At 49.6% G+C, this 56,606-nt stretch carries 59 protein-coding genes and 2 pseudogenes (2 of these 61 cut by a window edge); 31 read left to right on the plus strand and 30 right to left on the minus strand.

Annotated elements, in window-relative coordinates; genetic code table 11:
• Nucleotides 1–782 carry the 3' portion of a pirin family protein gene (locus SU32_RS04580; protein WP_053998172.1) on the plus strand. The gene continues 136 nt to the left of window position 1, outside the view, so the window shows 782 of its 918 coding nt (coding positions 137–918); its start codon lies beyond the left edge, outside the window; it ends in the stop codon at nucleotides 780–782.
• 52 nt (nucleotides 783–834) lie between these two features.
• Here SU32_RS04580 and SU32_RS04585 read toward each other — a convergent pair whose 3' ends face one another.
• The 3 genes from SU32_RS04585 to SU32_RS04595 form a co-directional block, all read right to left on the minus strand.
• Nucleotides 835–1,035: a hypothetical protein gene (locus SU32_RS04585; protein WP_053998173.1), complete on the minus strand. Its 201-nt coding sequence runs from the start codon at nucleotides 1,033–1,035 to the stop codon at nucleotides 835–837.
• Nucleotides 1,036–1,106: 71 nt separating this feature from the next.
• Nucleotides 1,107–1,763 carry a peroxiredoxin gene (locus SU32_RS04590; RefSeq protein WP_053998174.1) on the minus strand — a complete coding sequence of 219 codons (657 nt, stop codon included), beginning with the start codon at nucleotides 1,761–1,763 and terminating at the stop codon, nucleotides 1,107–1,109.
• A 102-nt stretch (nucleotides 1,764–1,865) separates the two neighbouring features.
• Complete coding sequence (locus SU32_RS04595; protein WP_053998175.1) at nucleotides 1,866–3,455, minus strand: peptide chain release factor 3; 1,590 nt, start codon at nucleotides 3,453–3,455, stop codon at nucleotides 1,866–1,868.
• 139 nt (nucleotides 3,456–3,594) lie between these two features.
• Here SU32_RS04595 and SU32_RS04600 point away from each other — a divergent pair, with 139 nt between their 5' ends.
• Genes SU32_RS04600 through SU32_RS04610 form a run of 3 tightly spaced genes read left to right on the plus strand, consistent with a single transcriptional unit; the run spans nucleotide 3,595 to nucleotide 5,051 of the window.
• Nucleotides 3,595–3,948 carry a DUF1428 domain-containing protein gene (locus SU32_RS04600; RefSeq protein WP_053998176.1) on the plus strand — a complete coding sequence of 118 codons (354 nt, stop codon included), beginning with the start codon at nucleotides 3,595–3,597 and terminating at the stop codon, nucleotides 3,946–3,948.
• Nucleotides 3,949–3,979: 31 nt separating this feature from the next.
• Nucleotides 3,980–4,432, plus strand: coding sequence for a dUTP diphosphatase (gene dut / locus SU32_RS04605; RefSeq protein WP_053998177.1), 453 nt, complete (start codon nucleotides 3,980–3,982; stop codon nucleotides 4,430–4,432).
• Between the two features lies 1 nt (nucleotide 4,433).
• Complete coding sequence (locus SU32_RS04610) at nucleotides 4,434–5,051, plus strand: LysE family translocator (protein ID WP_053998178.1); 618 nt, start codon at nucleotides 4,434–4,436, stop codon at nucleotides 5,049–5,051.
• 13 nt (nucleotides 5,052–5,064) lie between these two features.
• On the opposite strand, the pseudogene SU32_RS04615 reads toward SU32_RS04610, so the two are convergent.
• Nucleotides 5,065–5,967, minus strand: a pseudogene (locus tag SU32_RS04615) (YifB family Mg chelatase-like AAA ATPase); the annotation flags it as partial.
• A gap of 34 nt (nucleotides 5,968–6,001) precedes the next feature.
• Between SU32_RS04615 and SU32_RS04620 the strand changes: the two are divergent.
• The 8 genes from SU32_RS04620 to SU32_RS04655 all read left to right on the plus strand — a co-directional run bounded on the left by SU32_RS04620 (nucleotide 6,002) and on the right by SU32_RS04655 (nucleotide 15,270).
• A complete protein-coding gene (locus SU32_RS04620) occupies nucleotides 6,002–7,531 on the plus strand; it encodes a recombinase family protein (protein ID WP_053998179.1) in 1,530 nt (509 codons plus the stop codon).
• 159 nt (nucleotides 7,532–7,690) lie between these two features.
• A complete protein-coding gene (locus tag SU32_RS04625; protein ID WP_053998180.1) occupies nucleotides 7,691–8,833 on the plus strand; it encodes an MrcB family domain-containing protein in 1,143 nt (380 codons plus the stop codon).
• A gap of 387 nt (nucleotides 8,834–9,220) precedes the next feature.
• Nucleotides 9,221–9,781 (plus strand): recombinase family protein, encoded by a 561-nt coding sequence (locus tag SU32_RS04630; RefSeq protein ID WP_053998181.1) that lies wholly within the window; start codon nucleotides 9,221–9,223, stop codon nucleotides 9,779–9,781.
• A 78-nt stretch (nucleotides 9,782–9,859) separates the two neighbouring features.
• Nucleotides 9,860–10,495, plus strand: a complete 636-nt coding sequence (locus SU32_RS04635; protein ID WP_053998182.1) for a GNAT family N-acetyltransferase — start codon at nucleotides 9,860–9,862, stop codon at nucleotides 10,493–10,495.
• Between the two features lie 94 nt (nucleotides 10,496–10,589).
• Complete coding sequence (locus SU32_RS04640) at nucleotides 10,590–11,864, plus strand: hypothetical protein (RefSeq protein ID WP_053998183.1); 1,275 nt, start codon at nucleotides 10,590–10,592, stop codon at nucleotides 11,862–11,864.
• Between the two features lie 252 nt (nucleotides 11,865–12,116).
• On the plus strand, nucleotides 12,117–12,668 hold the full coding sequence (locus SU32_RS04645) for a hypothetical protein (protein WP_201454877.1): 552 nt from the start codon (nucleotides 12,117–12,119) through the stop codon (nucleotides 12,666–12,668).
• A gap of 118 nt (nucleotides 12,669–12,786) precedes the next feature.
• Nucleotides 12,787–14,028: a hypothetical protein gene (locus tag SU32_RS04650; RefSeq protein WP_053998185.1), complete on the plus strand. Its 1,242-nt coding sequence runs from the start codon at nucleotides 12,787–12,789 to the stop codon at nucleotides 14,026–14,028.
• A 12-nt stretch (nucleotides 14,029–14,040) separates the two neighbouring features.
• Complete coding sequence (locus SU32_RS04655; protein WP_053998186.1) at nucleotides 14,041–15,270, plus strand: hypothetical protein; 1,230 nt, start codon at nucleotides 14,041–14,043, stop codon at nucleotides 15,268–15,270.
• 122 nt (nucleotides 15,271–15,392) lie between these two features.
• Here the strand turns inward: SU32_RS04655 and SU32_RS04660 are convergent.
• The 7 genes and pseudogenes from SU32_RS04660 to rph form a co-directional block, all read right to left on the minus strand.
• Nucleotides 15,393–16,040 (minus strand): annotated as a pseudogene (locus SU32_RS04660) (magnesium chelatase domain-containing protein); the annotation flags it as partial.
• A 210-nt stretch (nucleotides 16,041–16,250) separates the two neighbouring features.
• Nucleotides 16,251–17,189: a glutathione synthase gene (gshB, locus tag SU32_RS04665; RefSeq protein ID WP_053998187.1), complete on the minus strand. Its 939-nt coding sequence runs from the start codon at nucleotides 17,187–17,189 to the stop codon at nucleotides 16,251–16,253.
• A gap of 204 nt (nucleotides 17,190–17,393) precedes the next feature.
• A complete protein-coding gene (locus SU32_RS04670; RefSeq protein ID WP_053998188.1) occupies nucleotides 17,394–17,762 on the minus strand; it encodes a YraN family protein in 369 nt (122 codons plus the stop codon).
• Complete coding sequence (gene rsmI, locus SU32_RS04675; RefSeq protein ID WP_053998189.1) at nucleotides 17,755–18,645, minus strand: 16S rRNA (cytidine(1402)-2'-O)-methyltransferase; 891 nt, start codon at nucleotides 18,643–18,645, stop codon at nucleotides 17,755–17,757. The genes SU32_RS04670 and rsmI overlap by 8 nt, the downstream gene beginning before the upstream one ends.
• Nucleotides 18,645–19,823, minus strand: coding sequence for a radical SAM family heme chaperone HemW (hemW, locus tag SU32_RS04680; protein WP_053998190.1), 1,179 nt, complete (start codon nucleotides 19,821–19,823; stop codon nucleotides 18,645–18,647). The genes rsmI and hemW overlap by 1 nt, the downstream gene beginning before the upstream one ends.
• Nucleotides 19,810–20,460 carry an RdgB/HAM1 family non-canonical purine NTP pyrophosphatase gene (gene rdgB / locus SU32_RS04685; protein WP_053998191.1) on the minus strand — a complete coding sequence of 217 codons (651 nt, stop codon included), beginning with the start codon at nucleotides 20,458–20,460 and terminating at the stop codon, nucleotides 19,810–19,812. Before rdgB ends, hemW begins: the two co-directional genes overlap by 14 nt.
• Nucleotides 20,460–21,185 carry a ribonuclease PH gene (gene rph, locus SU32_RS04690; RefSeq protein WP_053998192.1) on the minus strand — a complete coding sequence of 242 codons (726 nt, stop codon included), beginning with the start codon at nucleotides 21,183–21,185 and terminating at the stop codon, nucleotides 20,460–20,462. The genes rdgB and rph overlap by 1 nt, the downstream gene beginning before the upstream one ends.
• Nucleotides 21,186–21,313: 128 nt before the next feature.
• Between rph and hrcA the strand changes: the two genes are divergently transcribed.
• The 3 genes from hrcA to SU32_RS04705 all read left to right on the plus strand — a co-directional run bounded on the left by hrcA (nucleotide 21,314) and on the right by SU32_RS04705 (nucleotide 23,869).
• Complete coding sequence (gene hrcA / locus SU32_RS04695) at nucleotides 21,314–22,396, plus strand: heat-inducible transcriptional repressor HrcA (RefSeq protein WP_053998193.1); 1,083 nt, start codon at nucleotides 21,314–21,316, stop codon at nucleotides 22,394–22,396.
• Between the two features lie 87 nt (nucleotides 22,397–22,483).
• Nucleotides 22,484–23,230 carry a nucleotide exchange factor GrpE gene (grpE, locus tag SU32_RS04700; protein WP_053998194.1) on the plus strand — a complete coding sequence of 249 codons (747 nt, stop codon included), beginning with the start codon at nucleotides 22,484–22,486 and terminating at the stop codon, nucleotides 23,228–23,230.
• Between the two features lie 3 nt (nucleotides 23,231–23,233).
• Entirely contained in the window at nucleotides 23,234–23,869 is a 636-nt protein-coding gene (locus SU32_RS04705; protein ID WP_053998195.1) for a trimeric intracellular cation channel family protein, read from the plus strand.
• On the opposite strand, the gene SU32_RS04710 is transcribed toward SU32_RS04705, so the two are convergent.
• Nucleotides 23,870–24,868: an adenosine kinase gene (locus SU32_RS04710; protein ID WP_053998196.1), complete on the minus strand. Its 999-nt coding sequence runs from the start codon at nucleotides 24,866–24,868 to the stop codon at nucleotides 23,870–23,872.
• 133 nt (nucleotides 24,869–25,001) lie between these two features.
• On the opposite strand from SU32_RS04710, the gene SU32_RS04715 reads away from it, so the two are divergent.
• Nucleotides 25,002–25,718: a sulfate transporter family protein gene (locus SU32_RS04715; protein ID WP_053998197.1), complete on the plus strand. Its 717-nt coding sequence runs from the start codon at nucleotides 25,002–25,004 to the stop codon at nucleotides 25,716–25,718.
• Here SU32_RS04715 and nth read toward each other — a convergent pair.
• Nucleotides 25,708–26,478 (minus strand): endonuclease III, encoded by a 771-nt coding sequence (nth, locus tag SU32_RS04720; protein ID WP_053998198.1) that lies wholly within the window; start codon nucleotides 26,476–26,478, stop codon nucleotides 25,708–25,710. The genes SU32_RS04715 and nth overlap by 11 nt on opposite strands.
• Before the next feature lie 21 nt (nucleotides 26,479–26,499).
• Between nth and SU32_RS04725 the strand changes: the two genes are divergently transcribed.
• From SU32_RS04725 to SU32_RS04735, 3 genes are all read left to right on the plus strand, one after another.
• The gene (locus SU32_RS04725) at nucleotides 26,500–27,003 is read left to right on the plus strand and encodes a DUF2244 domain-containing protein (protein ID WP_053998199.1); all 504 of its coding nucleotides are present in this window, start codon (nucleotides 26,500–26,502) and stop codon (nucleotides 27,001–27,003) included.
• A gap of 29 nt (nucleotides 27,004–27,032) precedes the next feature.
• The gene (locus tag SU32_RS04730) at nucleotides 27,033–28,406 is read left to right on the plus strand and encodes a mechanosensitive ion channel family protein (protein WP_245625491.1); all 1,374 of its coding nucleotides are present in this window, start codon (nucleotides 27,033–27,035) and stop codon (nucleotides 28,404–28,406) included.
• Between the two features lie 74 nt (nucleotides 28,407–28,480).
• Nucleotides 28,481–29,362: a methylated-DNA--[protein]-cysteine S-methyltransferase gene (locus SU32_RS04735; protein ID WP_053998201.1), complete on the plus strand. Its 882-nt coding sequence runs from the start codon at nucleotides 28,481–28,483 to the stop codon at nucleotides 29,360–29,362.
• Nucleotides 29,363–29,368: 6 nt separating this feature from the next.
• Here SU32_RS04735 and SU32_RS04740 read toward each other — a convergent pair whose 3' ends face one another.
• From SU32_RS04740 to SU32_RS04770, 7 genes are all read right to left on the minus strand, one after another.
• Nucleotides 29,369–30,010, minus strand: a complete 642-nt coding sequence (locus SU32_RS04740; RefSeq protein ID WP_053998202.1) for a 2,3-bisphosphoglycerate-dependent phosphoglycerate mutase — start codon at nucleotides 30,008–30,010, stop codon at nucleotides 29,369–29,371.
• 35 nt (nucleotides 30,011–30,045) lie between these two features.
• Nucleotides 30,046–30,864, minus strand: coding sequence for a 4-hydroxy-tetrahydrodipicolinate reductase (gene dapB, locus SU32_RS04745; protein WP_053998203.1), 819 nt, complete (start codon nucleotides 30,862–30,864; stop codon nucleotides 30,046–30,048).
• A gap of 7 nt (nucleotides 30,865–30,871) precedes the next feature.
• Nucleotides 30,872–32,671 carry an ABC transporter ATP-binding protein gene (locus SU32_RS04750; protein ID WP_053998204.1) on the minus strand — a complete coding sequence of 600 codons (1,800 nt, stop codon included), beginning with the start codon at nucleotides 32,669–32,671 and terminating at the stop codon, nucleotides 30,872–30,874.
• 71 nt (nucleotides 32,672–32,742) lie between these two features.
• Nucleotides 32,743–33,774: a glucokinase gene (locus SU32_RS04755; protein ID WP_053998205.1), complete on the minus strand. Its 1,032-nt coding sequence runs from the start codon at nucleotides 33,772–33,774 to the stop codon at nucleotides 32,743–32,745.
• Nucleotides 33,767–34,186, minus strand: a complete 420-nt coding sequence (locus SU32_RS04760; protein WP_053998206.1) for a methylglyoxal synthase — start codon at nucleotides 34,184–34,186, stop codon at nucleotides 33,767–33,769. Before SU32_RS04760 ends, SU32_RS04755 begins: the two co-directional genes overlap by 8 nt.
• A gap of 85 nt (nucleotides 34,187–34,271) precedes the next feature.
• The gene (mepA, locus tag SU32_RS04765) at nucleotides 34,272–35,336 is read right to left on the minus strand and encodes a penicillin-insensitive murein endopeptidase (RefSeq protein ID WP_053998207.1); all 1,065 of its coding nucleotides are present in this window, start codon (nucleotides 35,334–35,336) and stop codon (nucleotides 34,272–34,274) included.
• A gap of 75 nt (nucleotides 35,337–35,411) precedes the next feature.
• Nucleotides 35,412–37,244: a hypothetical protein gene (locus tag SU32_RS04770; protein WP_053998208.1), complete on the minus strand. Its 1,833-nt coding sequence runs from the start codon at nucleotides 37,242–37,244 to the stop codon at nucleotides 35,412–35,414.
• A 118-nt stretch (nucleotides 37,245–37,362) separates the two neighbouring features.
• Here SU32_RS04770 and SU32_RS04775 point away from each other — a divergent pair, with 118 nt between their 5' ends.
• From SU32_RS04775 to SU32_RS04785, 3 genes are read left to right on the plus strand one after another with little or no spacing between them, the layout of a single operon-like run.
• A complete protein-coding gene (locus tag SU32_RS04775) occupies nucleotides 37,363–38,430 on the plus strand; it encodes a glycosyltransferase (RefSeq protein WP_053998311.1) in 1,068 nt (355 codons plus the stop codon).
• A complete protein-coding gene (locus SU32_RS04780; RefSeq protein WP_053998209.1) occupies nucleotides 38,431–39,153 on the plus strand; it encodes a class I SAM-dependent methyltransferase in 723 nt (240 codons plus the stop codon).
• A gap of 2 nt (nucleotides 39,154–39,155) precedes the next feature.
• Nucleotides 39,156–39,560, plus strand: coding sequence for a GtrA family protein (locus SU32_RS04785; protein WP_053998210.1), 405 nt, complete (start codon nucleotides 39,156–39,158; stop codon nucleotides 39,558–39,560).
• Here SU32_RS04785 and SU32_RS04790 read toward each other — a convergent pair.
• Together SU32_RS04790 and SU32_RS04795 are read right to left on the minus strand one after the other, a co-directional pair.
• Entirely contained in the window at nucleotides 39,557–40,543 is a 987-nt protein-coding gene (locus tag SU32_RS04790; protein ID WP_053998211.1) for a Gfo/Idh/MocA family protein, read from the minus strand. The genes SU32_RS04785 and SU32_RS04790 overlap by 4 nt on opposite strands.
• A 58-nt stretch (nucleotides 40,544–40,601) precedes the next feature.
• Nucleotides 40,602–41,981 (minus strand): nicotinate phosphoribosyltransferase, encoded by a 1,380-nt coding sequence (locus SU32_RS04795; RefSeq protein WP_053998212.1) that lies wholly within the window; start codon nucleotides 41,979–41,981, stop codon nucleotides 40,602–40,604.
• Between the two features lie 250 nt (nucleotides 41,982–42,231).
• Between SU32_RS04795 and SU32_RS04800 the strand changes: the two genes are divergently transcribed.
• Entirely contained in the window at nucleotides 42,232–42,876 is a 645-nt protein-coding gene (locus tag SU32_RS04800; protein WP_053998213.1) for a cell wall hydrolase, read from the plus strand.
• Here SU32_RS04800 and pheT read toward each other — a convergent pair.
• From pheT to rpmI, 7 genes are all read right to left on the minus strand, one after another.
• Nucleotides 42,873–45,278, minus strand: a complete 2,406-nt coding sequence (gene pheT, locus SU32_RS04805; RefSeq protein WP_053998214.1) for a phenylalanine--tRNA ligase subunit beta — start codon at nucleotides 45,276–45,278, stop codon at nucleotides 42,873–42,875. The genes SU32_RS04800 and pheT overlap by 4 nt on opposite strands.
• A gap of 4 nt (nucleotides 45,279–45,282) precedes the next feature.
• The gene (locus tag SU32_RS04810; RefSeq protein WP_053998215.1) at nucleotides 45,283–45,801 is read right to left on the minus strand and encodes a hypothetical protein; all 519 of its coding nucleotides are present in this window, start codon (nucleotides 45,799–45,801) and stop codon (nucleotides 45,283–45,285) included.
• Nucleotides 45,802–45,805: 4 nt separating this feature from the next.
• A complete protein-coding gene (locus tag SU32_RS04815; protein ID WP_053998216.1) occupies nucleotides 45,806–46,222 on the minus strand; it encodes an ASCH domain-containing protein in 417 nt (138 codons plus the stop codon).
• On the minus strand, nucleotides 46,222–47,304 hold the full coding sequence (gene pheS, locus SU32_RS04820) for a phenylalanine--tRNA ligase subunit alpha (protein WP_053998312.1): 1,083 nt from the start codon (nucleotides 47,302–47,304) through the stop codon (nucleotides 46,222–46,224). The genes SU32_RS04815 and pheS overlap by 1 nt, the downstream gene beginning before the upstream one ends.
• Nucleotides 47,305–47,327: 23 nt before the next feature.
• Nucleotides 47,328–48,122 (minus strand): BUD32 family EKC/KEOPS complex subunit, encoded by a 795-nt coding sequence (locus SU32_RS04825; RefSeq protein WP_053998217.1) that lies wholly within the window; start codon nucleotides 48,120–48,122, stop codon nucleotides 47,328–47,330.
• A gap of 82 nt (nucleotides 48,123–48,204) precedes the next feature.
• A complete protein-coding gene (rplT, locus tag SU32_RS04830; protein WP_053998218.1) occupies nucleotides 48,205–48,606 on the minus strand; it encodes a 50S ribosomal protein L20 in 402 nt (133 codons plus the stop codon).
• A 50-nt stretch (nucleotides 48,607–48,656) separates the two neighbouring features.
• Nucleotides 48,657–48,857, minus strand: a complete 201-nt coding sequence (gene rpmI, locus SU32_RS04835; RefSeq protein WP_053998313.1) for a 50S ribosomal protein L35 — start codon at nucleotides 48,855–48,857, stop codon at nucleotides 48,657–48,659.
• Between the two features lie 292 nt (nucleotides 48,858–49,149).
• On the opposite strand from rpmI, the gene SU32_RS04840 reads away from it, so the two are divergent.
• Nucleotides 49,150–50,244 carry an alkene reductase gene (locus tag SU32_RS04840; RefSeq protein ID WP_053998314.1) on the plus strand — a complete coding sequence of 365 codons (1,095 nt, stop codon included), beginning with the start codon at nucleotides 49,150–49,152 and terminating at the stop codon, nucleotides 50,242–50,244.
• A gap of 61 nt (nucleotides 50,245–50,305) precedes the next feature.
• Here SU32_RS04840 and infC read toward each other — a convergent pair whose 3' ends face one another.
• Nucleotides 50,306–50,842 carry a translation initiation factor IF-3 gene (gene infC, locus SU32_RS04845; protein ID WP_144421040.1) on the minus strand — a complete coding sequence of 179 codons (537 nt, stop codon included), beginning with the start codon at nucleotides 50,840–50,842 and terminating at the stop codon, nucleotides 50,306–50,308.
• A gap of 188 nt (nucleotides 50,843–51,030) precedes the next feature.
• On the opposite strand from infC, the gene SU32_RS04850 reads away from it, so the two are divergent.
• The 7 genes from SU32_RS04850 to trpA form a co-directional block, all read left to right on the plus strand.
• Nucleotides 51,031–51,795 (plus strand): alpha/beta hydrolase, encoded by a 765-nt coding sequence (locus SU32_RS04850; protein ID WP_053998220.1) that lies wholly within the window; start codon nucleotides 51,031–51,033, stop codon nucleotides 51,793–51,795.
• Nucleotides 51,796–52,941 carry a benzoate/H(+) symporter BenE family transporter gene (locus SU32_RS04855; protein ID WP_053998221.1) on the plus strand — a complete coding sequence of 382 codons (1,146 nt, stop codon included), beginning with the start codon at nucleotides 51,796–51,798 and terminating at the stop codon, nucleotides 52,939–52,941. It abuts the gene before it with no gap.
• Nucleotides 52,942–53,065: 124 nt separating this feature from the next.
• On the plus strand, nucleotides 53,066–53,494 hold the full coding sequence (locus tag SU32_RS04860) for a DUF2852 domain-containing protein (protein WP_053998222.1): 429 nt from the start codon (nucleotides 53,066–53,068) through the stop codon (nucleotides 53,492–53,494).
• A gap of 113 nt (nucleotides 53,495–53,607) precedes the next feature.
• Nucleotides 53,608–54,354 carry a M48 family metallopeptidase gene (locus SU32_RS04865; RefSeq protein WP_053998223.1) on the plus strand — a complete coding sequence of 249 codons (747 nt, stop codon included), beginning with the start codon at nucleotides 53,608–53,610 and terminating at the stop codon, nucleotides 54,352–54,354.
• 101 nt (nucleotides 54,355–54,455) lie between these two features.
• Nucleotides 54,456–55,115 (plus strand): phosphoribosylanthranilate isomerase, encoded by a 660-nt coding sequence (locus SU32_RS04870; RefSeq protein ID WP_053998224.1) that lies wholly within the window; start codon nucleotides 54,456–54,458, stop codon nucleotides 55,113–55,115.
• Nucleotides 55,108–56,328, plus strand: a complete 1,221-nt coding sequence (trpB, locus tag SU32_RS04875; protein ID WP_053998225.1) for a tryptophan synthase subunit beta — start codon at nucleotides 55,108–55,110, stop codon at nucleotides 56,326–56,328. The genes SU32_RS04870 and trpB overlap by 8 nt, the downstream gene beginning before the upstream one ends.
• Nucleotides 56,329–56,606: the start of a tryptophan synthase subunit alpha gene (trpA, locus tag SU32_RS04880; protein ID WP_053998226.1), read on the plus strand. It continues 562 nt past the right edge of the window; 278 of the gene's 840 nt are visible here — the first part of the coding sequence; its start codon is at nucleotides 56,329–56,331; the stop codon falls past the right edge of the window.

Genomic DNA, 56,606 nt, shown 5'->3' on the forward strand with positions numbered 1-56,606 from the left:
ATGACAATCCCGAACATTACAAAAAAGGGTTCCCATGGCATCCGCATCGCGGCATTGAAACCATCACTTATGTGTTGGCAGGCAGCGTTGACCATGCCGATTCGCTGGGTAATTCAGGGTCGCTTGGTGCAGGTTCCGTTCAATGGATGACGGCCGGTTCAGGCATCATGCATCAGGAAATGCCTAAAGGCGATGCAAGTGGTAAAATGCACGGCTTTCAATTATGGGCCAATCTGCCCTCTGATCTGAAAATGACGTCACCGCGTTATCAGGATATTTCAGGCAGCGATATTCCTGAAATTATCGATGATGACGGTACGATCGTGCGCGTTGTCGTCGGTGAGTTCTGGGGCAAGAAGGGACCAGTTGACGGTATTGCGTCCGAGCCGCAATATCTCGACATAACGGTGCCTGCCGGAAAGAAAAAGTCATTTAAGATCGATACTTACCGATCTGCCTTTGCTTACATTTTTGATGGATCAGGAACGTTCCGTGATGCTTCACGACCGTTTGGGGTTCTGGTGGAAAAAGAGGTCGAGGGCAATGAACTGCATCTACGCGATATGACCGGTGACCGCACACTTGTTGTTTTTGACAAAGGTGATGAGGTGACTGTTCAAGCCGGTGAACGCGGCATCCGGTTTTTACTTGTCTCAGGGAAACCTATTCAGGAACCTGTTGCATGGCATGGACCTATTGTCATGAATACCCGCCAGGAACTGGAACAGGCTTTTCATGAATTGCGTAACGGCAGTTTTATTCGTGAAAAAGCGGTAATTTAATACAAACAAAAAGCCCGGCGATTGCCGGGCTTTTTAAATTCTATGGTCGCTCTTACTCATCAATACGGGCCATTGCCACCTGTATGTCCTGCAAAGCGCGCGATGCAAGCCCCGGATCCAAAGTACCATCTGACTGCTGTGATGTAATTTCTTCGCGCAATTGAAGAAGTGCAGTTTCTTTTTCGTCACGGCTCAATGAATCATCGGCAACTATGCCGAGAGCGCTTTTTGTCGATAACAGTTCGTCTGCCATTCATTTTTCTCCTTCGTTACTTGAGGAGAAAACGGAGAGCGGAAAGAATCGTTCCGCCCTCCTTTAAAAAATCAGTTCTTTGGTAATGGCGCGGTGCGAAGATAAGGAAAGTGCGTTTTAAAATCGCCAAACTTTGCAGCCGCATCTTCATTTGAAACTGTTGCCGGGATGACGACATCATCGCCGACATTCCAGTTCGCAGGTGTTGCCACAGTATTGGCAGCAGCGGTTTGCAAACCGTCAAGCGCACGAAGAACTTCAGCAAAATTCCGCCCGACATTCATTGGATATGTCATTGACAGTTTTAGCTTTTTATCAGGGCCGATAATGAATACCACGCGCACTGTCGCGGTGTCATTTGGCGTGCGCCCTTCCGGCAAGTAGGCTTCGGCCGGCAACATATCAAAAGCCTTGGCTACAGCTAGGTCAGTATCCGCGATAATCGGAAAACCTGCTTTTGCGCCAGAGAATGTTTCAATATCGCCTTTCCATTTTTTGTGATCTTCAACACCGTCCACGGAAATACCAAGAACCTTGGTGCCGCGTTTTTCCCATTCATCGGAAAGTTGGGCCACAGCGCCGAATTCCGTTGTACATACAGGTGTAAAATCTTTCGGGTGCGAGAATAAAATAGCCCAGCTATCGCCGATAAATTCGTGCAGTGAAAACGAACCCTGATCGGTATCGACCGTGATATCAGGAATTGTGTCGTTGATACGCAAACCCATAATGCTCTCCTTTGGTGATTGCCTTTGTCTCTACATAGGTATGCTTGGCGCCATTCAACAGGAACAACTTGCTAAATAATGTCGAAAGGCTGGAACGCCATTTCACGCCGCTTTACTGACTTGATAATCCTTAATTGTCTTGAAAACCATATCCGGCGCACGTTCTGCCTCATAGTTTAAAGAAAACCCATTTTCGGCCAGAAAGACCGGATCGCCATCCAGATCTTTCGCGGTTGAAGACCGGTGTTTATTCAAGAACGCATCGAAGGATGCCTTGTTTTCAGATGAAATCCAGCGGCAAACTGAAAAACGCGCTGTCTCAAACTCAACAGGCAGCGAATACTCCGCATCAAGGCGCGCTTTTAGAACATCAAGCTGCAAAGCGCCAATAACGCCGACTATCGACGGAGAACCGTCATCGGGAATAAACAGCTGCACCACACCTTCTTCAGCCATTTGCTGTAGGGCCTCGGTCAGCTTTTTACCTTTCATGGCATCTTTCAGACGCACGCGGCGCAGAATTTCCGGCGCAAAGTTCGGCACGCCGCGGAACACAAAATCTTCGCCCTCGGTCAGCGTATCACCGATACGCAATGAACCATGGTTGGGAATGCCGACAACATCGCCCGCATGGGCGGTATCGGCTGTCTGGCGCTGGTGCGCAAAAAAGAATTGTGGTGCCGACAAAGTCAGCGATTTTCCTGTCCGAACAAGTCTGGCTTTCATACCGCGATCAAGCGCACCGGAACAAACCCGCGCAAATGCAATGCGGTCACGGTGGTTAGGGTCCATATTGGCCTGAATTTTAAAAACAAAGGCGCTCATGCCTTTTTCAGACGCTTCCACCTTTCGTTTGTCGGCTTCCTGCGCGCGCGGTGGCGGCGCGAATTGTGCCAAGGCGTGAATGAGATCACGCACGCCGAAATTTTTCAGCGCCGACCCAAAATAAACCGGCGTCAAATGGCCTTCCAGATAGGATTCCTGATCAAAAGGACGGCAGGCTTCGCGTGCCAGATTGACACCTTCGATGAAACCCTCACGCTCATTTTCAGGCAGCAGTCCCGCTGCCGCATCGGCTTCAGGGCCATTGACCTGTGTGCGTTCCACTTCGGAATCTGAACCGCGCACAGCATTGTCAGCCAAATGATAAGTGCCGGCGAATGATTTGGCCCGTCCGATCGGCCAGGTGATCGGCGCGGTGTCAAGCGCCAGCTTTTCTTCAACCTCGTCCAGAATTTCAAACGGATCGCGGCTCTCGCGGTCCATTTTATTGACGAAAGTTATGATCGGAATATCGCGCAGACGACACACTTCAAAAAGTTTAAGTGTGCGCGGCTCGATACCTTTGGCGGCATCCAGAACCATGACCGCACTGTCAACAGCCGACAGTGTTCTATAGGTGTCATCGGCAAAATCTTCGTGGCCAGGCGTATCCAAAAGATTGAATATGTTGTCACCATATTCGAATGTCATCACTGAGGTTGCGACAGAAATACCGCGCTCACGCTCGATTTTCATCCAGTCTGAACGGGAATGAGTGCGGTTCTTCTTGGCTTTAACCTCACCAGCCAGCTGAATAGCACCACCAAAAAGCAGCAGCTTTTCAGTTAATGTCGTTTTACCAGCATCAGGGTGCGCGATGATCGCAAATGTGCGGCGGCGCTTGGCTTCTGTCTCGATTGTCGAAGGCATTATTCTATCCGTTGTTTTGCACATTCCAATGGCAGGCAAGCAGGTTTGTGTCAAACATCCTGAGTCGACAAAATCTCCGGTCGAAGTAAACTCAACTCTTCGTGCAACAATTTATCTCATATCAAGTTTGTGAGGAGAAATGGCGTTTTTCAATGTTTACGTAGCAGCCGTGCCAAAAGCGAACAAAGACCGCTTCATCAAACATGCTGAAAACGTCTCCATGGCTTTTAAAGACCATGGAGCAACAAAATATGTTGAGACATGGGGCATTGATGTTCCCGATGGTGAAATCACGTCCTTGCATAAAGCGGTACAGAAAACCGATGATGAAGATGTCATCGTGGGCTGGGTAGAATGGCCGTCGAAAGATATTGCAGATGCGGCATGGCCCAAAATCATGGAAGACCCGCGTATGGCCATAGAATCGGCCCAAATGCCATTTGATGGAAAGCGTATGATATTTGGTGGCTTTGAGGACGTTGTAAACGCTTGACGGAAGCCGCGATGAACTGCATCAGAACCATATGATGACATTACCTTTTTATCGCCTTGCCCATAGCGAAGGCATCACACTGCCAAGCTATGAAACAGCCGGTGCAGCAGGCATGGATCTTCGCGCTGCCGTGCCGGAAGATGAGCCGCTTGTATTGGCAAGCGGTGCGCGGGTTCTTGTGCCAACCGGCTTAATCGCTGCCATTCCAGATGGCTATGAGGGTCAGGTAAGGCCCCGCTCGGGCCTCGCGCTTAAACATGGAATTACGTGCCTTAATACGCCCGGCACGATTGATTGCGATTATCGCGGTGAATTGATGGTTTTACTCATCAATCATGGCGATACAGAATTTACTGTTTCGCGCGGAATGCGTATTGCGCAATTGGTTATCGCGCCGGTAACACAGCTAAAACCGGAAGAAACCACCAGTCTGCCCGAGCCGACAATGCGCGGTGCCGGCGGGTTTGGATCAACAGGGGTATAAAATGGAACTTACAGGCTTTGTGACCTATGCTGTAGCGCTCGGTATTGCGGCAGCCATTCCCGGCCCTGGCGTCATTGCTTTGGTTGCAAGAGCGCTCGGTTCAGGCTTTAAGCCAACATTGCCGATGCTGTTTGGTTTGGTGCTGGGCGATGTAACTTATCTTGCCGCAGCTGTTTTGGGACTGGCATATATTGCCACGACTTTTGGCTGGGTTATTGTGGCTCTTAAATATGCCGGTGCAGCATATCTGCTTTATATGGCGTGGGGTTTCTGGCGCGACGGAATCACAGCAGAAAAGATATCGGCTAAAAAAGTTGGCGGTTCATGGTCCAGTTTTCTGGCAGGGCTGTTTGTCACATTAGGCAATCCCAAAACGATTATCTTCTATCTTGCCCTGCTACCAAACCTGCTTGATCTGACAATGATCACTGCTGCCGACTTTTCAATTCTGGTCGTGCTCACCTTTATTGTATTGATGATAGCGCTGTTGCCTTATATCGCAGCGGCAGGCAAAGCCCGTATGTTCTTACAAACGCCAAAAGCGCTCAAACTGCTTAACCGTTTCGCCGCCACGTGTCTGGCTGGCGCGGCAACGGCAATCGCGGTACGCAGCAGTTAATCCGTTGGCCGTATCAGGCGGCGGCCGACAACTGGTCGCCTGCGATACGGTAAGAGATTGCCTCTGCGATATGAATGCGGCCGATGCAGTCGCTATCGTCAAGATCTGCCAATGTGCGCGCTACCTTTAATATCCGGTGATAGGCACGCGCAGAAAACTTCATCTTATCAGCTGCGTCCGCAAGCAGATGTGTACTGCCGTCATCCATTTGTGCGACATCTTCAATAAGCGCTGTCGGGCAATGTGCGTTCATTGTGATGTCTTGCTGGCCTAAAGCGGCATATCGCTCGGATTGCCGGACACGCGCACGGGCAACACGTTTGGCAACCGATGCACTCGCTTCTCCGGGTTTTGCACGGATCAAATCGCCGGGCGAAACACTTGGCACCTCCACACGTAAATCAATACGGTCCATCAACGGACCCGAAATTCGCGCCTGATAATCGGTTTTGCACCGAGCACCGCGCGCGCAACTATGGCCCGGCTCACCCGCCATACCGCAACGGCACGGGTTCATGGCCGCAATGAGCTGTATTCTTGCAGGATATGTCACACGATGGTTGGCACGTGCGATCATACATTCCCCCACCTCAAGCGGCTGCCTGAGACTATCGAGCACTTGCGGCGTAAATTCAGGAAACTCATCGAGAAAAAGTACGCCGTTATGCGCAAGTGAAACCTCGCCTGGCCGCGCTTTAAAGCCTCCGCCGACCATAGCAGCCATTGAAGCCGAATGATGCGGCGCTCTAAAGGGCCGCCGGTCGGATAACTCGCCACCTGCCAATTCACCGGCAATTGAAGCGACCATCGACACATCCAAAAGCTCCCGCGGGCTAAGCGATGGTAAAATTGATGCTAATCGCTGTGCCAACATTGATTTTCCCGATCCGGGCGGACCAACAAGAAGCATATTATGGACAATAGACCTACATTCAAATATTGTGCTCCATATGAAAAGTTCTCCTTTACCCCGCGCTTATTCTTACATTCGTTTTTCTACTCCTGATCAGATGAAAGGTGATAGTCTAAGAAGGCAAATTGAAGCCGCCGAAAGTTATGCAAGAACTCATGGGCTTCACCTCGATGATCAATTGACATTTCAGGATTTGGGCGTCTCAGCTTTCCGCGGGGCGAATGTGGAGACCGGCCGCCTGGGGGACTTCTTGCAAGCAATCCGTTTCAAAGACATTGCGCCTGGCAGCTATCTTATAGTTGAAAGCCTAGACCGGCTAAGTCGCAGAACGCCCCGCAAAGCCGTTAGAATGCTAGAAGAAATATGTGAAGCAGGTATCACCGTCGTAACTTTGGATGATGGTCGGGAGTACACTGAAGAAATCATAGACAAAGACCCTACTGCCTTATTAGTTGCACTTTTGGTTGCCGCGCGAGCAAATGAAGAGAGTTTAAAGAAGGCCAGGCGATTAAGTGCCGCATGGGAGCAAAAGAGAAAGGAAGCCAAAGACAAGCCGCTCACTTCAGTTTGCCCAGCTTGGCTGAATTTACACCCGGATAGAACTCATTTTGAAATTGTTGATGAGCGAGCCGAGATTATTCGAAGAATCTACGAAGATACCCTGCAAGGCATGGGGCAACACAGCATAGCCCAAGAACTCAACAAGAAAAACGTTCCAGTATTTGGAAGAGGGAAGATATGGCATCGGTCTTATGTAAGTAAATTGCTCGCAAATCCTGCAGTAATCGGCACCTACATCCCCCATAGTACGCAGATCAGTGATGGTAAAAGGCGGCGATTTCCATTAGAACCTATCCCAAATTATTATCCAGCGATTATCGAGAAAGATGTCTTTGAGCGAGTATCTGTAATGGCCTCAGGGAGAGGTGCTGGAAAAGGGCGTTCTGGACGTGTTTCCTCAATTTTGGCTGGCCTGGCAACTTGCCCCTCATGTAAATCAACTATGACAAGAGTTAACAAGGGGCGTAAAGGCGGACAGCCATATTTAGTATGCACAATTGCAAAGGCTGGAGGGCCGTGTAGCTATAAGCAGGTCAGTTTAGATAATATACAAGATGCAGTTATAGATGACGTAGAATTTCTTAATTTTGATCTCCCCCCTGTGGATGCTCAATTGAATGAGCATTGGCATAAGCTTCTGAATCATATTCAAAGTAAAGATGTGGAGATAGACAATTTAATAAGAGCAATTGAAACTACCGGCCATTCAAAATCACTACTTGCTCGACTTGCGGAGCTTGAAGGTGTTCGCAATGATATTTCAGAGGAATTCGACATCTTAACGAGTCGGATCGGAAACGCTCTGAGTAACCGAATAAAGGATACCCTAGCAGAATTAATCGGAATGTGCGGGAATCGCCCCTCAAACATTCCCCATATCAATGCAACCCTACGGCAACTATTTACCAGAGTTGAAATCGACTATCTAAGAGGCGAGCTGAACTTCTGCTGGCGACATTCTGACCACGTTAGCTCTATCATGTATGGGCTGCCCGAATTAGAATAAGGCCAGGTTAAGGTGCTGTTTGCACACTCGAATACATTTGTCTGCACGTCGCTGTGACCACTCTTTGTGGATTACCTGCTTAGTACTCGCGTATTGCGGAATTTAAATGCAGCTTATAATTCTAATTTGAAACTGTATTTAGAGCATGGGCCAATCCCAATGGAAATAAGAGAATGCATCGAATTCGTCGCCAAACAGTGGCCCGCATATAGACAAGGCAAAACCACAAACAAAACCGCTCCGGTATATGAAGCGATAGTGCATAATTTTCCGTCCGAGTTGAGTTCATTTAACGGTAAAGATAGCGCTCACTTGAAAGTAGAAGGCTCTACCGGGCGCGGCAACGTCTCTAATGCGCCGTGGGTAGCAACATTTGACACTAGGATCACCCAATCCGCCAGAGATGGCTATTATCCTGTTTACCTCTTCTCCAGTGATTGCGATCGTGTTTATTTAAGCTTAGCAGTTGGAGCCACTCAATTTGAGCGCCAGTATGGTCGTAAAAAGTCCCTGTCCAAGATTGCTAGTGCAGCATCAGTATTGCGCAGGTTCTGCACCGCAGATGATACAGACGTTATACAAGAAATTGATATTGCAGGTCCAAGAGGCGGCTGGCTTTTGAAGGCATACGAAGCTGGCGTCATTCTGGCATTTCCCGCGTATCACACCAGATCTCTTCCTGAGGGTAAGCAACTAGAGCAGGATTATAGGAGGATGCTCAGGCTCTATGAGGATCTGATCAATGTACCATCCGCTCCTTCTGTCGCTGAGCTACTTGAGGCAAGCATCCCTCTGCCGACGCTTGTTACGGTACCCGTCGCCATGGAGTTTGCTAAACGCCCTGGCAAGAAAGAGAGGGGCAAAGGCTCTGGTGGCAATTCAAAAAGACGGTCCACGGAGTCGGTAAAGGTCGGCGATGCCGGCGAAAGAGCAGTGATGGCATATGAAATCGATAAGCTAACTAAAGCGGGCCATAAAGATCTAGCTGACAATATCAAGCATGACGCAGCTTTGCGCGAGTATCCTGGATGGGACATTAGCTCATATGATAACGATAGGAGACCGATCTTCATTGAGGTTAAGTCTACAGTTGGAAATGTTATAAATGAAATTGAGCTCACGCCAAATGAATGGCGAGCTGCCACATGTGCCGAAAGTAGCGAGTCTTTTCACATCTATCTTGTCACTAACGCACTAAGTTCAAATCCAAGGATTGAAATCCTAAGGAACCCAGGCGAATTGGTTGGAAATAAAACCCTCGAGATTACGCCCAGCCTGTGGCAACTTTCTCTAAGGGGGTAATGCAATTCAAATGTTTGCATAGTGAACCGACTTAGTAAGTGAAGATGTGAGCAAAGATCTCATGGAGTGCAAAATATTCGCTGCAAATTTCTTTGCCCTACAGATATACAACTAAGATGCGTTAATTCCCCCTTACCCCCCAGTCTCACTGCAACCGATCTAATCAACAGCATCTTTCATCAATCGGAGATGCTTCTATCGCTTAATAGCAACTATCCAGTCATCGCGGGCGCACCTAAGTTTGCGTGAAAAGACTGTATTATATATCCCTACCCTTGGCAGACACATCAAACAGCACCGCAGTGCGTCTTATTTAAATATCTGATTGACTTATAATACACATTGTCTTATACCTTTAGCTCCTAATGCGACACCGGAGCTTGCACCATGCCTGAGACTATTGCCTACGCCAGAACGTCCACTGTCGAACAAACAGCAGGTCTTGCAGACCAAGTTGCTGAGCTAGAAGCTGCAGGTGCCACCAAGGTATTTCAAGAACACATCAGCGGCACGGTAGAGACCCGCCCTGAGTTAGAGCGGGCGCTAGACTATGCGCGTGAGGGCGACACCTTTGTTGTGACCAAGCCGGATCGTCTCGCAAGGAGCGTTCAACACCTCCTCAGCATCAAAGAGAAGCTCGACAAGAAGCAGGTATCCCTCAAGGTGCTGTCAATGGGTCTAGATACCGGGAACGCCACAGGAAAGCTCATGCTGTCTGTTCTGGCATCCGTCGCCGAGTTTGAACGCGAGATCATGCTGGAGCGTCAACGTGCTGGTATTGCCAAGGCAAAAGCCGAAGGAAAATATCAGGGACGACCTAATTCTATAGACAGGGACAAGGTGGCGGCACTTCTCGCAGATAAGGTGTCTCCGTCACGGATCGCTAAAGACTTGGGGATCGGTCGAGATAGCGTTTACCGGATTAAGAAAGAGCTGGGCGTGTCATGATTTGGGCTTGCAACGCAAGCAGTAGATGATCCATCCAACCACAGCCAGCTTCCAACGATTAGAGAAACAAACCAGCCTATGACTACCCAAAATAGCTTTGACATAACTTCTACGCTTCAGCGACATCCCGAATTTCCAGATTACCTTGAGTTCACAATCAGTGCCGTAATTGAGGGCCAAAAGCCAATTGCTAAACTCACAGGCTACCGTTGGGATTTCAGATCAATTCCGACGCTTGAGGAAATCACTTTCAATGATTTTGTTGAAGCATATAATACGGACGGAGGACTTTGTTTTGATGTCCTTGCAGCGCATACCGCGTTAGTTTCCAACGTACTGGGTGTGGGTGACCGCAGTTTCAAGAAGCTAATTACACGTGCGATATACCTTGATAAGGTTAAAGTATCCCCAGAATGGCGTGGACACAATTTAGCGCTGCGACTAATGCGAGAAGCGCGTTTCATCTTCAATGGAAAAGGCACTATAGCGCTATTGCGAGCCTACCCTTTTGAAGAAGAAAATGCAGCCTTAGACGTCCAACTCAAGTTGGCGGGTTACTACGCATCTGATGCGTTCTGCGGCTTCAAGGTGATTGATGGCGACCGTTTTGGTGGGCACATGGCGGCCCTATGGGATGGTGACGTCGATCATTGCGATGATAACCCATTCTGGGAGCCACCTCAGGTTCAAACCAGCGATCCTTCCTCAGGGTAACCTAGCTAACAACGCCTTGCATCCCTGCCCCTCTGCCCATGCCTCCCTAAACGTCTGTGACGGCATGCGGGGTGGCTACTTTTGATTTATCCATATGACCAATTCTACAAACGACAGATCATTAAACACTGAGCGCCGCGCTGGCACAGACGAAAGCAAAGCGCTCGTTGCCGAAGCTATATCACTTGTCGAGGGCTTCTTGGCTAAACAGCCTATAAAGCGGAACAAACGCCGCCCTTACGACCAAGAGACATTTGAACTCACCCTAGAGGCCGTCCTCTCAGACCTTATCTATCGGCACTCTCAGGGCTTTGAGGGCGGTTTATTCCTTCCTAGGTCTAATCGGCTACTGGGAACGAATACGCGCTACAGGCCCCGCGTGTGGAGTAAAGCACTTCCCAAAATCCTTAATACCTTGAGCAATCCTGAGGTTGCCCTTATCGCTCAACAACTTGGAGACCAGACCAAAAGACGCTCGACAACTGTATGGCCAACTCAGCGACTGCAAGAACTAGTCAGTCATCATGACGTAGACGAGGACCATTTCATCAGCGTTGCACCGGGCGAATGTATAATTCTGAAGAGCGCCAAGGACCCTGACGACTACTGGAATGTCGCCTCCTATCAAGACTACGAAGATGACGACTATACCCACAAATTGAGGGAAGAACTGCAGGAGATAAACGACAGATTAGAGCGAGCACCCATATCCTATGAATACATTAGAGGCATGCATCCCTCGGTTCCCCTTGATACCCGAGAACGCAGCATGCGACGCATATTCACCTATGGGAGCTTCCACAAGGGAGGCAGACTGTACGGTGGGTTCTGGCAGCCCATGAGCAAGGATGAGCGGCTGCGTGGCATAAGAATTGGCAACGAACCCGTCGTTGAGCTTGATTATGGCCAAGCTGGCTCTCGCATACTCTATGGCATGGCAAAAGCGCCACCGCCTGAGAACGACCACTATGCATTAGAAGGCTTCTTAGGTTACCGCACTGGGATCAAACGTATCATGAGTTCAATGATCTTCGCCAACAAACGGCTAACAAAATTCCCCAAAGGAACGCGCCAAGAGTTTCCAAATCAGGAGACTATCAAAGACGTAGTGAAGGCAATCGAAGCTAAGCATGAACCAATACAACACCTTTTCTTCAAGGGGCTTGGGCATGACATGCAATTTATCGAGAGCAATATCATGGTGGCTGTGCTCAAGAGGCTCAACGATCAAGGCATCACAGCCCTCCCCATCCATGATGCGGTACTGGTACCTAAGTCATCTATTGAGCATTCTAAGTCAGTCATGCTTGAGGCTTTTCAAGAGGTCGCTGGGGTGCCTGCTAAAGTTACAACTGAAGAAGCTACTTAGGTTGGTGGGTAGTACATGTATGTACAAGGTACTTATTATTCTCAAGTTGAGACCAGAGCCTATACCCATGTTAGGACCTTTAGTTAGAGAACCCAAGACAATCCATAGAGGGACTCGAGATTGAACAATTATTCCAATAAGCGAAAGCGTAAGACTGATGTAAAGCAACGCGCAGCACACCCTAGCCACATGTTCACTAGATGCAGCGTCCTGGGTTGCCCAAACACGGCTAGAGCGGGCACTGGGGATGGCTTGGACACGCGCTACTGCCGCAAACACTCAGATCACCATGCAAGACACGGAAGCTACTACAAGCGCTCCTACACGGCGGCAGAGATAGCGCCACATAGAAAGCGTGCTTTGGAATGGCTGGAAGCCAACCGAGACGATCCTTATGTAGCCAACGCCATTCAACGTGTTGAGACGCTATACGCTAATGCTGGTCCACATGTAGAAGCCTTCAGACTGCGTGGATTAAACCCAGAGCAACGCGCTAAGGCTGCTTGGGCTCGACTTCGGAAAGCCAACGTCGACCCGGTTCGTGTGGTTGCGGCCTGGCTAGCCATTGAGTTGACGATGCAAGCTGACCCGCAACCAGAACTCAAGTCCGAGTTCAAAAGAGTTCAGGCAGCCAAGCTAATTCACAGAATGTCCTCGGGAACTCACAAGAAATGGGACAACGGCAATGAGCTTCATGTCTACCCAAGGCCGCGAGGGCAGATCTTAAGATATCTTGGATACGATTTGTCAGGTGCCGCAGAACTATTGTGCGAAGCAGAAATTAAAAATCTCTTAGAAATATGAAATTTGTCTCGCGCGTCATTAGTAACTCTTAAGTATACAAAACCTCAAAGTTCCCCCTTGCCCACCTTACCATAACTTCTATGATCAAATTTCAAAGCCGAAAAAAGGACATTGACTGATGGAGTTTATTTCTCAACTCATAGATAAAAAGATTATGGGCGTGAATATTGCAGCAGTCTTAAGTATCGAAGAATATATCAAGTTCGCTCCCAACATACTCGATAAAAATGACTACCAACGCCGTAAGGTAAAAAGTGGTGGCAAGACCTATGACTTGCTTCGGGATGATTTGGTAGAAGGCTGCGTCATTCCACCAATTATCTTAGCAGTTACTAACGCATATGGCGCTGATTTAGATCTATTGGTCAAAGACGCAATTCGCGAAAAAGAGGAGTTTAAAAGGTGGGCTGAGATCTATGCTTTTATTGAGCGAGCCGCGACGGACGGCGAACTTCTTATCTTGGACGGACTACAGCGAACATTAACAATCGCTGGAATTCTACTAAGAGGTGAAGGCGGTTTCAGCGAAGATCAGAAAAATGACCTTAAAGCGAGCCTAATAAGAACAGAAATTTATGTTGGCCTTTCTAAGCCGGGTATACTGTATCGAATGCTAACGTTGAACACCGGACAGACACCCATGTCTTTCAGGCATCAACTTGAAATCCTTTATAATGACTACATTGATAACGCTCAACTTCCAGACAATATACAAGTCGTACGTGAAGCTGATGAGCAGAGAGCTCGTGGGGCTGCAACTTTCAAATATTCTGACGTGGTAGACATGTTCTACGCATATTCTACAGGCTCGCCGATGCCCTATACAAAACAGGCGTTAGTAGGCGAATTAAAAGAGCTGAAGTTTCTCGAGAGTTTCGAATACAAGCCAAAAAATGATGATATGCAGCAACTTTTAGTTGCATTTAATAGCTTATCAAAAGCTGTAGAGGAATTGGATGACAATTGGGCGTTCGATACTGAGATAGACGAAGATTCTCCAGGTAACGACATTGTTCGGCCCTTCGCGACGAACGTAGCCTCTCTTTTTTCCAGAACCCAGGTGATGACCGGATTTGGGGCCGAGTGCCAAAGACTGGTTGATCAAGATATGTACGGCGATCTCGATGCGATTAAGGCTCAGGCGAGCAAGATCAAATTCTCCGGAGAACCGAGCCAGGCGTTAGACCAATTGGTAGGGATTTTGGACAGAATTTCAAAGAACGCCAAACGCATCGGCGACGCACAACGCGCTTACTTCCAGTTTGCATTCCGAGCTCTTCTAAACCCGAACAGCGAAGCTTATCTCGACCTTTCCAAATGCTGGCTTTCAGCAGAAGAAACCTACCAAATGATGTTTTAAAGGCGTAGATATTTGTCAGCATTCCTGGATGCCACACCAGAAGACCTCAAATCACTTGATCTGAATGTAGCTCGTAGTGAACAGGAGGCTCAATTAAAATCAGACCTTGGCGTGATCTGCACGGTTAAACACGGCATCACAGTTAGCAGCCAGAGGGACTCTGGAAAATACTACGCTCTGCTCTGTAATTTGGGGCCGGTCCGTGAGGCGGGTACTTGCATCGTTTCACTTTCACCCGGCCAGCATCGTTTGGGATTTGCCTTTCCTCTCACTGCATTGAAGTCAGGCGTGGGCATTGAGGAGGGATGGCCAAGCAATTTTGCGGAAGTCGGCTTTCGTAAACTCACTACTTTGGAAAACATCCATAAATACTCAGTTGTGCGGTCGATGGCCGAACTGAAGCATCGCGAACTTTATCTGGATGAACTTTATTCTGATAATCTCACAATGTTCGTTTTTAGTCGCGAGGCACTTGCGAATGCCGATGTGTCCACTTCAATCTTGGAGTTAATGCTCCTTGAACGAGGCGTTTATCAAGTTTTGGGATTTCAATCCTTAGCAGAGACAATTAACGGCTTGCACCCACTTCCTTCGGGACCAATCAAGTTGAGGTTGCCCTGCCTAGATGCTCAGGGCGATAGTGAAGTAATCAGCGAGTTAATTAAGCGCGGTGACGCTGACGTTTCAGGCGTTGGGGGATTTCTCCAATATTATCAAATCCTAGAATTTTGTATTGATAGAATTTTCCAGCAAGAGATTAGACAGCTTCCAAGTGCCCAATTGGATACATGGGCATTAAAAGAGCAACTAGGAAACATTACCTCAGAGAGAAAGCGCATAGCTTGGCTAGATGTAAAATATTTGCGGAGCACCGTGGATCGCAATGCGTTTGAGGAGCTGAAAGTTGAATGCATCGGCTTCTTGAAGAACTCTCACATCGAGATTGACGAGCAGAAGTCTTGGCATGAATGCCTATACAAAGTTAGGAACATCATTGTTCATAATCAAATTAAAATGCACCGAACGCCGGGCCGGGTATCATTACAAGATTTAAATATGGCTCTAAGAAAGAGTAGTTTTGAGCTATTGCTTCACTTTGATCTTGGCGCAACAAATTCCCAGTTAGTTACCACAAATGCAGACGGAAGAAAGCAAGGTCTACCTGAACAAGCCGGCACGGTGAAACAAATCATGGGGATGGCCATTAAAGCTATCAAGGGCAACTGGAATAGCATTTTCTAGATGAACGAGCATTTCAGAATGAAGTCAATAATTGACACAAGCCCATCACTGGAAATTTTAACTCGAATATTTATCCACATTCAGTGCGTGTACAACTAAGTTAAATGAAGGTCTTTTGTTCACACAATGAGCATGTTATGACCGCCCGCAGCGGCGACTTCCAATGCCCGCTTTGCCGTTTCCTGCCCTTTAATATCGGCAAGATCAGGCAGGACAGATTTGGCGATGCGCGTTACCGGTTGCGGACGTGATAAAACCTGCGTGCCCCTGAAATGATTGGCAAGGCCGATCAAGCTCACCGGGGCTAGAATTGGCATATCGCTGTCGGCCCAAGCGGCTTCCGCGCCGCACTCATAAGGGCATATCAACCCCTTGCCAACGCTGTTTGCAGCAATCGCAGCAGGCAGCACACCCGCGACAGCGGCAATGGTTCCATCCAGCGAGAGTTCGCCCAAAACACTATAATTGGCTAAACTATCGGACGGAATCGCGCCTAAAGCTGCCATAAGGCCAAGCGCGATTGGCAAATCAAAATGGCTTCCTTCTTTCGGCAAGTCCGCAGGCGCAAGGTTGATCGTTACTTTTTTGGGCGGCATTGAAAGACCGGACGCATGTAGTGCCGCCTGAACGCGCTCACGGCTTTCTGCCACCGCTTTATCCGGCAGACCGACAATGTGCATATTCATCTTGCCGGGCGCGACCATAACCTGAACATCAACCGGCACTGCATCAATGCCCTGAAACGCAACCGTCGAAACTCGTGAAACCATTTTGGCCCCCACCATCCCGGTGCAAAAAAAGTTTTTTATACGCACCGCCTACACAACCTACTCCGTACAGGTTGCGCTACGGCAGCTATAAACGCACATATGGGAAAACAATGCAAGAACATTGCGGGAACAAATTAATCTCGAAGTTGTAATTTAGTTGTATCCGGTTGTGAGACCGGAACAAAAAACCCGAAAACAAATGGCTTGTTCTTAAAGTTTCGCTTCAACAGCATCCCAGAAAAGAGCTGCAATATCAGCGCCGCCGAATTTCTTCACCTCACGTACACCTGTGGGCGACGTTACGTTGATTTCGGTCATCAAACCGCCGATTACGTCAATGCCCACCAAAGTCAGTCCGCGTTTTTCCAGCTCCGGCCCGATGCGCGCGCATATTTCCAGTTCGCGCTCGGTCATCGTTGTTTCAACAGCCTGACCACCAACATGCATGTTAGACCGTGTGTCACTTTCAGAAGGAACACGGTTGATCGCACCGACCGGTTTACCGTCAATCAGCAAAATACGTTTGTCGCCAGCGCGCACATCTTTCAAATAGCGCTGCGCGATAATGGGTTCACGTGTTAGCTGCGTAAACATCTCCATCAGGGATGTCAGGTTTCGGTCTCCGTCACGAAGGTGGAAAACACCCGCACCGCCATTACCGTAAAGCGGCTTTAAAATAATATCGCCATGCTTTTCACGGAATGCGCGGATCTCGTCCAGATCCAGCGTTACAATGGTTTCCGGCATCAGGTCGCCAAATTCCATCACGAATATTTTTTCCGGCGCATTGCGCACAGAGCGCGGATTATTCACCACCAAAGTGTCAGAATGAACCATCTCCAACATATGTGTTGTTGTGATGTAATTCATATCAAAGGGCGGATCCTGACGCAGCAACACAACGTCCATATCGCGCAGGCTGGTGCGCACTTTATCACCAAGAGTGAAGTGATCGCCTTCGACATCGCGCACTTCAAGCTTTTCCATTGCGGCGGTTACATCCGAACCGCTCATCGTCAGGCGGTCAGGTGTGTAATGGTACAGTTCATGGCCGCGCGCTTGCGCCTCGAGGCACAGAGCGAAACTTGTATCGCCACCAATGGAGATGTTTGCGATATGATCCATCTGGATTGCGATTTTAAGCGCCATGTCTATTTCCTATAATCAGTTTTTCTAAAGGCCTTGCGATGAACATGTTTCAACATAACGCCTCTAAATCTCTGTTTTGCCGCGTGTTTGGTGCGAAAAACCGGTGCCCACTTTTTCACAACACGCTCTAAGTGCGCCCTGCAACACGAAATTACAATCCTTGCCCTATTACGTTTTAGTGAACGCTTATTCAAACTATTTGAATCAAGGCATATAGATTGCCGGAATATGGACTGGCCAGCGCCTCGGCAGACAAGCAATTAAATCATAACGGATCGACAATGAAGCATAGTCCTGCTGCTTTGCAAGCCAAAGATCACCTGCCGATTCTATGCGGCGAAGTGTGGTATGCGTTACAGCTTCCATCGCTTCTTCAACAGAGTTACGCGCCTTTACTTCGACCATTAAAATCAAATTGCCGCGCCGTGCAATTATGTCGACTTCACCGGATTTGGTTTTGAACCGCCTGGCAACAATGCGATAGCCTTTCAATCTCAAACACAGTGCCGCCAACCATTCACTGCGATGGCCTTTTTTATAGGCATCGCGCTTTTTGCTGGTCCCGTCACGCATCGTCGTTCTTGAAAGTTAAGAGCCGTGCGTAAAGATCGGCTTTTTGCAGGCCTGTTATTTTCGCCGCTTCTTTGGCTGCCTTTGAGGCGGGCATCTCTTCCAATAAGGATTTCAGGATTGCATCGACATCTTTTTCAGATGTGGCCGTATCTGTGGCTTGCGCAGGTGCGATGAGAATTACTATTTCACCTTTTATCGTTTCACCATCGAAACGATCTGATATTTCTCTAGCAGACAATGTAAGTATTGTTTCAAATCGCTTGGTCAATTCACGACCAACGCACACCATTCTGTCAGCGCCCATGACATCACAAATGGCCTTTAATGATCCGGCTAACCGTGTCGGTGCCTCGAATAGAATCAATGTGGATTGAACATGTGACAGAGCTTGCAGAAAATTTCGCCGCGCTCCGTCCTTGTTTGGGAAAAACCCGACAAATCTGAAATCATCAGAAGGCAAACCGGATGCGGCCAAGCCTGCCAACACCGCCGATGCGCCCGGAATTGGGATGACGCGAAATCCGGCCTTTCTAACCTCAACGACCAAACGGTAGCCCGGATCAGAGACAAGCGGTGTACCTGCGTCGGAGACCAATGCCACCGACTTTCCCGCGCTAAGCTGTTCAATCAGTTTTGGTCCCACCTTCTGCGCATTGTGCTCGTGATAAGCATAGGGCTTTTGAACGATACCGTAACGATCCAGCAATCGCCGCGTGATGCGGGTGTCTTCGCAGGCAAGAACATCACATGCAGCAAGCGTTTCCAGCCCGCGGATTGTCATATCGCCTAAGTTCCCGATTGGCGTAGACACCAGATAAAGGGCTGCCTCCAATGGCGGCGCACTGATTTCATGGCCTGAAATGATAAAGGAACGATCTGCCATTAACCTGCCAAACTCGCAACAACACTATTGAGCACCATGCGCCCGGATTGCGTTGCCCGCAAGCGCGTGTTGGATACCGGCTCTATCAAACCATCCATTGCGAGATTATTGAGCGCTTCCTGATTTAACGTTCTGCCGCTTAATTCTTCAAAGCGTGGAACATCCAAACCCTCGACAAGCCGCAATCCCATAAGCAGCAACTCGTCACCTTGCTGGTGTCTGTCCAACTTTTCGCGCTCGACGATCGCATGGCCGGTTTGCCGTGTTTTGTCCAACCATTGCTCCGGCATGCGCTCGGTTATGGTCACATGTTTGAAACCATCATCGCCTGTAAAGCGGCCATGTGCGCCCGGGCCAATGCCGACATAATCCCCATAGCGCCAATAGGTCAGATTATGGCGCGATTCTGCACCAGGGACCGCATAATTTGATATTTCATAGTTAAGCAGACCGGCATCGCGTGTAACACGCTCTGTTACATCATAAAGGTCGGCCGCCAGATCATCTGACGGAATGATAAGCTTGCCCGCACGGTGAAGCGCTTGAAAAGGCGTATCGTCCTCAATTGTCAGTTGATAGAGTGACAAATGGTCGGCCGCATAGGAAATAGCCTGTTTCAACTCGGCCTCCCAAGCATCCAATGTTTGTTTTGGTCTTGCATAGATCAAATCAAAAGAAAGACGCGGGAAAATATCCCGCGCCAAGCCAATCGCGATCTTTGCTTCTTCAACATTGTGCAAGCGGCCCAAAAACTTCAAATCCGCATCATTGAGTGATTGCACACCGAGTGAAACACGGTTGATCCCTGCTTTGCGATAGGCGCGAAAACGGTTCGCCTCGACCGACGAAGGGTTGGCCTCCATCGTAATCTCTATGCCTTCCGGCAAACCCCAATATTTGGCAATACCGTTCAACGAAGCTTCGACAGTTTGCGGCTCCATAAGCGAGGGCGTGCCACCGCCAATAAAGACACTGGTGACAGTGCGTGGCCCCGTTTCTTGGCGCATTGCCGCCATTTCACTTAAGAAACCCGTCACATATTCGCGTTGGTCGACAGGTTTATGGCGCACATGGCTGTTAAAGTCACAATAGGGGCATTTGGCCGCGCAAAACGGCCAATGCAAATAAACGCCGAAACCCGGCGTTCCGTCATCACCATTGATGTTATTCGACACCAAGGGCTTCTCTTGCAAAAATCTGGAATGCCCGCGCGCGGTGCGACAACGCATCCGGCTGACCGGGCTGCCAGCCATGTTTTTCCTGCGATGTCATTTCACCGAATGTGCGCTCATGGCCATTGGGGACAAAAACCGGATCATAGCCAAACCCAATATCACCGCGTGGCGGCCAAACAAGATGACCCTGCGCAACACCCTTATAAAACTCGCAATGGCCATCTGGCCAAGCAAGACAGAGCGTTGCATTAAAAGAGCCGGTTCTCTTTTCCCGCGTATCAGCGCCCTTGGCTTGCAGCTTTTCTTCGACATTACGCATCGCCATGTCAAAGTCACGTGACCCATCGGGTAGTTCAGCCCAGTCAGCGGTATAAACGCCCGGCTCACCGTCCAGCGCATCAACACATAGGCCGCTATCGTCTGACAATGCCGGAAAGCCGGTTGCCTCCATAGCGGCAATCGCCTTTATACGCGCATTATGCTCGAATGTGGTTCCGTCTTCTTCCGGTTCAGGCAGGCCAAGTTCACCGGCTGATGTGACTTCAAAGCCGAAAGGCTCGATCAATTCACGGATCTCTTTCAGCTTACCGGCATTATGCGTGGCAATAACCAGTTTACCCTTTTCCAAACGCCGGCTCATTACTCGATTCCCAAAGCCTGCTTCTGAAGAGCTACCAATTGCTGGATTGCGCTGTCCGCATTATTATAGAGCTTATCAAATTCTTCACGGGTAAACGGCGCGCCTTCTGCAGTTCCCTGAATTTCGACAATGCCGCCGGAGCCGGTCATCACAAAATTCGCATCCGTTTCAGCGTTGGAATCTTCTGCGTAATCCAAATCGGTGACCGCTTCGCCTGCGTATATACCGCATGATATTGCCGCAATGTGATCTTTGATAACGCGGTTTTTTGAAGCCATCTGGCGCGAATGCATCCAGTCAAGACAATCATAAAGTGCAACAAAACCGCCGGTGATTGCCGCCGTACGTGTGCCGCCATCGGCCTGAATAACATCGCAGTCAATCGTGATCTGGCGTTCGCCCAGCGCTTCAAGGTCAACAATCGCGCGCATGGAGCGGCCAATCAGGCGCTGGATTTCCTGTGTGCGTCCGCCTTGTTTGCCGGATGCAGCCTCGCGGCGCATACGGTCACCTGTGGCACGCGGCAACATACCATATTCAGCCGTAACCCAACCTTTACCGGAATTACGCATCCAGCCTGGAACACGTTCTTCCAGACTTGCCGTACAAAGCACATGGGTGTCGCCGAATTTTACAAGGCAAGAGCCTTCCGCATGTTTTGAAAACCCCCGTTCAAAACTGACTTCGCGCATTTGCTCTGGTGTTCTTCCCGAAGGGCGATTCATGATGGACCTCTTTCGTAATTAGCTATGCTTGTGGCTTTTAATGCAAACACAAACACAATCATAGAGTCGCAAACCCTTTTACTTGCCACAATGCAAGCTCTATATAGATGGTAGTTACTGATCAACAAATGAGAACCATGCCTCACCGCCCGCAAGACTTAATTGACAATCTGGATGACCGTTCACGCGATATATTCAAACGCATTGTTGAAAGTTACCTGGACGCCGGTGAACCACTCGGTTCGCGCAATCTGTCAAAACTTCTGCCCAATAGCCTTTCGCCGGCCTCTGTGCGCAATGTTATGAGTGATCTCGAGCAGTTGGGCCTTATCTATTCGCCCCATATCTCTGCCGGACGCTTGCCGACAGAACAGGGACTTCGGTTTTTTGTCGATGCCTTTATGGAAAGCGGGACTGCATCGGAAGATGAACGCAAGCTCATTGAAAGGCAGCTTCAGGGCGATATTCCTGATCAGGCAACGGATGCGCTTCTAACCGGTGCCAGCACGATGCTCTCCCATATTTCCAAAGGGGCAGGGCTTGTTGTTGCGGCCAAACGTGAAGAAGCGATGAAACATATCGAGTTTGTGCGCCTTGAGGAGACAAAAGCGCTCGCGGTAATCGTTTGGGAATCCGGTGAAGTTGAAAACCGCGTATTGGAGCTGCCGCGCGGTGTCATGACATCGCAACTGGCAGAAGCGGCCAATTTCCTTAACCACCATGTGCGCGGTCAAACACTTAAGGAAGCAAAACTGCAAATCGATCTACGCCGTGATGATGTCCGCAAGGAACTAGATACGTTGAGCGCCGATCTTGTGGATCGGGGACTTGCCATATGGGCAGGCGATAATAAAGGCGCGCCTTCGCAGCTTATTGTGCGCGGCAGATCAAATTTGCTTGAAAATCTGGATGATGCGGCAGATGTCGAGCGCGTCAAGCTTTTGCTCGATGACCTTGAGCGCAAGGAAGAGATTATTCATTTGCTCGAAATGGCGGAAACAGGTTCAGGTGTCCGTATTTTCATTGGCTCTGAAAACCGCTTGTTTTCGCTGTCCGGCTCATCGCTGGTTGTGGCCCCTTACCGCGATTCAAATCAAAAAGTTATCGGTGCCCTTGGCGTAATCGGTCCGACTCGATTAAACTATGCCCGTATCGTGCCGATGGTGGATTATACAGCGCAGCTGATTTCCAAAATGATCGAACGGCAATGATTCGCGTGTTCGGGCTTGATTTTTGGCTCCACACACTCGATATGCACTGACGCATAGAATGACACTTAATTCCAATGGATATTGACCATGGCCGACGAAACAAACACGCCACAAGATGGCATGAGCCCAAGCGCCCGCGAACGTCTGCGCAAGGCAGCTGACGAGCTTTTGAAAGCCGACCGGAAGGCAAACCGCCGCGCCGCTGCCGAAAATGCGGATGATTATGCCGAACTCGACCCCAATGAGTTCGATGATGAAGGCAACTGGATCGGTGAAGATCCTGATATGGATACCGAGCCGCAAGTTGATCCGGTTGAGGCACTGACAGCAGAAAATGCGGAACTGAAAGACCGTATGCTGCGCCTTGCCGCCGATATGGAGAACCTGCGCAACCGGACAAAGCGCGAAGTATCGGATGCAAAGACTTTTGCGGTTGCAAACTTTGCCCGTGATATGCTTGGCGTCTCGGACAATTTGCGCCGTGCAGTTGAGGCTGTATCTGACGAGAAACGCGCAAATGGTTCTGATGAATTCAAAAGCCTGCTGGAAGGCGTTGAACTGACCGAAAAATCCATGCTCAGCACGATGGAACGCCACGGCGTGAAGAAGCTTGATCCGGAAGGTCAGAAATTTGACCCGAACTTCCATCAGGCCATGTTCGAGGTGCCAAACCCTGAAGTGCCGAACAATACCGTTGTTCAGGTTGTACAATCCGGCTACCAAATTGGCGAGCGTGTCTTGCGTCCGGCGATGGTTGGTGTTGCCAAAGGCGGCGCTAAAACACCGGCGGCAGAAACACCTGCCGAAGATAATTCTGACCAAAGCGACAGCTAGTCGTTGGAAGTTTTACCGTTTCTTGATTATGCCGGTGTTGCTGTTTTTGCAGCCACCGGCGCTCTTGCCGCATCCCGCAAGCAACTCGACATAATTGGCTTCTTGTTTTTTGCCTCTATCACAGGCATTGGCGGCGGTACTTTACGCGATCTCGTTCTTGGGCAAACACCTGTTTTTTGGGTGCTAAATCCTGCTTATATTCTCGTAAGCACGGGTATTGCCATTTTAGTCTATTTTACGGCGCATTTGTTTGAAAGCCGCTATAAGCTTCTGCTCTGGCTGGATGCTATCGGCATATCCGCCTATGCGGTTATGGGCGCCTCAAAAGGCTATTCTGCAACAGATTCCATTAGCATCGCCATTATCATGGGGATTCTAACCGCAACTTTTGGCGGTATTTTGCGCGATGTATTAGCCGGCGAACCATCTGTTCTTCTGCGTCCGGAAGTTTACATTGCCGCGGTTCTTGCCGGTGCAGCCACATACACACTTGCGACCGTTGTCGGAATGCCGCTGGTCATCGCTGCCAGTGCCGGCTTTTTGGTGACATTTATCATCCGCGGCGGTGCATTACGCTTTGGCTGGACGTTCCCGACCTATAAAAGCCGTCCGGGCCGTGACCCGGATGACATTATGTGATCAGGCTTTGAGCAATCCTGCATCAATGCCCGCTTGTTTTAGAGAAACTTGCGGACGCGGACCAATCTGCTGAATGATAATACCTGCCGCGAGCGATCCGAGATTTCCGCAAATATCCAAATCAAGGTTTTGCGAATAGCCGTGCAGGAACCCGGCCGCATAAAGATCGCCAGCGCCTGTTGTATCCACTAATTCGTTAATCTCGATGGCCTGAATATCATATGTATCATCGCCGCTGATTATCACAGAACCGTCAGCACCCTTTGTGATAGCGGCAAGATCGCAATCATCACGCAGCGCAGTTAACGCGGTTTCAAAATCAGCCGTCTGATATAGTGATTTAAGCTCTTCACCATTAGCGAAGATGATATCGACGGTGCCTGACCGCATCAGCTCCAAAAACTCTTCCCGGTACCGGTCGACGCAAAAAGGATCAGACAGGCTCATGGCAACCTTTTTGCCATTTGAATGGGCTATTTCTGCCGACTTTCTGATCGCGTTCTTCGCGCGCGGCGGATCCCATAAATAGCCTTCAAAATAAACAACGCCGGAATTACCCGCTTTGTCTTCTTCGACATCTTCAGGGCTGAGTTCAACACACGCCCCCAAATAGGTGTTCATTGAACGCTCGCCATCTGGCGTTACAAATATCATTGATCGTGCCGTTGGCGGTGTATCTGCAAGAGGCTCTGTATCAAACGCCACGCCTTGAGCGCGAATGTCATGGCGGAAAATTTTGCCCAAATGATCGTCGGCGACTTTGCCAAAATAGGCCGCACTTGAACCAAAATTCGCAATGCCTGCTGCAGTATTGCCCGCACTACCACCTGACGACTCTATGGCCGGTCCCATCCGTTCATAAAGCAATTCGGCCCGATCAGCATCAATCAGGTTCATTGCCCCTTTGATAATGTCATTGTCTTTGAGAAAATCTTCTTCAGCGCGCGCGATAATATCAACAATGGCATTGCCAATACATAGAACGTCATAGTTAGCCATAAATATTGCTCTTCATTAATGTTTTGATGGCTTTAGCGTGGAGCGACAAATTATAAAAGCCCTGTTCTAAAATCCTGACATTGTTGCCCGGTATATTCTTGCAATTGAATATTCCAACACCCATTTCGTCTTTATGCTAATCGTATCTGCCCAAAAAGCGGTCGGAGAAATTCTTGACCCGAAAATGCGCCAAGTGTTCTGGAAAACGCTGGGCCTGACAATTCTCGCGCTTATCATTATCTGGAATCTGGTAACAGCGGGCCTGGAAACTTTTGCCGTGCCTTTCATCAGCGAATGGTTCGCAAGTTTTAGCCTGCCAGATTGGACAGGCACGATGGGTCTGTTTGCTGCTATCTTCGCCGGTCTTGGTCTTGCCGTCGGACTGGCGTTTCTTATCGGCCCTGTCAGTGCCGTGATTGCCGGATTATTTCTTGATGATGTGGCAGAACATGTCGAAAGCCAAGATTATCCGAACGACAAAGCCGGAACCGCCATGCCGCTTGGGCGTTCGATCATCATGTCGGTTAAGTTCTTTGGCATTGTGATCCTTGGCAATATGTTCGCCCTGATGCTGCTGCTCGTACCGGGGGTCAATCTGATCGCCTTTTTCGCCGTTAACGGCTATCTGCTCGGGCGAGAATATTTTGAGTTTGCTGCCATGCGCCACCATGATGTTGAAACAGTGCGCATGCTGCGTTCACGCTATTCGGGAACAATTATCATGGGCGGCTTGATGATTGCCTGCTTTCTGGCCATCCCCATTGTCAATTTGCTGACACCGTTATTTGGCGCTGCCTTGATGGTTCATCTGCACAAGGCAATCGCATCCAAAGCGCAGATCACGCAATAATTTGTTGCGGTAACTCGACAAGAGGCGCCGGTATATCGCAGGTCTTTTCTTTTGACTTACAAATATCGGCGATGACGCATTTTTCGCATTCGGGCTTGCGCGCCTTGCAACAATAACGCCCATGCAAGATCAGCCAATGATGCGCATGGAAAAGATATTCCTTCGGAATAATCCGCATCAATATCGCTTCCACATCGTCAGGCGTATCGGCAGGCGCCAAGCCAATACGCTTTCCTATGCGCAATATATGCGTATCCACCGCCATTGTCGGAATACCAAATGCCATCGACATGACCACATTGGCGGTCTTTCGGCCGACACCGGGTAAAGTCACCAGTTCTTCACGGGTTTTAGGCACGACCGAACCGAAGTCATCAATGAGCTTTTGCGACAGCAGGATCACATTTTTGGCCTTGTTGCGCCAAAGACCAATGGTGCGGATATAGTTGCCGACTTTTTCCTCACCCAGCGCCAGCATTTTTTCCGGGGTATCGGCGACTTTAAATAATTCTCGCGTTGCTTTGTTTACACCGGCATCTGTGGCCTGCGCGGAAAGCGCGACCGCGACCACCAGCGTAAAAGGATTCACGTGAAGCAATTCACCTTTAGGTTCAGGCCGCTGGATGGAAAATCGGCGGAATATTTCATGCAGTTCCTGCTGGTTATATTTCGTGCGCGGCAGACGCTTTTTTTTGCCTGTTGCTGGCGACTTTTTTTTCGTTGCAACTGATGCGGCAATTTTTCCTTTTCCGGTCGTCATCGCGTCCTATATCCTGATTTTATGAGTAACACTGATTTTGACATAAGCGGCGATGGCAGCGATGCAAACCCGATTTTTGCAGCGCAGCTCATGCCCTACAGGTCTCTGTCACCTGCGGGCTTTGCGATTATGATGGCGATCGTTGCCGCCATATGTGTTTCCAACGCGTATTTTTACTATCATCTGGGCGCCTGGCCGGTCACTATTTTCTTCTTTTTTGACGTAGCGCTTTTATACTTTGCTTTCAAATTAAGCTATCGCGCCGGACAGGCCCGCGAGGAAATTACTGTGCGGCGTTCTGCTTTAGAGGTCAGAAAAATTGCCCCGAACGGGTGTCGGCGCGAACATGTCTATAATCCGTTCTGGGCCAAATTTCATGTCGAGCGCAACAAGGAAATAGGCATTACCTCGATGCGTATTACCGGTGAAGGCTATCAGTCAACGATCGGCGCATTTCTCAATCCGGATGACCGTGAAAGCTTTGCGCGCGCATTTTCCGAAGCTCTTGCGAAAGCCAAAAAATGAGGCCAATCTCCCCGCGTAATGCGGAGAGGATGATGCGACTGATTTCAAATATAATTTGCACTTTTACGCTATGGTTGGTCCTGTGCTTTGGTGCCGTAGCCCAGTCTGATACCGCGTCGCAGCAAACGACCGATGAAGCGATCATCAATGCTGACACATCTGTGGTTGAAGATATTGATATCGACCTGCGCATTGAACGTATTTTAGCCGAACTTGACGGCATGAACCGTGTTTATGTTACCGTCCATTCAGGCGTTGTGACACTGCGCGGCGAAGTCACGGAAGCAAGCCTTGCCGAACAAGCAATCGATGTTGCCAAGCGCGTTGAAGGTGTTGTGACCGTGCGCAATGAAATCACCGAGGTGACATCACTGCGCGAGCGGCTTGTCCCTGTGTGGGAGCGGCTCAATAACCGCTTCTGGCAGTCCATCGCTTTTGTGCCATTGTTCAGCGTTGCATTGATCGCCGGCGGCATCGTTTTTTTGATCGGTCTTTTTGTTGCTTCACGCCCCTGGCCTTGGGACCGTATCAGCCCAAACCAGTTCATCGCTGATTTGCTCCGCCAGATCGTCCGATTGGTGTTTTTTGTTGTCGGTATCGTGCTGGCACTTGATATTTTAGGCGCCACCGCATTGCTGGGGACAATACTCGGTGCAGCCGGTATTGTCGGTCTTGCCATCGGCTTTGCCGTTCGTGACACAGTTGAAAACTATATTGCTTCAATTTTGCTTTCCATCCGTCAGCCGTTTAGGCCGCGCGACTTTATTTCCATTGAAGGTTTTGAAGGCTTCGTTATCAGCCTTACCTCGCGCGCTACTATTTTAATGGACGCTTCCGGAAACCATATCCGGATTCCCAACTCCACAGTGTTTAAAAGCAATATCACGAATTTCAGCCGTAATCCGCATCGGCGTTTTTCATTTGAAATCGGTGTTGCCAGCGAAAGCAATCTCGACAAAGCATTAGAGACGGGCCTGAACGCGGCAATCGCACAGGATTTTATATTAAAAGAACCTGCGCCAGACGCATGGATCGGTAGCATTGGTGATTCAAATGTTGTTTTGGTGTTCACCGGATGGGTGGATCAAACAAAAACAAGCTTTACCAAAGCCCAGTCTGAAACAATGCGGCTCACCAAGCTGGCGCTCGAAAGAAACGGCTTTGCACTACCCGAGCCGATTTTCCGCATTATTCATCAAGATGATTCATCGGTGCAAACGCTTCAAAAATCGCCGAAACCGGCCAAATCAACACAGGCAGAGCAGCTTGAGGATGATCACGCCAAAGATGTGCGTCCTGACGAAAGCATCATCGAGCGCGTTGATGAGGAGCGCAATAATGCGGGGCGCGAAGATCTGCTCAATGAAAATGTGCGCGATGAACTTGGGAAGAAAGAAGCGTAATTAATGTCAAGATTCGGGTGGCTCTTGGATAATCAAAGTGCTGGAATAAAGTATCAGTAGTCCGGAGATAAGCCATGTCACACGCAGCAGAAATTTCGCTCACACAAGAAGTTAAGCGTGATAGCGATTATGAAAAAATTGCGCGCGTAATATCGCTGATAAGCGAAAATTACCGCGAACAACCTTCGCTTGATGAACTGGCTCACAATGTTTCGATGGAGCCAACTGCGCTGCAAAAACTTTTCACGCGATGGGCTGGCTTATCGCCAAAAGGTTTTTTGCAGGCGGTCACTATTGATCATGCACGCCGCCTGCTGGCTGCTGATCTGCCGCTTCTTGATACGGCCTATGAACTCGGCTTGTCCGGTCCGAGCCGGTTGCATGATTTGTTTGTAACCCATGAATCCATGTCACCTGGAGAGATCAAATCAGGCGGTGCCGGGCTCACTATCCACTACGGGTTTCATGCGTCACCATTTGGACTTGCCCTTATTATGACGACATCGCGCGGTCTGGCTGGACTGGCCTTTTGCGATATTGGCGATGAGCGTGCAACCTTTGACGATATGGCGCAACGCTGGCCATTTGCGCGTTTTGAAGAAGATTTGGACGCTACAAAACCTTATGCCCAACGTGTGTTTGACCCGACACAATGGAACGATAATCAGCCTTTGAGGGTCGTGCTTATCGGCACTGATTTTCAGGTTGACGTTTGGGAAGCATTGCTCAAAATACCGATGGGACGCGCAATGCCCTATAGCCAGATTGCGCAGGATATCGGCCGGCCAAAAGCATCGCGCGCTGTCGGTGCGGCAGTCGGTGCGAACCCGATTTCATTCGTGGTGCCTTGCCACCGCGCCATGGGTAAATCAGGCGCGCTGACCGGCTATCACTGGGGACTGACCCGCAAACGCGCCATGCTTGGCTGGGAAGCGGGGCAGGTTTCCAATTCCTGACATGCTCTAATGCGCGCCAGACATATCGCCCAGAACTTCTTTGGATTTCACCGTTGAATCCGCATTCAGCTCATAAACAATCGGTACACCTGTGCCTAAATTGAGCTTCAAAATGCTTTCTTTGTCCATACGGTCAAGCACCATGATGAGTGACCGCAAGGAGTTACCATGCGCGGCAACAAGCACTGTTTCACCGCGCAGAACACGTGGTAGAATATCCGTCATAAAATAAGGCCAAACGCGCGCGCCGGTATCGCGCAGGCTTTCACCTTCTTCACCCGGCGGCGGCGTATCATAAGAGCGGCGCCAGATATGAACCTGTTCTTCACCCCATTTTTCGCGCGCATCATCTTTGTTCAAACCGGCCAGATCACCATAATTGCGCTCGTTCAGCGCCTGATCGTGGATTGTTTCCAAGTCGGACTGACCAACACCATCCAGAATCATCTGGCAGGTTTTTTCCGCGCGTTGCAAAACGGATGTAAAAGCAATGTCGAATTTGAAACCTTTTTCAGAAAGCACACGGCCGGCTTCTTTTGCTTCTTCAACGCCCTGCGCGGTCAAATCAGGATCTTTCCAACCGGTGAAAAGGTTGAGTTTGTTCCATTCGCTTTGTCCATGACGGACAAGAATGAGTTTACCGGACATAGGAAAGCTCCATTTTGTAAGTGTGTTGTTTATCTCTAGTCGTTCAATCCGAGAACGTCACGCATTGAGTAAAGTCCCGGCTTTTGGCTCACAGACCATATGGCTGCATTGACTGCGCCGCGCGCAAAAATACCGCGGTCTTCTGCACGGTGCGACAGCGTAATGCTTTCACCGTTGCCGGCAAACAGGACAGAATGGTCACCAACCACCGATCCGCCACGTAATGTTGCAAAGCCGATTGAACCTTCTTCGCGCGCGCCGGTATGGCCGTCGCGCACACGCACAGACTTATCTGCCAAATCAATCCCGCGACCTGCCGCTGCCGCGTCACCTAGAAGTAAGGCAGTGCCTGATGGTGCATCAACTTTATGCTTATGGTGCATTTCCAGCACTTCGATATCCCAATCCTGCGCCGCCAGTGCTTTTGCCGCACGCTCGACGAGAACCGACAACATAATGACCCCCATCGACATATTGCCGGATTTCATGATGGTGGTCTTTTCGGCAAAACCTGCCAGTTTGGTATCATCATCTGCTGACATACCTGTCGTACCGACAATATGCGCGATACCTTTTTGGGCAGCATAATCTGCAAATGCCAATGTAGCCGCCGGTGCAGTGAAATCGATGATAACATCGGCATTAGCCAATGCCTGATCTTTATCAGCCGTAACTTCAATCTCGTTAGCCGTCTCACCAATTAGCGTATGCGCGTCCACACCGATTGTATCGGCACCCTCACGCTCCAAAGCACCGACAAGCACGGTTTTTGGATTTTGCGACACGGCGCTGATCAGCGCACGGCCCATGCGACCGGATGCGCCAACAACTGCAATTTTTACGGTTTGTGTCATGCTGCACCTATTCTATATCCAGAGCGGCCTTGCCGCCTTTGCCAAGTTGATTGAGACGGGCATACATGCCGCCGCGCTTTTTCGACAATGATTCATGTGTTCCGGTCTCAACGACCTGTCCGTCATTGATAACAATAATTTTGTCAGCATTAATGATGGTTGAAAGCCGGTGCGCAACCACAATTGTTGTGCGGCCCTTCATCACCTTTTCAAGCGCCTCTTGAACCAAACGCTCCGACTCGTTGTCGAGTGCCGATGTTGCTTCATCCAGCAACAATATCGGCGCATTGCGCACGATCGCCCGTGCAATTGAAACACGCTGACGCTGTCCGCCGGACAAAGTCACGCCGTTCTCGCCAACCGGCGTATCATAGCCATCGGCCTGCTGGAGAATAAATTGGTGGGCATTGGCCAGTTCTGCGGCTTGAATTATTTCCGCGTCGGTCGCATCGGGGCGACCATAGCGGATATTGTCCATAATCGAGCCTTCAAACAGATAGGCTTGCTGCGAGACAAAGGCGATTTGCTGGCGCAGTGAACTTTTGGTCACGCCGCCAATATTTTGACCGTCAATCAGGATATTGCCACTGGCTGGATCATAAAATCGCTGTATCAGGGAAATTACCGTTGATTTACCAGATCCTGATGGTCCTACCAATGCAGTGGTTTTACGGCTTTCCGCCTTAAAACTTAAACCGCGCAGGACATAGCTGCCATCGCCGTAATCAAAATCGACATTGTCGAACTCGATCTCACCACCATCAACGGCCAACTCAACGGCGACGGACGCGTCGCGCTGTTTGTCTTCCATGTCGAGGATTTCATAAATCATGCGGGCATTAACGACCGCTTTTTCCAGATTCACTTTCAACCGCGCCAGACGTTTTGCCGGATCATAGGCGAACAATAATGCGGTAATAAATGCGAACATCGCGCCGGGCGGCTGCGCGTCATTGATGGCGCGGTAACCGCCATAGGCGATAGCGCCTGCAACGGCAAATCCTGCAATTATTTCTGTTATCGGTGTTACACGTTCAGAAATTACGGCCAGTTTGTTATTGCGGTTTTTCGCATGTTCAATGGTGTTTTCTATCTTTTTGCTGAGTTGTTCTTCCATCGTGAACGCTTTGATCACGGTGATACCCTGCATCGCTTCCTGCATTGTACCGATCACACGTGCGTTCAAATGGACCGTTTCACGGGTTACCGAGCGGATACGCTTGGAGATATAGGCCACACCGAAAATCAAAAGCGGACCGATGATGAAAGTAACCAGTGACAAGGTTGCATCCTGAAGAAACATCACAATGACTAACCCGACCAGAGTGACAAAATCACGTGCCAACGATGTGATCGTCAGCGATAGTACTTCACGAATGCCTTCAATATTCGCCGAAATCATTGCCGCCAGACGGCCCGACCGGTTGTCTGTGAAAAAATCAACGCCGGTGGACATTAATTTGGAAAAAACGCGCTTTTGATATCGGGCAACCAGATCATTGCCGATGCGCTTCATGGTCGTGGCCTGAAAATACATGGCCAGCGCACGCAATGTAAAAGCGCCCATAATAGCAAAAGAAATCAGCGCAATCAGATCTTTGCGTTGGTTGTAGAATATTTCATCAATGACGTCGCGCATAATCCATGCGGAAAATGCTGTCGTGGCTGAAATAACCAACAGGCAGAGCACAACAAAAGCGTAGGCTTTGAAATATTGACGCCCGTTTTCATCATAGATGCGCTTCAGCACACTTAATAAATCGCCGCCGTCAATGGCTTGTTTGTTTGCCGATGTAACCTTGGTCAAAATGCTGCTTCTCTTGCTGATATTGAGGCGGGTATAACGGAACCGGCATCAAAAAAACAGCATATATTGACCTATTCAGCACACCAATGACGACGGTCCAATGACACACCAAAACGCACAGGTGTACGCGCATAAGCTGTCAGTCCGGCAAGCGGTGCCTGTTCGTGCAAAATGGCAAAGGTTGGCATTGCGCTGATAATTTCAGAATGCGGTGCCTTGTTTTCAAAGGCAGCCCTGAACCGTTCCTCATCAAAAATTGATAGAATCTTCTGAGTAATACCGCCAGTCAAATAAACCCCGCCCTTGGCCATAAAAATAAGCGCCAAATCACCGGCCACGCGGCCCAGATATTCACTGAACAGGGAAATTGTTTCCACGGCTACCGGATCAGATTTGTCTTTTGCAGCAGCAGTTACGTCTTCAGGCGTGGTAAACTGCGGCTCTTTCCCATTTGCCTTTGCAACAGCCTGATAAAGATTGACCAGACCGCGGCCACATAGAATTTGCTCGCCGGTCACGCGGCCGCCAATGCGCTCCAAATGCGGGAAAATTTCAAGATCACGGTCCGTCTGCGGCCCAAGATCAATATGTCCACCCTCACCGGCAACCGGTATCCAAGTATTTGCAGCATGAATCAAACCGGCCATACCCAAACCGGTACCTGGGCCCAAAATGACGCAATTGCTGCGCTCGGCTTTTTCGCCATTGCCCAGTTTTTTCAAGTGCTCGTCTTCAAGCGCAACGATCGCCAGTGCCTGCGCTTCATAATCATTCAGAACAATAATGTTCTGAAGGCCAAATTGCTCGATCATCTGTTCGGGTTTCACGACCCAGTGATTGTTGGTCAGGTCAATTTCATCACCGTCTGTTGGTCCAGCCACCGCCAGAACCGCCGCGCGGGGTAACAGCGATGTACGATCAAGAACGTGACTTTGGATGGCCGCATCCAGAGACGGGTAATCTTTGGTCTTAATCGGCTCGAATGTTTTCGGCTCTGCATAAGAATCAACAACAATCGAAAAACGGGCGTTGGTACCGCCAATATCTGCAATCAAAATCGGAAAAGGAAGCGCTGTTGGTGAAACATGCGAATGACTAGGCATCTAATTCTCCATCTGCCTGTTCGGCAAAGTTCGTCAGTAAAATTTCGGCGGTAGACCGGTTCAGCGCCATGGGAATATCATAAACAATTGCAAGCCGCATAAGCGCCTTTACATCAACGTCATGAGGCATAGGTGTCAGCGGATCGACAAAGAAGATCAGCCCATCGACATTTCCCTCGGCAATCATTCCCCCGATTTGCTGGTCTCCGCCAAGCGGCCCGCTTTTAAGCGGCATCAAATCAAGATCTTTATGTTCTGCGATTATACGAGAACCGGTTGTACCCGTTGTGAATATCCGGCACTCCGAAAAATGCGAAATATGCCTGCCCACAAAATCGACAAGATCGTCTTTTTTCTGATCATGGGCAATCAGCGCCAGAACAGGCTTTTGTGCTTCTTCTCGGTTATCCATCAATCGACTTTTCTTTAAATCGTTTGAAATCGCTATAGAACAATTTTCCATAGCATGGAAGCTTCAGAACTATATGACTGTCATTTTAATAAGGCCGGGAGCCAGGAATTGGCCACTCAACGGCATTTCTTCGAGCATTTCCTGCAATTGGTGCCGATGATGCGCGCGCGGACGCCAATGCTGCAGTTGGATCATAATTTGCATCCAGCGTGACCAATTGCTCGCTGGCAGGCTCTGGTTCGCGCAATACTGCTGAACAGCTGTTGGGAAGATCCGATAAGGTCACCACGCGCTTTTTAACGGGTTTAGCGCCCTTCTTGGGTGGCTTGGGTGTCCATGGCTCTTTTGTAAACCACCAATCAAGTGACGCATCACATCCCGACCCTGCGGGAACCGCGTTTTGCTTACGGCAGTTCGTCGAGCCTTGCGGGCATTTCATGCGAATATGAAAATGATAATGATGCCCATAATAGGGGCGCACTTTACCCAGCCATGAGGCATTTTGAGCCGAACCGCCATATGCATCACACATTGCTTTTTTAATGCCCGGATGAACGAACAGACGTTCCACATCATTAAATCGCGCTGCACGCGCAATCAGTTTTCCATGTTCCGGTGTCCAGATATTTGGATCAACATGAAGTGTGCCCTTTTTCAAAACGGAAATAGCACTGGTATCGCGGCGCTCCTGGCGCGTTAATTTTCGGTTCGGCATTTTGGTCAGCCAAATATCGGCGTCAAGGCCAACCTGATGCGAAGCATGCCCTGTCAGCATCGGTCCGCCACGCGGCTGCGAAATATCTCCCACCAGAAGTCCCGGCCAACCATCTGCAACAGCGTCACGGGAAAGCTTTTGCACCAATGCAATCAGATCAGGATGACCCCAGCGCCGGTTTCTTTCCAGACGCATCGCCTGCCATGTCGGCCCGTCTGTCGGCATGGCAACGGCTCCGGATATGCAGCCCTTGGAATAAAAGCCGTGAACTTCAGCAGGGTTAACCGATGGAAGCGGCGTGTGGCCGAACAGTTCTTTTGCAGGTGTCTGCGCGTTTGCAACAGGCGCGCTGATCGTCAATACAAGTCCCGCCACACCAATCAATGATGCCACTTGTTTGATTGTACTGCGCGTTTTTGCAAACTGTCTTGTCATTATCTGCTTCCAATTACCGGCAAATCAGTTGGCATAAGGCTACCTTGAAACCCGTTAACGTCAATCACATGAACATCACAATTTCGGTTTGACGCGATAAACGACCAATGGCGTGTCTGCTGTTTCCGGAACTTTTTCCAGCCATGACGGCACTTCGCCCTGATGTAATTTTGCCTGTAGCCCGTTTGGCGCAGCTTTTTTAAAATCATTGGCATCTGCGCTGTTAATGCAATCTGCGATCAGGGTGACACCTGCCTCATCAATTAAAACATGAGCACCATCAGGTGCAGCCAGCATTGTTTCAATCATTTGAAGATTGCCGTCCGAATTACGGTGATATGGTCCGGCCAAGGCACGGTGATTTGTAAGCTTTAGAATATTCGCACCGATATCAGTCGCACCCAACACAACACCTCTTGGCTCCTTGGCAAGAGGCGCAAATACATCTTCGGAAAAGCAATAATCCCGCGCGGAGACATTTCTTGCCTGCTCCTGAAGCGTTTGCTCACCGGCAAAGATGACAGAAGCCTGCGCGCCTGCCACCCACCAGAATATGTTAAGGGAGACCAGCCCCATAGCGGTCATTTTCAAAAGATCGCGAACAGCATTTGTATGAAGATATTGCGACCGTAATCGTGTGAAAACAAATGAAAGCGGTAATACGGCAAGCGCCGAAGCAAACAGTGTTCCACGTTGCTGCCACAGCGTGACTGCAATCGCCATAGTGATCAGCATAAGCGACAACACGCCAAACCAGCGCATGGCTTTTTCTTCAGATTTAAAAACCAGCCATAGGGAGGCCAGCATGCCGCAAACGGCCATGCCGAGGAGGCCAAAAAGCTGGTAGGGGTCTGCGGCCCAAAGATCAAACACCGAACGGGTTTCAACAACACCGTCCAGCCAGAATATTTTCAATTTCGGATCGAGCGATGCAAGCGGGTTGGAAAGACATTGAGGAAAGGCCACAAGCATTAAAACAATAGCCGCACCTGCGGCCAAGCCGAGCACAAAAAGGCGTGATTTAGTCGTTGCCGAAAAATGAGCGGCGATAGCCAGTGCAAAGCCGCCAACACTGCACATGCCGATATGAAATGCCGAATAAGCATCACAATAAACCGCACCATAGTCCTTAGGCTGAACTGTCGCCAGATATACCAGCAATGCAGACACACCAAGCCAGAAACCGAACATAAATGCCGACCGCGCATGGATGACACCCGTCAGAAAAGCGACCGTTACCCAAACACCTGCAATTGTCACATAAGGCAAGGTCTCGACACCGATTGCCAGCATCAAAACGGCTATCAGGCCAGCCAAAGCATGTGCTCTGACTTCAAAGCGGCCTGGCACAAGCATGGCTACCAGCAACATGCACAGCGCTACCTGTATATTATGGTGGTCTAAAGCACCCGGCGAAAAAATCCCTGAAGTCATAAAGGCTGCCGCACCAAATATTGTGGCCGGTATTTGCGCAGCAACATATCCCATGCGCGCACATGCAATATTTACCGCGAAAACAGCCGTAAAAAGGGTCAGCGCCGGCCAGATAAAGGCAGTGATCTGTTCTGCGGCAAGACTATCACCGGTAAGCATTTCCACAGTTGAGTAGATTAGCCATAGTGGCCCGTCGACCAATCGTGACCAGTGCATGAGTGTGCCGCCATCAAGACCTAATCTGTATTGGAACGGATCAAACCAGCTTTGCCCCGCCAGCAAATCACGCAATGTCACCAGCCGCATCATATCATCGGAGTTCTTGATGCCACTGGCATCATTGCCGCCTAAAATTGCCAGCGCATAGACAGCAAGCACGGCAATGAGCGCATAAAGGGCTGATTTGTTAAAAGAGTCACGTGGCAAGGCTTCCTGACTATTTGGTACAGTGCCGTTCTGCATATTTATAGCCATGTCTGCCTGAAACACTCAATTTCTTGTCTTTCCGCAACTTAAACTTAACCAGATCAAGAAAAAGTAAAGGTGAGCGAAACGCTGCAACAATAGCCGACACCGGGGCATGATGATGAGTATGAAAAAACGTAAAAATGACTTCTTGCCGACCGATCCTGCCAATTTGTGGTCGGCATATGACATCGCTATATTATTGCCATGCTTTAATGAAGGCGCGACGATCACTGATGTCGTCAAGCGTTTCAAAGAAACACTGCCTGATGCAACGATTTATGTTTATGACAATAATTCGAGCGACGAAACCGCTATCCGCGCACAACTTGCAGGCGCGGTTGTCGTTCCGGAACGCCGGCAAGGCAAAGGCCATGTTGTGCGCCGTATGTTCGCAGATATCGAGGCCGATATTTACATCATGGCCGATGGTGACGGCACTTATATGCCTGAAGAAGCGCCTGAACTCATCAATACATTGATATCGGAACGCGCTGACATGGTCGTCGGCACCCGCGCCGGTGTCAAGTCAGATGCAGGACGCGCAGGACATGCTTTTGGCAATACGCTGTTTAACAAAATATACCGCGCGATTTTCGGCAATGATTTTTCCGATATTCTATCAGGCTACCGCGCTTTTACACGACGCTATGTGAAAAGCTTTCCTGCTGTATCAGGCGGTTTTGAAATCGAAACCGAAATGTCGGTTCATGCCGGTCAGTTAAAATTACCTGTTGCGGAAATTGAACTTGATTATGGGCGCCGCCCTGAAGGATCAGCTTCCAAACTTTCAACATTCAAGGACGGTGCGAAAATCCTCTTCATGTTTGCCCGCCTGATGAAAGCGACACAGCCCTTGCGCTTCTTCGGATTAATCAGCGCTGTATTGTTATGTGCAAGTCTCGTTTCAATGATTGCACCTCTTGTCGAATATTTCACCACCGGCCTTGTTACACGTATGCCAACCTGGGTCGGCGCTATCGGTCTTTTACTTTTATCCACCTTATCGCTTATGACCGGGCTGGTACTTAGTTCTGTTGCCGCCGGGCGCGCTGAAAACAAACGAATGGTTTATCTCAATCAAGTGCCACACCGCGGCGAAATGCGCCCAGACCGGGGACGGCATGTAAGGCGCAAAACACGCGCACTGCCAGCCATCAAAGCGCCTTCTGTTGATATAGGCGAGGATGCCTAGATGAACCGCGAAACAACAAACTGGGTTCGTTTTGCAATTGAAGAACTAATCCCGCCAATCGTGCGCGATTCAGGTTTCTTTCGTAGTTTGATGAAACTGGCATGGGGCAAGCACATTGATGATCTGGCCCGGTTTCGCGAACGGGCGGCATTTCTAACCGATGAAGAATATACGCAGCTTTACCGCGATCATCCGCGTGTGCATGAGGGGACTGACAATTCGCAGGCATGTATAGACCGGATTGTGAAAGATGTTACCGGTCATTCTGTTGCCGATATCGGCTGCGGTACAGGCGTATTGCTGAACCATATTCGCAACGGCAACAGCGATCTGCAAAGACTAGCCGGCGTTGATTTTGTCATTGATGATGCATCAAAATTATCCGGCATTGAGTATTTTGCTGCCCGTATTGAGAATCTACCGTTTAAAGACAATGAATTTGATACGGTGGTTTGTACGCATGTGCTTGAACATGTTCTGGACTTTCGCAAATCTCTCACAGAGCTCCGGCGCGTTGCGGCCAAACGTGTGATCATCGTTGTACCGCGCGAACGTGAATATAAATATTCATTCAATCCGCATTTTAATTTCTTCCCGTACAAGCAATCATTCCTGCGCGCGGCATTTCCAATTCCCACCGATTTTAAATGCGATGATATCGGACGTGATATTTATTATGTTGAAGACATTCATCATGAGCAACAAGCCAGCGCTGTAGCCTGATCATGCAATTAGTAGCGCAATCCAAAACCGGTAAAATATTTGCTTTTGCTGTTGCAGGCGGCAGTGGGTTCGTGATCGACGTTGTTGTGCTTTTTTTGTTGTTGCAGCTAACACCACTCGGGCCGCTTACAGCCCGCATATTGTCAATCATTTGTGCGATGATATCCAATTTCACCATCAACCGCACATTTACGTTCGGTCAAAGTGGGCGCAGCCTGCGCGAAGAATTTGCGCGTTATTTATCTGTTGGCGCTGTCGGCGCATTGCTCAATTATATCATCTACGTTGCGCTTTTGCTCATAATCCCAGGCTTTTCGCCATTTTTAGCGACATTTATCGCCGTGATAGTCGTCGCTTTTTTCTCATATTTCGGCTATTCGCGTTTCGTGTTTAACCGCAAAGATTAAACGCTTTCCCGCGAACCGCTTTCACCGGATTTAAAGATTGCATCGATCAATTTCTGATTGTTAATCGAGTTTTGGAGATCAAAAATTCGCACATCCTCACCGCGTGATTTGCGCACAAAATTATCGACCTGAAGCGTATATTGATTCACGCCGCCAAAGCGGAATGACTGAACCTCGGTGTGCTTCTGGTTGTGCAGTGTCACTTCGTCAAAGCCATAAAGGCCGGCATTAAACGGCGTGTGCACTTCAATAAAACCTTCATCACCGTGGAAGACCATATTTTGGCGCAAAGCCATTTGGGTCGACACGTAAAATGACATATCGAAATTTGCAAATTCGACTGCCATAGTCGAATAGATATCCGTACCGAAGTCGGAATCGCGTTCAACTTTTGCCATGACTGATAATGGTTCCTGACCTGTCACCATGCGGGTTACAATTGTCGGATAAACCCCAATATCAGGCAGGGCACCGCCGCCAAGCTCCGGCTTGTTGCGCATATTGTCGCCATCGCGGTTATAATATGAAAAGGCACCCTGCACATGTTTTAATGTGCCGATCGCTCCTTCTTTGATTAGCGACTGAACTTTCAGCCATTGCGGGTGGTAATAAACCATAAAGGCCTCGGCGATCAAAACGCCGGTCTCTTTTTGAACCTCAACTAGCGCGTTGATTTCTTCAGCTTTGAGCGAAATCGGTTTTTCACAAAGAACATGCTTGCCGGCCTTTGCCGCTTTAATTGACCACTCGATATGCTGCGAGGTCGGCAAGGGTATATAGATGCCATCGACTTTATCGCTGGCCAGCATCTCGTCATATGATGCAAAAGCATGGGGGATGCCAAAGCGGCCTGCAACATCTTGCGCGCGGGTCAGATCACGGCTTGCAATGGCAGATACATTGCCGGTTTCAGACTGCATAATGGCAGGAATCAACTGCTCCCGCGCAATTTTCGCCGACGATAAAATTCCCCAATTAAACATGCTGTCCACCCTTAGTTTACTGATTTTCGTGACTTATCTTGCGTTTTTATAAAAGCGCTTATCCATTTGCGCGCTGGCGAATGTCAGCCAGTGTCCAGTCTTTGAGAAGCTTGCCATTTTCCCAAACCGGTTGCAGAAGGTTTTGCTCATCTCCGATATCTTTTAACGGCACGGCAGATGGTGCGCCATTTTGCATAATGACCGCTTGCCGGTAGCGTTTGGACGCTTTGCCAGGGTCCGTTTTCGGGTCTTTATGAATACCATGCCAATCTCCATTTGCATCCAAGCGGGCATTGGCTTTCATCGCAAAACGTAATGTATCACGGTTCACCTTCTGCAAAAGCCCGGCACCCATACCAAAGGCAAGATTTTCTGCGGACCAACCACGTTCAATCATTGCATCCAACAACACACGGATTGTTTTCGGCGTGATGCCATCACCTTGAATGACGCGAACGCACGGAGCCAGCACCTTGAAACCTTTTTCATTGACCGAATAGCCGAAAATTTCGCCCAACATTTCAATCGTATCGATTGGCACACGTGTTGCGTCACCGGAGTCAGGACGGACAACCAAAGTGCCGCCCATTGTCTCGACCTGCTCTTTAAGCTCTCCACCCCAGATTGTGCGCACCGCGCGGAAGAGGTCGTAGCTGTCGGATACGACTGCGACCAGTTTTCCGTCGCCGCCGAACTGATCGAGCATATTCTTGTAGGCCTCGGTCTCGCGTTCCTCGCCCCATGAGGTCATGGTTGAGTGTTCGGCCGCCGGAATTGAGAATCCCGCCATCGGCTCGGAATAATATTTACGCGCAGCAACAAGGCCGCTGACCGTATCTGTACCCATGAATGATACCAAATGGGCAACACCGCCAAGTCCGGCCTGCTCAAAAGACGTTGCGCCGCGCGCACCAAAATCATGCAAACGGAACGGCAAAATTTCGCCGGGAGTCTCGCATGTTTTTTCAAGCGCATCGGCGATCATCTGGCGGACATACCACGACACTGTCGCGACAGTGGTCGGGTACCACACAGCGCGCAGCAATGAGGTTTCCAGAAAAGTCGGCAACCAGAAGAAGTCCGGATGGGTATTGCGTATTTGCGTGAGCGGTGTGCCAACCGGCACAATCATCCCTTCCGGCAGGGCTTCGATCATCACCGGTAGAAAACCGTTATGGTCTGTGACAATTTTTTCCCAGCCTTCACGGTGAAAGGGCAAGCCATGCGCTGTGATAATCTCGTCGGCCTCGTCAACATCTGCCATCGAAATGGGCTTTGAAAGATACTCTTTCAAATACATTTGCAGCCCGAAGAACAATGTTTGCTCATATTTTCCGCCGCGACGAGCTTCAATGTAAGCTGATATTGCATCAGTTTCCGGCGGGTATTGCGCAAAGTGCGAATATTTATAGCTATCGCTGTTCAAAATGAGATTCATAAATTTACTCGCAGCTACTTTCTGGAACTTCTTTGTTCACCGGTAAAGGGCCTTCATTGGATGCGAGATTGTTTCAACGAGGTCAATAGCGGTCAGCAACACAAAAGACTTGCCAAGCGCCGGAAACGAACGCTCTGCCACAATCTATCACGAAAAACTCTTATTATGGCCGCTTACGCTCCCTTGATGGGCCGCATTTTTAAAGCACACGCGCTGCAAAACTAAGTGCCTTCAAGAAAAGACAACAATTATGAAAATCAGTTCCCGCGCTGTTACGCGAACAATATTGTTTGCCGCTCTCTCAACGCTCATAATCGGGCAAGCGCAAGCAGCAAACCTTGCCGCCCACATTCACCCTGTAACATCGATAGCTCATCTCATTGCGGGTAACGCGCAAACGGCGATAAAGTTTCCTGAAAATATTGCCAAGCAGACAGGACAAGGCCTTGATACATTATGTATGGCAAATGCGCTTTACCATGAAGCGCGGGGCGAAATAATCAATGGTCAAAAAGCCGTTGCCCAAGTTATTTTGAACCGGGTAAAAAGCGAAGCTTATCCGGATTCAGTATGCGGCGTGATCTATGAAAACGCACATATGACCAACCGCTGCCAGTTTTCTTTTGCCTGCGACCGCATTGATGATCAGCCAAAGGAAAGCGAGGCCTATCAAGCCGCGCTTATCATGGCAAAAGGGGCTGTGAAATATGGTGTTTATGCCGATGGGCTCACACCGAATTTCAGAGACCGCGCGCAAACTGAAAAATCACAGATCACACATTATCACACGACAGCTGTGTCTCCGGCATGGGGTAAAAAATTACGGCCGATCAAAACAATCGGCCGCCATATATTTTACCGCTCAGAGCGGGTTGCCAAATCGATAGCCAGCTAAGCTCTCAGACTTCCGCCGGTCGCCTTTTCAACTTTCCCTACAATCTTTGTCTGCAACGCTTCCAGATCTTCATCTGTAAGCGTGCGGTCGGTTGGCTGAATTGTGACTTCCAAGGCAACCGACTTCTTACCTTCACCCAAAGACGGACCTTCAAACAGGTCAAAGACTTTAACGCCCGTGATCAATTGCTTGTCAGCACCCTGCGCCGCCCGCAAAATCACAGCGGTGGTCACATCAGTGTCGACAACGAATGCAAAATCGCGTGTCAGCATCTGGAATGGCGAAAGCACCATGGCCGGTTTGGTCTTGGTTGCTTTTTTCTTCGGCTCCGGCAACGCATCAATGTAAATTTCAAAGCCGCAGATCGGACCTTTAACATCAAGCAGTTCCAGAACATTGGGATGGAACTCGCCAAAATGACCGAGTACCACTTTCGGTCCCAGTTTAATGACCCCTGAACGGCCCGGATGAAAATAATCAGGCGCTTCGGCAACGATCTGCAAATTAGCCGTCGCCAGGCCACACGCTTCAAGCGCCGCAAAAGCATCGGCTTTCGCATCAAACACACCGACATTCTGGCCGTTGCCTGCCCAATCGCGCCCTGACCCCGTCAGACCCGCTGTGCCTTTGCGGACACCCGAAGCAACGCGGCGTTGACCTTCCGGTGTATCGTTTTCGTAAATGCCGGATACTTCAAAGATTGCCACATCTCCAATGCCGCGGTCAGCATTGCGCCCTGCCGCAGCGACCAAGCCGGGCAACAGGCTCGGACGCATATCGCTCATGTCACTGGAAATCGGGTTTGTCAGCTTGAGCATTTCATCGCCGCCGCCAAAGGCTTTGGCTTGCTCTTCAGAAATGAAAGACCAATTAACCGCTTCCAACATGCCGCGCGATGCCAAAGCGCGCTTGGCCTGACGGGTACGGATTTGCAAAGTGGTTAGAATCCTGCCGCCGACATGGTTCATCTGCGGCAGAGGCTGGGGCTCAATATTGTTAACGCCATAAACTCGCATGACCTCTTCGACAAGATCTGCCTTGCCATCAATATCAGGGCGCCAGGACGGCACGCTGACAATGGCACTGTCGCTATTTGCCTTTACCGTAAAGCCAAGATTTTCCAGAATGCCGGTTGCCTGCTCTGCTTCCACCGGAATCCCGATCAAACGCTCAACTTCCGAGAACGGGAAAGTAATTTCCTTAGCCACATAATCCTGATAGCCGGTAACCTGTGTTTTGCCCGGTGTTCCGCCACAGAATTCGGTCACAAGTTTTGTGGCCAGCTCAACACCATCTGCCATAAATTCAGGGTCAACGCCGCGCTCAAAGCGGTAGCGTGCATCGGTGATAATACCCAGAGAGCGACCGGTTTTCGCGATATTGATATCGTGCCAAAGCGCCGACTCGATCAGCACATCGGTTGTGTTTTCATCACAGCCCGATTCCTCACCGCCCATAATACCGGCGATCGATTCAGGCCCCTTATCATCAGCAATAATCAAGTGTTCGGGACTTAGATTATATTCCTTGCCGTCGAGACCGAGAATTTTTTCACCATCTTTTGCCAGACGGACCACAAGATCGCCAGACACTTTAGCCGCATCAAAAACATGCAGCGGGCGGCCGCGATCAAATGTGATGTAATTGGTAATATCAACCAGAGCGTTAATCGGGCGCAGACCAATCGCGATGAGGCGCTGTTGCAGCCATTTCGGCGAAGGGCCGTTTTTAACGCCCCTGACCAAACGCAATGCAAAACCAGGGCAAAGTTCCGGCTCTTCAATTTTTACAGCGACAGGACACGCGTCATCACCAGCGATTTTTTCAACGGATCCGTCTTTTAAAGTACCCATTCCCGAAGCGGCGAGATCGCGTGCAATACCATAAACACCCGTGCAATCAGGGCGGTTCGGTGTCAGGCCAATATCAATGACCGGATCATCCAGTTTCGCATAGCTGGCAAAGCCTGTACCAACGGGCGCATCATCGGGCAGATCAATGATGCCGTCATGGCTATCAGACATTTCAAGCTCACGCTCCGAACACATCATACCGAAGCTTTCGACACCGCGGATATTGCCGACAGAAAGTGTCGTATCAATACCCGGAACATAGGTGCCTGGCCCCGCAAACGCACCGATCATTCCGGCACGCGCATTGGGCGCACCGCACACGACCTGCACCGGCTTCCCGTCACCCGTATCGACAGAAAGAACACGAAGCTTGTCAGCATCAGGATGTTTTTCGGCGGTCAAAACCTTTGCGATCGTAAAGGGAGCGAACTGTGATTTATCGTCAACCTCCTCAACTTCGAGCCCAAGCGATGTTAGGCGCTCAACGATTTCGTCAAGAGTGGCATCGGTATCCAAATGGTCTTTGAGCCAAGAGAGTGTGAACTTCATGATCTCAGGTCTTTCGCTTTGTTCTGGTTGTTTTGGCTTTCGCCGCCGGTTTTTGTTCTGAATCAGCTTGCGGCTTTTCCTTGGCCCGTTTTTCAAGCTGGTCAAAGATCACGAACCCGATTTGGGTTGCATCTTCTTCCGGCTTTGCATCAGCCGAACTTTTCTTTGTAATTGTCAATGCCAACTGGCTGGCGTGAATGATTACTGCCGCAGGCTGCTTGTTCGAGACAAGCAACCCCTCAACACGCAAGATATCGCCTTCGCCCGCAAACAGTCCCATGACCAGCATAAGACCCGCACCGCTTATTGTTACGATTTCAAGCTGCTCTTTTTCTTTGTCAATTTTGGATTGCAGTTCAAAAATCTGTTTTGCAACAGATTGCGCGGCTGCTTCAGCATCATTATCGCAAGCCGTCTTCTTCCATTCGTCGAGTGACGGCGCATTGCGCTTGCCTGCTTTCAATTCGGCTGCCATATGTGCAAAATTGCCCGTTAGTAGAGCCGCATCGGAATAAATCGGCATCCGCTCAATCCACTTCCGTGTTTTCAGGCGAGAGTACCTCGACAAGGCGGAACCGTTCGCAAATCAGCATCATATCCGGTGAAAAATGTCCGTTGCGCTCAAAATATGCCTGATGACTTTCACGCCAGTCGTCTAAATTACGCAAACCTTCACCTTCATCATAAGCAAACTGCTCATCGATTTCGTCAAACCGTTTTCGCGTAACTTCTACTGTCTCAATGATTGCAGCCTTTTGGCCGCGACCATTGAGCACCACATCACGTCGGCCCACTTGCGGCAGTGTTTCACCACCAGCCTCAAAATCGCGCGCATCACCGCATGTTGCTGTTTTTTCCCCTTTGATGACGAGCGCCAGAAGCGCGTCAGCCATTTCAGGACTGTCGCCAAAAGCGAAGCAAACCTGCTCGTTTGTTTCAGGCATTAGCTCAATCCGGCAAAAAGCGTCGGCATGTCCAGCGGACGGAAGCCATAGTGATCCATCCAACGCACATCAGCATCAAAGAAAGCACGAAGATCCGGCATTCCGTATTTGAGCATCGCAATGCGGTCGATACCGATGCCCCAGGCAAATCCCTGATAGACATCAGGATCAAGACCACCAGCGCGCAGCACATTCGGATTAACCATGCCGCAACCCAAAATTTCCATCCAGTCATCGCCTTCGCCAAAGCGCACTTCGCCCGGTTTCGAGCGGTCACACTGAATGTCGACCTCCAAGCTCGGCTCGGTAAACGGGAAATAGGACGGGCGGAAACGCATATTGAGCGACGGCACCTCGAAAAAGGCCTTGCAGAACTCTTCCAAAGTCCATTTCAAATTCGCAAGATTAGCCGACTTATCAACGACCAGCCCTTCTAGCTGATGGAACATTGGCGTATGCGTCGGATCGCTGTCCTGACGATATGTTTTACCGGGAATAATGATACGGATCGGCGGTTCCTGCGTTTCCATCGTATGGATTTGAACAGGTGACGTATGGGTTCGCAATACCTTGCGTTCGCCACCAGCGTCCGGCGGAAAGAAAAATGTATCATGCATTTCACGCGCCGGATGACCTTCGGGGAAGTTTAGTGCCGTGAAATTGTAATAATCAGTCTCGATATCCGGTCCTTCAGCAACAGAAAAGCCCATATCTGCAAAGATGGCCGTGATTTCGTCGGTGACTTGTGTGATCGGATGAATGCGTCCTGCTTGTGCGGGCGAAGGACGGACAGGCAGTGTCACATCCACTTTTTCAGTTGCAAGACGCGCATTGATTGCCTCTGTCCTCAACACTGATTTACGCGCATTGATCGCATCGGTTATGCGGACCTTTAAACCGTTGAGAGCCGGACCCATGACCTGACGTTCATCAGCGCTCATCTTGCCAAGCGACTTCATCAGATCGGAAACGGAACCTTTTTTGCCGATAGCGCCTACACGTACCGCTTCGATCGCATCTTCATCGGCAGCACCGGCAATGTCGGCCATCAAGCCAGCTTCGAGTTTTTCAATGTCTTGCATCGTGTCGGTCATTATTTTTTCCGTTAGTTTTTGCGGAACGCATTTTCTAAAATTTCATCTGCTTTGACGATGCGCCGCAGATCCGAGCTGAAGCCTGTTAAGCGCAACAGTTTCAAAGGCCAAATGACGCGGTGCCAAAAAGCAAATATTTCCCTCAACGCCAAAAGTAAATCAGCGGGCGCATTTTCTGTGTAGCGTTGCCACGCTTTTTGTCCGGTTCCCGGCAGAAGGGCAAGATCGGCAGCAAAGAGAAAAAACAGCCAGCAGTCCCGCGCCTGAGCAAAGGCAATAGGCATCACCGTTTCCGGCTCTTCCTCGAAATCCAGAAATCCTATTTTCCGGCCGCGCCTGAACATATCGCGGATATGGGGACGACCATGGACCAGACCAGCAGCGTGAACCAACCCGAGTACATAAGCGGCTTCGCAAAGAATCTCATCATGGGCAACTTTGTTTCCCGCTTCGCGCAGAGCCTTCATCTCATGATCAAGCCCGACGCCCGCATCCTTGGCAATCACCATGACTTCGTCTGAATAAACAGTTTTGGCGGTTTTAAATCCGATTGCACGAAAAGCATCGATTTTTCGCAGTTCGCGCGCAACAGCGCCAGCAGCATCGACCGGTTCTGATTGCTTGGACCAAGCCGGTATCGGCAGAACGCTTATCACCTTATGCAACAGCTTATAGCCCGGGCGATCTTCACAATCGTAGCGCTTGATCCAATAGCGCGCGCCATCGACAGACACGCTTCTCAAGCGCTCTTTTTCGCCGGCCGGTATCTGGCCGAGAATACTGTCAATGTTAATCAAGCGTGCCATTATTTCTTATCTAAAAAACAAAACCCGCGTCTGGTCCAGCCAGCGCGGGTTCTCAATTCCGTATTATTGAGAGCGCGTCGGTTTAGCGGACAGCGCTTTCAAAAGCGTTTGGTGTTGTGTCTTTCAAATAGCTGAGGTTTGCTTTTGATTGATCAACGAGCTTTGCAAATGCTTCCGGCTCATGAATCGCCATGTCAGACATTACTTTACGGTCAAGCTCGATACCAGCTTTTGACAAACCGTCTATGAAACGGCCGTAAGTCAAACCATGTTCGCGCACGGCAGCGTTAATACGCTGAATCCAGAGCGAACGGAAATTACGCTTGCGGACTTTACGGTCGCGGTAAGCGTATTGATCCGCTTTTTCAACAGCCTGCTTGGCAATACGAATCGTATTCTTGCGGCTGCCCATAAAGCCTTTAGCGGCTTTCATTACTTTTTTGTGTTTTGCGTGGGCTGTAACGCCGCGTTTTACACGTGCCATAATTTTATTCCTTCAAAATGAACTGCTTTGAAATCTCAAAGCCAAAGCGATTAAAGGCCGTAAGGGGCCATTTTCTTGATGATTTTTGTATCCGGCTCCGAAATAACAGCCATGCCGCGTGCATTGCGGATGAACTTGTTCGAGCGACGGATCATCATGTGGCGCTTACCTGCCTGACCGCATTTGATTTTGCCGGTGGCAGTCATTTTGAAACGCTTCTTGACTGAAGCTTTCGTCTTCATCTTGGGCATTTTGCTCTCCATTATATGTTGCTCACACGTGCTTTTGTTCAAAAAAGCTTTCGACGATGAAATCGAAAATGTGAGATTTTAGCGTTCATGAACAGACACGGCATGCCCTGCCGGACTGTTCGGGACGGCGCTAGATAGACTCAAAAGCCGCCATTTGCAACCTCTTAGAATGGCGATTTGCGTGATTCTTCATTTTTGGCAAACACGGCACACCGTCATAATTGCAAACGGACTGTTCACTGGAACTTTTGAATGCGGCTTCACATTTAGGCTGGCAAAGAAAGGATGTCCAATGAAACAGGAAATTTCACTCTTCACGCCCGCGAAACTAGGGGCAATTACCGTTCCAAACCGCGTGTTTATGGCGCCGCTTACCCGAAACCGTGCTAGTGATGACGGTACTCCGTGGGAAAAGGCTGCAGTGTATTATGCGCAGCGCGCAAGTGCGGGCCTGATTATTACCGAAGCAACGCAGGTTCATCCGCTGGGCAAGGGCTATATCAAGACGCCCGGCATTCATGAAGCCGAACATGTCGAAGGCTGGAAAGCCATTACGCGGGCTGTGCATGCGGCGGGCGGGCGCATATTCCTTCAGCTATGGCATGTCGGCCGCATCCGCCATTCATCTATTGAACCAAAAGGTGAAGCACCTGTTGCGCCGAGCGCCAAAAGAGCTGATGCGCAGACATTTACTGAAATCGGATTTGAGCCGACATCAGAGCCGCGCGCACTGAGCAAGGAGGAGATTGCTGCTCTCGTGAAAGATTACGCTAAAGCGGCACGCTCTGCATTAGATGCTGGTTTTGACGGTGTGGAACTTCATGCTGCCAATGGCTACTTGCTCAACCAGTTTCTGCACAGCGGGTCCAATGACCGCGATGATGAATTTGGCGGATCAATTGAAAACCGCATGCGGTTCCCATTGCAGGCGCTGGATGCGATTATTTACGAAATCGGCGCAGACCGCGTTGGCATACGCACATCACCGCTTGGTGAAGCCAACGATGTGCCGGAGGATGATCCCAAAGCACTTTACGAAGCTTTCCATGCTGAACTTGATAAGCGCAATATTGCTTATTTGCACAGTATTGAAGGGTTTCCAGGCAATGATGGCACCGATGAAAAGGCGCAATTGATACAGCAGGTGCGTAAGGCTTGGACCGGCTTTTACATTGCAAATGGCGGCTATGATGTCGACAGCGCAACCAAAGCGATTAAAGACGGACATGCGCATGCAGTCGCATTCGGCCGTGATTTTATCTCCAATCCCGATTTGCCTATACGCTTGGCATCTGGCGTGGCATTAACCGAAGCCAATCAAGAGACATTCTACGGCGGCGATGAAGAAGGTTATACCGATTACGCCTTCGCAACGCTTGGCCGCTAGAACAGCAATAAAAAACCCCGCCATATTTGGCGGGGTTTGCATTAAAATCACTATTGCAAAATCAACGCGGCGCCAGAACCATCATCATCTGACGGCCTTCAAGTTTCGGCTCGGCTTCGACTTTGGAAATATCGGCTACCTCTTCCTTGACGCGCTTTAAAAGCTCCATGCCAAGCTGTTGGTGCGCCATTTCACGTCCACGAAAACGTAGTGTGACCTTAACCTTATCACCCGCATCAAAGAAACGGTGAACGGCTTTCATCTTCACCTGATAATCATGCGTATCGATGTTCGGACGCATTTTTACTTCTTTGACCTCAACGGTCTTTTGCTTCTTGCGCGCAGCATTGGCTTTCTTCTGCTGCTCATATTTCAGCTTGCCCAGATCAAGAATCTTGGCAACCGGAGGTTTTGCATTTGGAGAAATAAGAACAAGGTCTAAACCGGCTTCAGCAGCCATGTTTCGCGCGGCGTCAGTAGATGTCGGACCTACATTTTCACCTTCAGCGTTAATGAGTTGCACTTCATGTGCCTGAATATCTTCGTTCGCGGTTGGGCCTTGTTTTTGAGAGGGCTGGGCTCTGAATGGACGGCGAATGGTCGTAGTCTCCTTGGACAAATTTGTCGGAATGGTTAAGCTTCACTAACTGCATAAACACGCTAGTCAAGCGAAGGTTGCATAACACAGTTCAATACAAAAATCACCTTCAAATCATGTATCGACCTTGTTACGCGTTCATTTCTCTATTTAAACACTTAAATGCTTATTAAAAGGTGCTTATTGATATGAAACTGATCAACGTTGATGATATTGAAATTGCGACGAACCACATCAACGGCCAGCGTTCTTCCGGGCTAATGTGGCTTGGCGGTTACCGTTCGGACATGGAAGGCACCAAGGCTATTGAGCTTGAAACCTATGCAAAAGACCGCGGACTTTCCTGCACACGCCATGATTATTCCGGCCACGGGCAATCAGGCGGCGAGTTTATTGAAGGCACCATTTCAAAGTGGCTGCAACAATCACTTGGTGTCTTTGAGCGGCTGACATCCGGTCCGCAAATTCTTGTTGGGTCATCAATGGGCGCGTGGATTGCTATCAGAATGGTGCAGGAACTAGCTAAAAAGGGGCAGAGCGATCGGATTGCCGGGCTATTATTGCTCGCGCCTGCGCCTGATTTTACAGTAGAACTGATGGAGCCGCAGCTTAGTGATGCGCAAAAAAGTGATCTGGCGACAAAGGGCTTTTATGAAGAGCCGACACCTTATGGCCCGGATCCTAATGTCTTTACCAAAGCACTTTTTGACGATGGCCGCGCCAACCGCGTGATGGGCAGTACGATTGACACGCATTGTCCGGTTCACATTATTCAAGGCAAGCAGGATCCCGATGTGCCATGGCAACACGCTCAGCGCCTTTATGAACTGATGTCAAAAGACGATGCTTCCATCACATATATTGCTGACGGGGACCACAGACTTTCACGCACACAGGATATTGCACTGATGAAAAATGTGCTCGACGACATGATTTTACAGATCGGTATGTAAGTGCAGCTCAAATTTTCATCTTTCTCGGCAGCGGTTGTTGCTTCAATCATCGGTTTTGGCGGCACAGTCGCACTTGTGTTGGCGGCTGCTATCGCCCTTGATGCCACGCCATCGCAGACAGCAAGCTGGGTGACAGCGATTAGTCTGGCAATCGCGCTGGAATCATTGTTTTTAAGCTGGCGTTACAAAATGCCCATTGTCACTGCATGGTCAGCGGCCGGGTTGGCTTTGGTTGGCGCCAGTACCGGCTTTGATATGTCTCAAGGTGTGGGTGCGTTCATTATTACAGGGGCCATGCTGGTTATTACGGGTCTCTTCAGACCTATTTCCAAGCTTGTAGAGAGCATCCCGTCAGGCCTTTCGGCGGGAATGTTAGCCGGAGTCATGTTGCCATTTGTTCTTGAGGGCGCCCGTGCGGCAAATTTAAACCCACAGCTCGTGCTGCCGCTTGCCATTCTCTTTTTTATGATACGCGCATGGAATCCGTCCCTTGCTGTTGTTGCCGTACTGGCCGCCGGTATCGGATGGTCATTTTATTCAGGACAAACGACAGGCACATTCAACCTTGAATTTTCAACCATTGAACTGGTGATGCCTTCCTTTACGATTCCGGCATTCTTCGGGCTGGCACTGCCGCTTTATCTGGTCACGATGGCATCGCAAAATTTACCGGGCCTGGCTGTTTTGCGTGCCAGCGGTTATAATCCGCCGGTGGGTCAACCGATTGCTTTGACCGGCTTGGTTTCCATCATCAGCGCACCCTTTGGTGCCAGCACAACCAATCTGTCAGCCATTACCGCCGCCATATGTACCGGCGAAGAAAGCCATCCTGATCCGGCTGAGCGGTGGCAGGTCGGCATCTGGTATTTTGCCTGCTATTTCCTGATTGCATTGTTCGGCGCATCGCTGGTTACACTAATTACCATCATGCCTGCTGCGCTCGTTATGCTGGCAACCGGCCTTGCCTTGCTGGCGCCACTGGCCAATGCGCTGATGATTGCAATGAGTCATGATAAGGAGCGTATTGCCGCCATGACCACGTTTGCTGTCACAGCATCAGGCATTTCATTTATTGGTGTGGGCGCGGCATTTTGGGGGCTTGTGGCCGGTTTGTTTGCTTATTTCATGCTGGGTCTAAAGCGTTGAAATAACGTTGTTCTGTCTAGGGATGTGACGATTTTTGTCAAAATTTCTTGAATTATGGAACTGAAATTCCCATTTCAAAATCAAGGCAGCAATCGGTGCTGCTACATTTTCTAAGGGATGATTTATGACACAGTCTGCACTTATTCGCCCGGCATGGACGCCTGCGACAATCGCATTGATGGTCCTTGGCTTTATGGTGTTCTGGCCACTGGGTTTGGCGATGCTCGCCTATATTATTTACGGAGAACGTTTGGACACGTTCAAACGTGATATCAACAAAAGCACTGACAATTTTGCCGCACAATTTCGCAGCAAAACTGGCGCTGCGCGCACCGGTAATGTCGCCTTTGACGATTGGCGCGACAGCGAACTTGAACGTTTGCATGAAGAGCGCATGAAACTTGATGAAATGCGTGCGGAATTCGACGAATATTCACGCGAACTACGCCGTGCAAAAGACCAAGAAGAGTTTGACCGCTTCATGGCCAAACGCGACAGCGACAAACCGTCGAAAAAAGGTAAATCCGTGCCGCGTATTAAAGACGAAGATTAACTGAGTGCAAGAGCGTTTCCTCCCCCTAGCGCTCTATTCAGTAAGCGCCGAACCTGCGAATGGTTCGGCGCTTTTTTTGAGTGATAATTCAGAGAATCAGCTATTATCAGACAATGTTGAAATTATTGAGAAACCGGCAAGATAAGCCATCCGTCGAAAAGCGTGTGTTTGAAGTCGCTGGCCGGTCTCTACCCTTGACCATTTCTGAAAATATCCGCGCCAAACGCCTGACACTGCGCATTGCACCGGGCGGACGCGGGCTCAAGCTTACTGTACCGCCAAAACTTCCCACCCGCGAGGTCGATGCGTTTCTGGAAAGAAACCGCGGCTGGCTAATCTCGAAACTCGATCTTGTTCCGGATCAACCCAAAGTACGGGCAGGCATAAAAATCCCGATTCAGGGCGTCAATCACCTAGTGGTCCGTCAAGACGGGCGCGGTGTGACACATATCAAGATAAATGAAACAGAAGAACCGCAACTGGTTGTCTTTGGTGATGAAAAATTCGTTGCACGCCGTGTATCGGACTTCTTGAAGAAGGAAGCAAAACGCGAAATTGAAGCGCTGGTTGCCCATCACACCAAAACTGTCGGCCGCAAAGCCAAATCCATCACCTTCCGTGACACAATCAGCCGTTGGGGGTCGTGTACCTCGGATGGAAAACTGTCTTTTTCCTGGCGTATCATGATGGCCCCTCCCAGCGTGATCAATTATCTGGTTGCGCATGAAGTGGCGCATCTTCAGGAAATGAACCACTCTGCGCGGTTCTGGGCGCTATGTACGTCGCTATGTCCAGATACGGATAAATGCAAATCCTGGCTCAAACGCAATGGCAACAAATTGCAGGCGATTGAGTTTTAGCGTCATTCAAACGCGTATAGCTGCACATCCGCGATGCACTTTTTGCGCCGTTCGCTGAATGCCCTCTCGACTCTGCGTAAACTCCACTATATCCGGTAACAATGGATATTAAAATCTGCGGCCTTTCAACAATAGAAACCACCGATGCAGTTATTGCAGGCGGGGCGAGCCATGTCGGCTTTATTTTTTTTGAAAAAAGCCCCCGTCATGTTGCCGTTGAAACAGCGGCAGAACTTGGAGGGCGAGCGCAAGCCAAAGGCTTGAAGTCCGTGGCCGTTACCGTCAATGCAGATGATGCTTATCTTGACAATATCGTCCATATCATGAAGCCGGATCTGCTACAATTGCACGGGTCGGAAAGCCCTGAACGGGTTACGAAAGTAAAGCAACGCTACGGCTTACCCGTCATGAAAGCCTTTTCCATATCAACACAGGATGATCTGGCAAAAATTACGCCCTATATCGGTGTTGCAGACAGATTGCTTTTCGACGCCAAAGCACCCAAAAATTCCGAGCTTCCGGGCGGTAATGGTGTCAGCTTTGACTGGACACTACTCAAGGGCCTTGACCCATCGGTTGATTACATGCTTTCGGGTGGTCTAAATGCCGGCAATGTCGGTGATGCCATTGCCCATTCAAGCCCGTCAGGCCTTGATGTATCGTCCGGTGTTGAAAGTGAACCGGGCGTGAAAAGCACTATTTTAATCGCATCGTTTTTCGAGGCAATCGCAAACGCGAAAAAGAGAGAGAGCAATGACTAAGCCAGTGGAGCCTAATTCATTTCGCACCGGCCCTGATGATCAAGGTATGTTCGGTATTTTTGGCGGCCGGTTTGTCGCTGAAACATTAATGCCTCTCATTCTTGAATTAGACGAAGAGTGGCAGAAGGCAAAAACTGATCCAGAGTTTCAGGCCGAGCTTGAGCATTTGAACAAGCATTACACCGGACGCCCGTCGCCGATGTATTTTGCCGAACGCCTGACTGAGCATCTTGGCGGCGCTAAAATTTACTTCAAGCGCGATGAGCTTAATCACACCGGCTCGCACAAGATCAATAATTGTCTCGGCCAAATTTTGCTCGCAAAACGTATGGGCAAAACCCGCATTATCGCTGAGACCGGTGCCGGCCAGCACGGCGTGGCGTCAGCCACTGTCGCGGCACGGTTTGGCTTGCCTTGCCATGTTTATATGGGAGCCAAGGATATTGACCGTCAGGCGCCCAATGTTTTCCGCATGAAACTGCTCGGCGCAGACATTACGGGCGTTTCGGCAGGCAATGGCACACTGAAAGACGCGATGAATGAAGCGCTTCGTGATTGGGTCACAAATGTTGAGACAACCTATTATCTGATCGGTACAGCTGCCGGTCCTCATCCATATCCGGAAATGGTACGCGAATTCCAATCCGTAATCGGTAATGAGGCGCGTGAACAAATGATGGAGCTTGAAGGCCGTTTGCCGGATATGATCTGTGCGGCTGTCGGCGGCGGATCAAACGCTATCGGGCTTTTCCACCCGTTCCTTGACGATAAGGATGTTGAAATTGTCGGCGTGGAAGCCGGCGGTAAGGGCCTTGACGGGGACGAGCATTGCGCCTCCCTGTCGGCAGGTTCGCCCGGTGTTTTACACGGCAACCGGACATATTTATTACAAGATTCCGACGGCCAGATCGATGAAGGTCACTCAATATCGGCGGGACTTGATTATCCGGGTATTGGCCCTGAACATTCATGGCTAAAAGATTCCGGCCGTGTGAACTATGTGCCGATTATGGATACGGAGGCTCTGGAAGCATTTCAACTTCTTTGTAAAGTTGAAGGCATTATTCCGGCGCTGGAGCCGAGCCATGCATTGGCTGAAATTATCAAACGGGCACCGAAAATGCGTAAAGACCAGATTATTGTCATGAACCTATGCGGGCGCGGTGACAAAGATGTCTTTACCGTCGGCAAGGCATTGGGTGTGGAGCTTTAAATGAGTAAACGTTTCGACACATTATTTAGCCGGTTAAAAGACGAAAACCGTCCGGCGCTTGTTACTTACTTTATGGGCGGCGACCCTGATTTTGATACGTCACTTGCGATCATGAAATCACTACCAAAAGCAGGCTCCGACATCATCGAGCTTGGCATGCCGTTTTCAGATCCGATGGCTGACGGCCCTGCCATTCAGGCTGCCGGTCTTCGCGCTTTGCAAGGCGGACAAAATCTGACCAAGACAATAAGCATGGCCCGCAAATTTCGCGACGAAAA

Origin of the sequence: Ahrensia marina (assembly GCF_001293565.1) — a bacterium.
Taxonomy (GTDB): Bacteria; Pseudomonadota; Alphaproteobacteria; order Rhizobiales; family Rhizobiaceae; genus Ahrensia; species Ahrensia marina.

What these genes read in the sequence shown, in the direction of transcription:
- SU32_RS04585 (WP_053998173.1), bottom strand. Translation starts at nt 1,035, where the DNA reads ATGGCAGACGAACTGTTATCGACAAAAAGCGCTCTCGGCATAGTTGCC.
- SU32_RS04590 (WP_053998174.1), bottom strand. Translation starts at nt 1,763, where the DNA reads ATGGGTTTGCGTATCAACGACACAATTCCTGATATCACGGTCGATACC.
- SU32_RS04595 (WP_053998175.1), bottom strand. Translation starts at nt 3,455, where the DNA reads ATGCCTTCGACAATCGAGACAGAAGCCAAGCGCCGCCGCACATTTGCG.
- SU32_RS04600 (WP_053998176.1), top strand. Translation starts at nt 3,595, where the DNA reads ATGGCGTTTTTCAATGTTTACGTAGCAGCCGTGCCAAAAGCGAACAAA.
- dut (WP_053998177.1), top strand. Translation starts at nt 3,980, where the DNA reads ATGATGACATTACCTTTTTATCGCCTTGCCCATAGCGAAGGCATCACA.
- SU32_RS04610 (WP_053998178.1), top strand. Translation starts at nt 4,434, where the DNA reads ATGGAACTTACAGGCTTTGTGACCTATGCTGTAGCGCTCGGTATTGCG.
- SU32_RS04620 (WP_053998179.1), top strand. Translation starts at nt 6,002, where the DNA reads ATGAAAAGTTCTCCTTTACCCCGCGCTTATTCTTACATTCGTTTTTCT.
- SU32_RS04625 (WP_053998180.1), top strand. Translation starts at nt 7,691, where the DNA reads ATGGAAATAAGAGAATGCATCGAATTCGTCGCCAAACAGTGGCCCGCA.
- SU32_RS04630 (WP_053998181.1), top strand. Translation starts at nt 9,221, where the DNA reads ATGCCTGAGACTATTGCCTACGCCAGAACGTCCACTGTCGAACAAACA.
- SU32_RS04635 (WP_053998182.1), top strand. Translation starts at nt 9,860, where the DNA reads ATGACTACCCAAAATAGCTTTGACATAACTTCTACGCTTCAGCGACAT.
- SU32_RS04640 (WP_053998183.1), top strand. Translation starts at nt 10,590, where the DNA reads ATGACCAATTCTACAAACGACAGATCATTAAACACTGAGCGCCGCGCT.
- SU32_RS04650 (WP_053998185.1), top strand. Translation starts at nt 12,787, where the DNA reads ATGGAGTTTATTTCTCAACTCATAGATAAAAAGATTATGGGCGTGAAT.
- gshB (WP_053998187.1), bottom strand. Translation starts at nt 17,189, where the DNA reads ATGGCGCTTAAAATCGCAATCCAGATGGATCATATCGCAAACATCTCC.
- SU32_RS04670 (WP_053998188.1), bottom strand. Translation starts at nt 17,762, where the DNA reads ATGCGTGACGGGACCAGCAAAAAGCGCGATGCCTATAAAAAAGGCCAT.
- rsmI (WP_053998189.1), bottom strand. Translation starts at nt 18,645, where the DNA reads ATGGCAGATCGTTCCTTTATCATTTCAGGCCATGAAATCAGTGCGCCG.
- rdgB (WP_053998191.1), bottom strand. Translation starts at nt 20,460, where the DNA reads ATGAGCCGGCGTTTGGAAAAGGGTAAACTGGTTATTGCCACGCATAAT.
- rph (WP_053998192.1), bottom strand. Translation starts at nt 21,185, where the DNA reads ATGAATCGCCCTTCGGGAAGAACACCAGAGCAAATGCGCGAAGTCAGT.
- hrcA (WP_053998193.1), top strand. Translation starts at nt 21,314, where the DNA reads ATGAGAACCATGCCTCACCGCCCGCAAGACTTAATTGACAATCTGGAT.
- grpE (WP_053998194.1), top strand. Translation starts at nt 22,484, where the DNA reads ATGGCCGACGAAACAAACACGCCACAAGATGGCATGAGCCCAAGCGCC.
- SU32_RS04710 (WP_053998196.1), bottom strand. Translation starts at nt 24,868, where the DNA reads ATGGCTAACTATGACGTTCTATGTATTGGCAATGCCATTGTTGATATT.
- SU32_RS04715 (WP_053998197.1), top strand. Translation starts at nt 25,002, where the DNA reads ATGCTAATCGTATCTGCCCAAAAAGCGGTCGGAGAAATTCTTGACCCG.
- nth (WP_053998198.1), bottom strand. Translation starts at nt 26,478, where the DNA reads ATGACGACCGGAAAAGGAAAAATTGCCGCATCAGTTGCAACGAAAAAA.
- SU32_RS04725 (WP_053998199.1), top strand. Translation starts at nt 26,500, where the DNA reads ATGAGTAACACTGATTTTGACATAAGCGGCGATGGCAGCGATGCAAAC.
- SU32_RS04730 (WP_245625491.1), top strand. Translation starts at nt 27,033, where the DNA reads ATGATGCGACTGATTTCAAATATAATTTGCACTTTTACGCTATGGTTG.
- SU32_RS04735 (WP_053998201.1), top strand. Translation starts at nt 28,481, where the DNA reads ATGTCACACGCAGCAGAAATTTCGCTCACACAAGAAGTTAAGCGTGAT.
- SU32_RS04740 (WP_053998202.1), bottom strand. Translation starts at nt 30,010, where the DNA reads ATGTCCGGTAAACTCATTCTTGTCCGTCATGGACAAAGCGAATGGAAC.
- dapB (WP_053998203.1), bottom strand. Translation starts at nt 30,864, where the DNA reads ATGACACAAACCGTAAAAATTGCAGTTGTTGGCGCATCCGGTCGCATG.
- SU32_RS04755 (WP_053998205.1), bottom strand. Translation starts at nt 33,774, where the DNA reads ATGCCTAGTCATTCGCATGTTTCACCAACAGCGCTTCCTTTTCCGATT.
- SU32_RS04760 (WP_053998206.1), bottom strand. Translation starts at nt 34,186, where the DNA reads ATGGATAACCGAGAAGAAGCACAAAAGCCTGTTCTGGCGCTGATTGCC.
- mepA (WP_053998207.1), bottom strand. Translation starts at nt 35,336, where the DNA reads ATGACAAGACAGTTTGCAAAAACGCGCAGTACAATCAAACAAGTGGCA.
- SU32_RS04770 (WP_053998208.1), bottom strand. Translation starts at nt 37,244, where the DNA reads ATGGCTATAAATATGCAGAACGGCACTGTACCAAATAGTCAGGAAGCC.
- SU32_RS04775 (WP_053998311.1), top strand. Translation starts at nt 37,363, where the DNA reads ATGAAAAAACGTAAAAATGACTTCTTGCCGACCGATCCTGCCAATTTG.
- SU32_RS04780 (WP_053998209.1), top strand. Translation starts at nt 38,431, where the DNA reads ATGAACCGCGAAACAACAAACTGGGTTCGTTTTGCAATTGAAGAACTA.
- SU32_RS04785 (WP_053998210.1), top strand. Translation starts at nt 39,156, where the DNA reads ATGCAATTAGTAGCGCAATCCAAAACCGGTAAAATATTTGCTTTTGCT.
- SU32_RS04790 (WP_053998211.1), bottom strand. Translation starts at nt 40,543, where the DNA reads ATGTTTAATTGGGGAATTTTATCGTCGGCGAAAATTGCGCGGGAGCAG.
- SU32_RS04795 (WP_053998212.1), bottom strand. Translation starts at nt 41,981, where the DNA reads ATGAATCTCATTTTGAACAGCGATAGCTATAAATATTCGCACTTTGCG.
- SU32_RS04800 (WP_053998213.1), top strand. Translation starts at nt 42,232, where the DNA reads ATGAAAATCAGTTCCCGCGCTGTTACGCGAACAATATTGTTTGCCGCT.
- pheT (WP_053998214.1), bottom strand. Translation starts at nt 45,278, where the DNA reads ATGAAGTTCACACTCTCTTGGCTCAAAGACCATTTGGATACCGATGCC.
- SU32_RS04810 (WP_053998215.1), bottom strand. Translation starts at nt 45,801, where the DNA reads ATGCCGATTTATTCCGATGCGGCTCTACTAACGGGCAATTTTGCACAT.
- SU32_RS04815 (WP_053998216.1), bottom strand. Translation starts at nt 46,222, where the DNA reads ATGCCTGAAACAAACGAGCAGGTTTGCTTCGCTTTTGGCGACAGTCCT.
- pheS (WP_053998312.1), bottom strand. Translation starts at nt 47,304, where the DNA reads ATGCAAGACATTGAAAAACTCGAAGCTGGCTTGATGGCCGACATTGCC.
- SU32_RS04825 (WP_053998217.1), bottom strand. Translation starts at nt 48,122, where the DNA reads ATGGCACGCTTGATTAACATTGACAGTATTCTCGGCCAGATACCGGCC.
- rplT (WP_053998218.1), bottom strand. Translation starts at nt 48,606, where the DNA reads ATGGCACGTGTAAAACGCGGCGTTACAGCCCACGCAAAACACAAAAAA.
- rpmI (WP_053998313.1), bottom strand. Translation starts at nt 48,857, where the DNA reads ATGCCCAAGATGAAGACGAAAGCTTCAGTCAAGAAGCGTTTCAAAATG.
- SU32_RS04840 (WP_053998314.1), top strand. Translation starts at nt 49,150, where the DNA reads ATGAAACAGGAAATTTCACTCTTCACGCCCGCGAAACTAGGGGCAATT.
- SU32_RS04850 (WP_053998220.1), top strand. Translation starts at nt 51,031, where the DNA reads ATGAAACTGATCAACGTTGATGATATTGAAATTGCGACGAACCACATC.
- SU32_RS04860 (WP_053998222.1), top strand. Translation starts at nt 53,066, where the DNA reads ATGACACAGTCTGCACTTATTCGCCCGGCATGGACGCCTGCGACAATC.
- SU32_RS04865 (WP_053998223.1), top strand. Translation starts at nt 53,608, where the DNA reads ATGTTGAAATTATTGAGAAACCGGCAAGATAAGCCATCCGTCGAAAAG.
- SU32_RS04870 (WP_053998224.1), top strand. Translation starts at nt 54,456, where the DNA reads ATGGATATTAAAATCTGCGGCCTTTCAACAATAGAAACCACCGATGCA.
- trpB (WP_053998225.1), top strand. Translation starts at nt 55,108, where the DNA reads ATGACTAAGCCAGTGGAGCCTAATTCATTTCGCACCGGCCCTGATGAT.